Annotated in this window: 49 protein-coding genes, 4 tRNA genes, 2 pseudogenes and 1 riboswitch (1 of these 56 running past the window's edge); of the genes and pseudogenes, 32 read left to right on the top strand and 23 right to left on the bottom strand. The window is 55.8% G+C overall.

All coding sequences use genetic code 11. The features are described 5' to 3' along the window. Positions 1-36: 36 nt before the first annotated feature. Positions 37-4,329 (bottom strand): acyl-CoA dehydratase activase-related protein, encoded by a 4,293-nt coding sequence (locus M0Q23_06250; GenBank protein ID MCK9528236.1) that lies wholly within the window; start codon positions 4,327-4,329, stop codon positions 37-39. Between the two features lie 582 nt (positions 4,330-4,911). Between M0Q23_06250 and cimA the strand changes: the two genes are divergently transcribed. From cimA to M0Q23_06265, 3 genes are all read left to right on the top strand, one after another. Continuing rightward, entirely contained in the window at positions 4,912-6,510 is a 1,599-nt protein-coding gene (gene cimA, locus M0Q23_06255) for a citramalate synthase (protein ID MCK9528237.1), read from the top strand. A gap of 73 nt (positions 6,511-6,583) precedes the next feature. Beyond that, a complete protein-coding gene (gene leuC, locus M0Q23_06260) occupies positions 6,584-7,852 on the top strand; it encodes a 3-isopropylmalate dehydratase large subunit (GenBank protein ID MCK9528238.1) in 1,269 nt (422 codons plus the stop codon). 332 nt (positions 7,853-8,184) lie between these two features. Beyond that, positions 8,185-8,691: a 3-isopropylmalate dehydratase small subunit gene (locus tag M0Q23_06265; GenBank protein ID MCK9528239.1), complete on the top strand. Its 507-nt coding sequence runs from the start codon at positions 8,185-8,187 to the stop codon at positions 8,689-8,691. A 27-nt stretch (positions 8,692-8,718) separates the two neighbouring features. Here M0Q23_06265 and leuB read toward each other — a convergent pair whose 3' ends face one another. Next, positions 8,719-9,807, bottom strand: coding sequence for a 3-isopropylmalate dehydrogenase (leuB, locus tag M0Q23_06270; protein MCK9528240.1), 1,089 nt, complete (start codon positions 9,805-9,807; stop codon positions 8,719-8,721). Between the two features lies 1 nt (position 9,808). Continuing rightward, the gene (locus M0Q23_06275; GenBank protein ID MCK9528241.1) at positions 9,809-10,834 is read right to left on the bottom strand and encodes a deoxyhypusine synthase family protein; all 1,026 of its coding nucleotides are present in this window, start codon (positions 10,832-10,834) and stop codon (positions 9,809-9,811) included. Positions 10,835-11,025: 191 nt separating this feature from the next. On the opposite strand from M0Q23_06275, the gene M0Q23_06280 reads away from it, so the two are divergent. Beyond that, complete coding sequence (locus M0Q23_06280; protein MCK9528242.1) at positions 11,026-12,078, top strand: AI-2E family transporter; 1,053 nt, start codon at positions 11,026-11,028, stop codon at positions 12,076-12,078. 25 nt (positions 12,079-12,103) lie between these two features. Here M0Q23_06280 and M0Q23_06285 read toward each other — a convergent pair whose 3' ends face one another. From M0Q23_06285 to M0Q23_06295, 3 genes are read right to left on the bottom strand one after another with little or no spacing between them, the layout of a single operon-like run. Next, entirely contained in the window at positions 12,104-12,961 is an 858-nt protein-coding gene (locus M0Q23_06285; protein ID MCK9528243.1) for an alpha/beta fold hydrolase, read from the bottom strand. Continuing rightward, complete coding sequence (locus M0Q23_06290) at positions 12,954-13,463, bottom strand: YcgN family cysteine cluster protein (protein ID MCK9528244.1); 510 nt, start codon at positions 13,461-13,463, stop codon at positions 12,954-12,956. The genes M0Q23_06285 and M0Q23_06290 overlap by 8 nt, the downstream gene beginning before the upstream one ends. Then, complete coding sequence (locus tag M0Q23_06295; protein ID MCK9528245.1) at positions 13,460-13,654, bottom strand: hypothetical protein; 195 nt, start codon at positions 13,652-13,654, stop codon at positions 13,460-13,462. The genes M0Q23_06290 and M0Q23_06295 overlap by 4 nt, the downstream gene beginning before the upstream one ends. A gap of 227 nt (positions 13,655-13,881) precedes the next feature. Between M0Q23_06295 and M0Q23_06300 the strand changes: the two genes are divergently transcribed. Continuing rightward, entirely contained in the window at positions 13,882-14,505 is a 624-nt protein-coding gene (locus M0Q23_06300; protein MCK9528246.1) for a LysM peptidoglycan-binding domain-containing protein, read from the top strand. Positions 14,506-14,641: 136 nt separating this feature from the next. Further along, complete coding sequence (locus tag M0Q23_06305) at positions 14,642-15,601, top strand: rhomboid family intramembrane serine protease (protein MCK9528247.1); 960 nt, start codon at positions 14,642-14,644, stop codon at positions 15,599-15,601. Between the two features lie 30 nt (positions 15,602-15,631). On the opposite strand, the gene M0Q23_06310 is transcribed toward M0Q23_06305, so the two are convergent. The 6 genes from M0Q23_06310 to M0Q23_06335 all read right to left on the bottom strand — a co-directional run bounded on the left by M0Q23_06310 (position 15,632) and on the right by M0Q23_06335 (position 21,673). Next, positions 15,632-15,898 (bottom strand): TMEM165/GDT1 family protein, encoded by a 267-nt coding sequence (locus M0Q23_06310; GenBank protein MCK9528248.1) that lies wholly within the window; start codon positions 15,896-15,898, stop codon positions 15,632-15,634. A 39-nt stretch (positions 15,899-15,937) separates the two neighbouring features. Continuing rightward, a complete protein-coding gene (gene amrS / locus M0Q23_06315; GenBank protein ID MCK9528249.1) occupies positions 15,938-16,960 on the bottom strand; it encodes an AmmeMemoRadiSam system radical SAM enzyme in 1,023 nt (340 codons plus the stop codon). Continuing rightward, positions 16,957-17,724 (bottom strand): class I SAM-dependent methyltransferase, encoded by a 768-nt coding sequence (locus M0Q23_06320; GenBank protein ID MCK9528250.1) that lies wholly within the window; start codon positions 17,722-17,724, stop codon positions 16,957-16,959. The genes amrS and M0Q23_06320 overlap by 4 nt, the downstream gene beginning before the upstream one ends. A 27-nt stretch (positions 17,725-17,751) precedes the next feature. After that, a complete protein-coding gene (moaA, locus tag M0Q23_06325) occupies positions 17,752-18,753 on the bottom strand; it encodes a GTP 3',8-cyclase MoaA (GenBank protein ID MCK9528251.1) in 1,002 nt (333 codons plus the stop codon). A gap of 80 nt (positions 18,754-18,833) precedes the next feature. Beyond that, entirely contained in the window at positions 18,834-20,042 is a 1,209-nt protein-coding gene (locus M0Q23_06330; protein MCK9528252.1) for a 2,3-bisphosphoglycerate-independent phosphoglycerate mutase, read from the bottom strand. 149 nt (positions 20,043-20,191) lie between these two features. Further along, a complete protein-coding gene (locus tag M0Q23_06335; GenBank protein MCK9528253.1) occupies positions 20,192-21,673 on the bottom strand; it encodes an AMP-binding protein in 1,482 nt (493 codons plus the stop codon). 152 nt (positions 21,674-21,825) lie between these two features. On the opposite strand from M0Q23_06335, the gene folD reads away from it, so the two are divergent. From folD to M0Q23_06370, 7 genes and pseudogenes are all read left to right on the top strand, one after another. Continuing rightward, positions 21,826-22,671 carry a bifunctional methylenetetrahydrofolate dehydrogenase/methenyltetrahydrofolate cyclohydrolase FolD gene (gene folD / locus M0Q23_06340; GenBank protein MCK9528254.1) on the top strand — a complete coding sequence of 282 codons (846 nt, stop codon included), beginning with the start codon at positions 21,826-21,828 and terminating at the stop codon, positions 22,669-22,671. A gap of 263 nt (positions 22,672-22,934) precedes the next feature. Next, entirely contained in the window at positions 22,935-24,173 is a 1,239-nt protein-coding gene (locus M0Q23_06345; protein MCK9528255.1) for a glycosyltransferase family 4 protein, read from the top strand. Then, positions 24,160-24,873, top strand: coding sequence for a class I SAM-dependent methyltransferase (locus M0Q23_06350; GenBank protein ID MCK9528256.1), 714 nt, complete (start codon positions 24,160-24,162; stop codon positions 24,871-24,873). The genes M0Q23_06345 and M0Q23_06350 overlap by 14 nt, the downstream gene beginning before the upstream one ends. Before the next feature lie 3 nt (positions 24,874-24,876). Continuing rightward, entirely contained in the window at positions 24,877-26,016 is a 1,140-nt protein-coding gene (locus tag M0Q23_06355) for a hypothetical protein (protein MCK9528257.1), read from the top strand. A gap of 209 nt (positions 26,017-26,225) precedes the next feature. Beyond that, a pseudogene (locus tag M0Q23_06360) lies at positions 26,226-26,321 on the top strand (hypothetical protein). Positions 26,322-26,420: 99 nt separating this feature from the next. Next, positions 26,421-26,573: pseudogene (gene lacA / locus M0Q23_06365) on the top strand (galactoside O-acetyltransferase). Between the two features lie 187 nt (positions 26,574-26,760). After that, complete coding sequence (locus tag M0Q23_06370; GenBank protein MCK9528258.1) at positions 26,761-28,362, top strand: B12-binding domain-containing radical SAM protein; 1,602 nt, start codon at positions 26,761-26,763, stop codon at positions 28,360-28,362. On the opposite strand, the gene M0Q23_06375 is transcribed toward M0Q23_06370, so the two are convergent. Next, on the bottom strand, positions 28,348-29,469 hold the full coding sequence (locus M0Q23_06375; protein ID MCK9528259.1) for a sodium ion-translocating decarboxylase subunit beta: 1,122 nt from the start codon (positions 29,467-29,469) through the stop codon (positions 28,348-28,350). The genes M0Q23_06370 and M0Q23_06375 overlap by 15 nt on opposite strands. A 19-nt stretch (positions 29,470-29,488) precedes the next feature. Then, on the bottom strand, positions 29,489-29,635 hold the full coding sequence (locus M0Q23_06380; GenBank protein MCK9528260.1) for a hypothetical protein: 147 nt from the start codon (positions 29,633-29,635) through the stop codon (positions 29,489-29,491). Positions 29,636-30,233: 598 nt separating this feature from the next. Beyond that, positions 30,234-30,324, top strand: a riboswitch (TPP riboswitch). Between the two features lie 61 nt (positions 30,325-30,385). On the opposite strand from M0Q23_06380, the gene M0Q23_06385 reads away from it, so the two are divergent. Genes M0Q23_06385 through M0Q23_06400 form a run of 4 tightly spaced genes read left to right on the top strand, consistent with a single transcriptional unit; the run spans position 30,386 to position 34,110 of the window. Then, positions 30,386-31,036, top strand: coding sequence for a thiamine diphosphokinase (locus tag M0Q23_06385; GenBank protein MCK9528261.1), 651 nt, complete (start codon positions 30,386-30,388; stop codon positions 31,034-31,036). A 33-nt stretch (positions 31,037-31,069) separates the two neighbouring features. After that, entirely contained in the window at positions 31,070-31,879 is an 810-nt protein-coding gene (gene thiD / locus M0Q23_06390) for a bifunctional hydroxymethylpyrimidine kinase/phosphomethylpyrimidine kinase (GenBank protein MCK9528262.1), read from the top strand. 27 nt (positions 31,880-31,906) lie between these two features. Further along, positions 31,907-33,202 (top strand): phosphomethylpyrimidine synthase ThiC, encoded by a 1,296-nt coding sequence (thiC, locus tag M0Q23_06395; GenBank protein ID MCK9528263.1) that lies wholly within the window; start codon positions 31,907-31,909, stop codon positions 33,200-33,202. A 14-nt stretch (positions 33,203-33,216) separates the two neighbouring features. Next, positions 33,217-34,110, top strand: a complete 894-nt coding sequence (locus M0Q23_06400) for a hypothetical protein (GenBank protein ID MCK9528264.1) — start codon at positions 33,217-33,219, stop codon at positions 34,108-34,110. Here the strand turns inward: M0Q23_06400 and M0Q23_06405 are convergent. Continuing rightward, positions 34,082-35,479, bottom strand: coding sequence for a CoA-binding protein (locus M0Q23_06405; protein ID MCK9528265.1), 1,398 nt, complete (start codon positions 35,477-35,479; stop codon positions 34,082-34,084). The two genes, M0Q23_06400 and M0Q23_06405, sit on opposite strands and share 29 nt — an antisense overlap. Positions 35,480-35,673: 194 nt before the next feature. Between M0Q23_06405 and M0Q23_06410 the strand changes: the two genes are divergently transcribed. Then, positions 35,674-35,811, top strand: coding sequence for a hypothetical protein (locus M0Q23_06410; protein MCK9528266.1), 138 nt, complete (start codon positions 35,674-35,676; stop codon positions 35,809-35,811). Positions 35,812-35,935: 124 nt separating this feature from the next. Here the strand turns inward: M0Q23_06410 and M0Q23_06415 are convergent, their stop codons facing one another. Both M0Q23_06415 and atpE read right to left on the bottom strand, forming a co-directional pair. Then, positions 35,936-37,240, bottom strand: a complete 1,305-nt coding sequence (locus M0Q23_06415) for a cache domain-containing protein (GenBank protein MCK9528267.1) — start codon at positions 37,238-37,240, stop codon at positions 35,936-35,938. 57 nt (positions 37,241-37,297) lie between these two features. After that, positions 37,298-37,675, bottom strand: a complete 378-nt coding sequence (gene atpE / locus M0Q23_06420) for an ATP synthase F0 subunit C (protein MCK9528268.1) — start codon at positions 37,673-37,675, stop codon at positions 37,298-37,300. 451 nt (positions 37,676-38,126) lie between these two features. Here atpE and M0Q23_06425 point away from each other — a divergent pair, with 451 nt between their 5' ends. The 3 genes from M0Q23_06425 to M0Q23_06435 are packed head-to-tail and all read left to right on the top strand — an operon-like array spanning position 38,127 to position 42,308. Continuing rightward, the gene (locus M0Q23_06425; protein MCK9528269.1) at positions 38,127-38,312 is read left to right on the top strand and encodes a hypothetical protein; all 186 of its coding nucleotides are present in this window, start codon (positions 38,127-38,129) and stop codon (positions 38,310-38,312) included. Beyond that, the gene (locus M0Q23_06430; protein ID MCK9528270.1) at positions 38,284-40,935 is read left to right on the top strand and encodes an ATP-binding protein; all 2,652 of its coding nucleotides are present in this window, start codon (positions 38,284-38,286) and stop codon (positions 40,933-40,935) included. The genes M0Q23_06425 and M0Q23_06430 overlap by 29 nt, the downstream gene beginning before the upstream one ends. Further along, positions 40,932-42,308: a sigma-54 dependent transcriptional regulator gene (locus M0Q23_06435; protein MCK9528271.1), complete on the top strand. Its 1,377-nt coding sequence runs from the start codon at positions 40,932-40,934 to the stop codon at positions 42,306-42,308. The genes M0Q23_06430 and M0Q23_06435 overlap by 4 nt, the downstream gene beginning before the upstream one ends. A gap of 203 nt (positions 42,309-42,511) precedes the next feature. On the opposite strand, the gene M0Q23_06440 is transcribed toward M0Q23_06435, so the two are convergent. Continuing rightward, entirely contained in the window at positions 42,512-43,129 is a 618-nt protein-coding gene (locus M0Q23_06440; GenBank protein ID MCK9528272.1) for a lytic transglycosylase domain-containing protein, read from the bottom strand. Positions 43,130-43,309: 180 nt separating this feature from the next. On the opposite strand from M0Q23_06440, the gene djlA reads away from it, so the two are divergent. Next, positions 43,310-44,104 carry a co-chaperone DjlA gene (gene djlA, locus M0Q23_06445; GenBank protein ID MCK9528273.1) on the top strand — a complete coding sequence of 265 codons (795 nt, stop codon included), beginning with the start codon at positions 43,310-43,312 and terminating at the stop codon, positions 44,102-44,104. A 170-nt stretch (positions 44,105-44,274) separates the two neighbouring features. Here djlA and M0Q23_06450 read toward each other — a convergent pair whose 3' ends face one another. Both M0Q23_06450 and fusA read right to left on the bottom strand, forming a co-directional pair. Continuing rightward, on the bottom strand, positions 44,275-44,982 hold the full coding sequence (locus tag M0Q23_06450) for an AAA family ATPase (GenBank protein MCK9528274.1): 708 nt from the start codon (positions 44,980-44,982) through the stop codon (positions 44,275-44,277). Positions 44,983-45,045: 63 nt separating this feature from the next. Further along, positions 45,046-47,166, bottom strand: coding sequence for an elongation factor G (gene fusA / locus M0Q23_06455; GenBank protein MCK9528275.1), 2,121 nt, complete (start codon positions 47,164-47,166; stop codon positions 45,046-45,048). A gap of 583 nt (positions 47,167-47,749) precedes the next feature. On the opposite strand from fusA, the gene M0Q23_06460 reads away from it, so the two are divergent. From M0Q23_06460 to M0Q23_06470, 3 genes are read left to right on the top strand one after another with little or no spacing between them, the layout of a single operon-like run. Next, the gene (locus M0Q23_06460; GenBank protein MCK9528276.1) at positions 47,750-49,429 is read left to right on the top strand and encodes a GAF domain-containing protein; all 1,680 of its coding nucleotides are present in this window, start codon (positions 47,750-47,752) and stop codon (positions 49,427-49,429) included. Then, positions 49,426-50,031 (top strand): L-threonylcarbamoyladenylate synthase, encoded by a 606-nt coding sequence (locus tag M0Q23_06465; protein MCK9528277.1) that lies wholly within the window; start codon positions 49,426-49,428, stop codon positions 50,029-50,031. The genes M0Q23_06460 and M0Q23_06465 overlap by 4 nt, the downstream gene beginning before the upstream one ends. A 22-nt stretch (positions 50,032-50,053) precedes the next feature. Then, positions 50,054-51,817 carry a ribonuclease E/G gene (locus tag M0Q23_06470; protein ID MCK9528278.1) on the top strand — a complete coding sequence of 588 codons (1,764 nt, stop codon included), beginning with the start codon at positions 50,054-50,056 and terminating at the stop codon, positions 51,815-51,817. A 7-nt stretch (positions 51,818-51,824) separates the two neighbouring features. Here the strand turns inward: M0Q23_06470 and proC are convergent, their stop codons facing one another. Beyond that, complete coding sequence (proC, locus tag M0Q23_06475) at positions 51,825-52,640, bottom strand: pyrroline-5-carboxylate reductase (GenBank protein ID MCK9528279.1); 816 nt, start codon at positions 52,638-52,640, stop codon at positions 51,825-51,827. Positions 52,641-52,782: 142 nt separating this feature from the next. Here proC and M0Q23_06480 point away from each other — a divergent pair, with 142 nt between their 5' ends. The 7 genes from M0Q23_06480 (at position 52,783) to M0Q23_06510 (ending at position 57,069) form a co-directional block, all read left to right on the top strand. Further along, the gene (locus tag M0Q23_06480; GenBank protein MCK9528280.1) at positions 52,783-53,082 is read left to right on the top strand and encodes a YggT family protein; all 300 of its coding nucleotides are present in this window, start codon (positions 52,783-52,785) and stop codon (positions 53,080-53,082) included. A gap of 70 nt (positions 53,083-53,152) precedes the next feature. Further along, entirely contained in the window at positions 53,153-53,443 is a 291-nt protein-coding gene (locus M0Q23_06485; GenBank protein MCK9528281.1) for a DUF167 domain-containing protein, read from the top strand. Then, positions 53,440-55,050 carry a murein biosynthesis integral membrane protein MurJ gene (murJ, locus tag M0Q23_06490; GenBank protein MCK9528282.1) on the top strand — a complete coding sequence of 537 codons (1,611 nt, stop codon included), beginning with the start codon at positions 53,440-53,442 and terminating at the stop codon, positions 55,048-55,050. Before M0Q23_06485 ends, murJ begins: the two co-directional genes overlap by 4 nt. Positions 55,051-55,208: 158 nt before the next feature. Next, on the top strand, positions 55,209-56,489 hold the full coding sequence (gene serS / locus M0Q23_06495; protein MCK9528283.1) for a serine--tRNA ligase: 1,281 nt from the start codon (positions 55,209-55,211) through the stop codon (positions 56,487-56,489). Positions 56,490-56,513: 24 nt separating this feature from the next. Then, positions 56,514-56,599: transfer RNA gene (locus M0Q23_06500), tRNA-Ser, on the top strand. A gap of 103 nt (positions 56,600-56,702) precedes the next feature. Next, a tRNA-Ser gene (locus M0Q23_06505) sits at positions 56,703-56,796 on the top strand. Between the two features lie 196 nt (positions 56,797-56,992). After that, positions 56,993-57,069: transfer RNA gene (locus M0Q23_06510), tRNA-Arg, on the top strand. Positions 57,070-57,231: 162 nt separating this feature from the next. On the opposite strand, the gene M0Q23_06515 is transcribed toward M0Q23_06510, so the two are convergent. Further along, positions 57,232-57,308, bottom strand: a tRNA-Met gene (locus M0Q23_06515). 93 nt (positions 57,309-57,401) lie between these two features. Beyond that, on the bottom strand, positions 57,402-57,671 hold the end of the coding sequence (locus M0Q23_06520; GenBank protein MCK9528284.1) for a cyclase family protein. The gene runs 513 nt beyond the window's last position; the window shows 270 of its 783 coding nt (coding positions 514-783); its start codon lies off the right edge, out of view — the gene reads right to left on this strand; it ends in the stop codon at positions 57,402-57,404.

Raw genomic sequence — 57,671 nt, forward strand, 5'->3', positions numbered from 1 at the left:
GGTACCCCCCGTGACGTGCCCCGGCTGAAATTTCGCTCACCCTTGGGCCAAGTGCCGGGAACGGTCCACCTGGCGCCGCGCGTTTTCAATCATGAAGTGGAGGCGGTTGAGGACGTTGACCTCGCTGGTACCGGCGTCGAAATCCAGGAAAAGCATGTTCATCATAGGGTAGCGCTGGAGGATACGGCTTTCGATTCCTTTTGCGACGATCTGGTTGGCTATGCAGCCGAAGGGCTGGAGGCAGACCACATTCCAGATGCCTTCACGGGCGAATCCCGCGATCTCGCCGGGGATGAGCCATCCCTCGCCGAACTGGTTCGACAGGCTCACGATATCTTCAGCCATGCGGGCTTTCTGATAGATGGAGGCCACGGGTTCGTAGCAGCGGAACCCCATGAGAATGTCTTCGAAACGCTCAACCATCCGCCCCGCGTAATATTCAAGGAAAGCCGAGATCATCCGTGACAGGGCGGCCCGTCGGTCAAGGAAGCGGCGCTGCTTTTCTGCCGCGTTGACGAAAAACTGCATGACAAAATCCGTGAGGGGGGGGACAGAAACCTCGATGTTCTGTGCCATCATCCAGTCGACTACGTGCATATGGCTGAAGCTGTTGTATTTCAGGAAAATTTCCCCGACGATACCGATTCTCGGGAGGGGTGCTTCAGAGGCTATGGCTTCGTTGAAAGACGTGACGGCGTCTTCCAGATGGTTCAGAAGCCCCTGGGTATTATCGGTCTCGACGGCCGGCAGTGCCGCCTGCAGATAGTGGTCCCTGATGGTTTCAGCCTGTCCGGGCACCCGTTCCCGTACGGCCGTCCTGTAGTACATGCGGGCGATGGCATCGGCGTAAAGCAGGCTGGCGAAGGCCGGCCGGATGATGCGGTGCACGGCCATGTTGAAGCCCGGCTGCTCGTTCGCCAGGGCCTTGCTGTGGGCCGCCGCGATGACAGGCACGTTCTGATAGCCGGCTCCGATGAGAGCCTTTTTGATGAGCGGGACATAATTGGTTGCTCGGCATTGCCCGCCCGTCTGGGACATCCCCACCACGGTGGTTTCCGGGTCATAGAGACCGCTTTTGAAGGCCTTGACGATATCGCCGATAACGACAATGGCAGGGTAGCAGATCTCGTTGTTGGCGTACTTCATGCCGTATTCGACGGATTCCTTGTCGGGTGGCGGGAGAATGTTCAGATCGTACCCGGTCAGGCGGAATACGGGCCGGAAAAAAGGTGAATAACAGTCGGCGAAGTAGGGTCCGATGATCCGCTTTTTCCGGTCCTTCTCGAGGTAGGGTGGGGTTTTTCTGGTAATATCCTTGCGTTCGGGCAGGTGGGAAGCCCGGCGTTCCATCGTCTCCATGAGCGATCGAAGCCGCAGACGGGCCGAACCCGTGCTTGAAATTTCATCAATCTTGATGGCTGTCAGGGGTTTGCCCTTTTCAGACAATATGTCCCGTATTTCGTCCATGATAAAAGCGTCGGGGCCGCAGCCGAAGGAATTGAGCATCACGTATTGGATACTGTTGCTCGGCTGGTCGGCCACCCACCGGGCCGCTTTGATGAGGCGGTTGGGGAACGTCCACTGAGGGATCACCGTGAATTCGTTGATGCTGGTTTCGCACAAGCCTGAGGCTACTTCGCAAGGGATTACACTGGCCCCCAGGTCAGCCAGCATTTCCGATGTCTGGTGTTCGATGAGCGGGTCGGCATGATATGGACGGCCCGCCAGGATCACCACCGGGCGCCCTTCATCTGCGGCCTGCTCGAGCAGTTCCTTTCCACTGCTTTCCAGGGCGTTTCGAAATCGCTGCTGGGCGGCGAGGGCTTGTGCGAAGGCTTGGTTGAAGCGGCCCCGGGAGATGCCCAGTGACTGCAGGTAGGATCGGCAGCCCTTCTTGAGCAGTTTTTCGTCCCGGAAAGAGACGGGCGGCGCGTCGAAGATCGGGGTCCCGTCTCCCGGCCTTTCCAGGGGAGCTTTGAGGACTTCGGCATAGCTGGCCACAATGGGGCAATTGTAGCTGTTGACCACACCGACATCTTCCGGTGATTCATGGAACGTCAGCGGGTACAGGACGCGGTCGACGCCTTTCTCAACCAGATCCACCACATGACCATGGGCGAGTTTGGCGGGAAAGCAGATGTTGTCTGCCATGATGGCCCCCAGCCCCTTTTCATAGATTTCCTGGCTCGATTCAGAGGACGGAACAACGTCAAACCCGCACTCGGTGAGAAGTGTGCTCCAGAAGGGGAAGTTTTCGTACATGTCGAGAATGCGTGGTATGCCGACGGTCACGTTCAGGGCCGGCTCGACGGCCTGGGGAATGTCATTGAATAGGAACTCGTTGCGTTTTGAAAAAAGATTGGTTCCCCTCGTTTTTCCGCCTCCCCGGTTTCCGAAATAGCGTTCACATTTGTTGCCTGTGTAAAAGTTGCGGCCGCCGCTGAAGGAGTATATCGTTACGACGCACTGGTTGGTACACCCCTTGCATCGCACCTCACGGGTTCGGAATTCCCCGCGCCGGTCGAGAGAGTCGAGCTTGACCATGCGAGTGGCGGATGGATCCGTTTCCCACACCTCCTTTGCCAGCAGGGCCGCCCCGTAGGCTCCCATCATCTCCGGCCTGTCGGAGGAACTGACGGAGGAGCCCGTAAGGAGTTCGAGTGCCTTCCTGACAGCGGGGTTTTTGAAGGTTCCCCCCTGCACCACGACGTTTTTCCCCAGTTCCGACGGCTCGCGGAGCTTCAGAACCTTGTACAGTGTGTTTTTGATAACCCCATAGGCAAGGCCGGCGGCGATATCTTCTATGGGAGCGTTTTCCCGCTGTGCCTGCTTGATGCGGGAGTTCATGAACACGGTGCATCGCGTTCCGAGATCGCAGGGAGCCCGTGAGTCGCAGGCCCGTCGGGCAAAGCTTTCAGCGGTCAGTCCCAGGGACTGGGCAAAACCCTCGATAAAAGATCCGCATCCCGATGAGCAGGCCTCGTTGATCTCTATGCGGTCGATGGCCTGGTCCCGAATAAAGAGGGCCTTCATGTCCTGACCACCGATATCGAGAACGAAGGACACCCGGGGATCGCACTTTTCCGCCGCGCGCCAGTGGGCCATGGTTTCCACAACACCCTGATCAAGATCGAAGGCGGCGCCTATAAGATCTTCCCCGTAGCCGGTTGCCTTTCCCGCTGCGAGGGAGACGTCTTTCATGTGCCGGCCGGCGTAGTCAACAAATTCCTCGAGGGCGTTCTTTACAGCATCCACAGGGCTTCCCTGGTTCGGCCGGTAATCGCTGAAAACGCATCGTTCACGGGAATCAATCACCATGATCTTGCTTGTGGTGGAGCCGCTGTCGATGCCGATGAAGAATGGCGGCTCTGCCTCATGAGGATCTACATCGGCGATGTTCATTACTTGTCGGTCCCGTTCCCACAGCTCATAGGCCCTTTCATCGGAAAAGAGCGGGGGCAGGCGATCCTGGCGGGCTCCGGAGGCTCCGCTCAGGGGTTCTATCATGCGGCGCCACTCTCGGGGTGTGGCTGCCGGAGACCCCTGCCCCGATGTCAAAGCCGTGCCCCAGGCGGGAAAGAACAGCCCCGCCTCAGGAATGATGAAGTCCTTTTCGGGCATGCCCAGGGCGGTTCGGAGTGATTCCCGCAGCCCGGCAAGAAATATCAGTGGCCCTCCGCAGAGGAGGACTTTCGGGTGTATCGTGGTGCCCCTGGCCAGCGAATTCAGGTTCTGGTATGTCACGGCCTGCAGGATGGATGCGCAAATGTCGGGCAGATCGATCTTTCGGCTGACCAGGTTCTGGATATCCGTTTTGGCGAAAACGCCGCATCGGGAAGCTACGGGATGAATACGGTTGTGACGGGAGGACAGCTCGTCGAGCTCATTGATGGACAGGTTGAGCAGCGTGGCCATCTGGTCGATAAAGGCACCGGTCCCGCCGGCGCAACTTCCGTTCATGCGGATATCGGGCGCCCGGTCAGGGGGGAAGAAAATCATCTTGCTGTCTTCCCCGCCGATGTCGATAAGGACTCGTGTGTCGGGAAAGTGGCGGCGTGTCACCTCACCGGCGGCGACAACTTCCTGGATGAATTGAGCGCCGAGACCGTCGGCCACGCCCATACCCGCCGATCCCGTAAATGATAGTGTCAGCGGACGGTTACCGATGCTCTCTTCGGAGTCTTCCAAAATTGCCGCGAGGGTTTCTATTATGTGCGCGTTGTGGCGGCGATATGATGAAAATAGTATCTTTTCAGAATCATCAATGACCAGCAATTTCGCCGTCGTCGAGCCGAGGTCCACACCGGCCCGCAGTTGATGTTCTCTCATGTCGAGCCCTTCCTGTCACCGTCGGTGTGGAATATTCAGGCAGGAGCACCGTTGTCTGCGGGTTGAACCCATACCATCCGCGATGAATCGGCCGAAACTGTCGTGAGGACTTTTAATCAATGCAATCATGATACAATCAGAAAAGCCGGGGTCGTCATTCAGAAAGTCACCTTCACCGGCAGGTACCGGCCTGGAGAGACAATGGGGAGCCTCCTTGTACTGGTGCGTTCCACCAGAGTATGTTTATCAGCGCTCATAGTTCCTGTCATAACGTAACGATGACACTTATCCGTATAGGACCTTTGACCATATCCGTCAAGAGGAATTTGTGGTGCCGGCGAAGGCCGGTCGTCGCGAGGCAGGATTTTGGTTGACAAGGGGGTACGGGTGTAGTAGACAGACCGCCTAAACGTGGAGACAGGTGCCATGACTGAATTCGGTACTTCCATCATCATAATTATTGACGACATAATCAGGGGGCCGCACTCACGCGTGACCTGATGATGGAATACTGTATCGAAGGATACGGACCCAACCCGCCATCAGCGACGCTGATGGCGGGTTTCTTGTTCAGGAGAGGAAATGAAGAAGAGTACCGGGAAGAAAAAAAGGCTGGATGTGGTTGTGTATGATACGACCTTGCGGGACGGAACCCAGGGTGAGCAGGTAAGCGTTACAGCCGAGGAAAAGATCAAGATTGCCCGCAGGCTCGATGACGCGGGCTTTCATTACGTGGAAGGGGGGTGGCCCGGATCAAACCCGAAGGATATGCGGTTTTTCAAGCTGGCCAAACGTCAAAAGTACAAGAACATCCGCCTGGCCGCCTTCGGCAGTACCCGGAAACAGGGCGTAAGGACCGAAGAATGTCCTAACGTCCGGGCGCTCCTCGAGGCCTGCACGCCGGTGGTGACGATTTTCGGCAAGAGCTGGGATCTTCACGCCACGGAGATACTGGGCGTGTCCCTGGAGGAAAACCTGGCCATGATCGGTGAAACTGTGGCCTTTCTGAAGTCCCGAAAGAAAGAAGTCGTTTACGACGCGGAGCATTTCTTCGACGGTTACAGACACAACCGTCCCTACGCCCTGGAGACCATCATCCGGGCCCTTTCGTCGGGGGCCGATTGGATCGTTCTGTGCGACACCAACGGCGGTTCCATGACGTGGGAGCTTGTCGATATGATAGAGGACGTGAAAAAGATCGTTCCGCCGGAACGCCTGGGCATTCACGTACACAATGATTGCGGTCTCGCCGTGGCCAATTCCATAGCCGCCGTCAATGCCGGTGTTCCCATGGTACAGGGAACCATTAACGGTTACGGTGAACGGTGCGGCAACGCCGACCTGGTGACCATCATCGGCAATGTTCACCTCAAGATGGGTCGTCACTGCATTCCCGAGTCTTCCCTGGAAACGCTCACGGCGCTGTCGCTCTACGTGAGCGACCTGGTAAACGTAGCGCCCCTGAATTCACGCCCCTACGTAGGGAAAAGCGCCTTCGCCCACAAGGGGGGCGTCCACGTGAGCGCCATTCTCAAAAACCCCATCGCCTATGAGCACACCAGCCCGGAACTGGTGGGCAATCACCGCCGGGTTGTCGTGTCCGATCTTTCCGGAAAAAGCAACATTGAATACAAGGCCCGGGAACTGGGCATCTCTCTCGAGGGATCGGAGGGAGCCGGCAGGAAAGTGGTTCGAGAGATCAAAAAAATGGAAAACGAGGGATACCAGTTCGATGCCGCGGACGGATCATTGGCGCTCCTTATCAAGAAGACCCTGGGTGAATTCAAGGAACCCTTCGAGTTGGTGTCCTTTCATGTCATCGACCAGAAAAATCGCAGACGATCCTCCAGTTCACAGGCAACCATCAAGGTGTCCGTGGGTAAGGAACAGGAAATCACCGCCGCGGAGGGCAACGGTCCCGTGAATGCCCTCGATAACGCTCTCAGGAAGGCATTGAGAAAATTTTATCCCCAACTCGACGATGTACACCTGGTTGACTTCAAGGTCCGCATTATCGAGGGAAGTGACGGAACAGCCGCGAAGGTCAGGGTTCTCCTGGAGTCGCGGGACCGGGATGACCTGTGGACCACCATCGGCGTGTCGGAGAACATTATAGAGGCCAGTTGGCGGGCCCTCGCAGACAGCATTCAGTACAAATTGAGCAAAGACGGGGGACACTGAATTCATTGACAGCTGCTGCCCGTCCGGGGTAGCATGCGCTTATTTTCCCTATTGTAGTACTGGAGAAGACACCATGCCCATGACCATTACGGAAAAGATCCTGGCGGCCCATGCGGGGAAGGATACCCTTCACCCGGGTGATCTTGTGCAGGTACGGGTTGACATGGCTCTCGCGAATGACATCACGGCCCCCATAGCCATCCAGGTCTTCGGCGAAACGGGCCGTGAAACGGTCTTCGACCGGGACCGCACAGCCCTGGTCGCGGATCATTTCGTGCCGAACAAGGACATCGCTTCGGCCGAACAGGTGAAGCTGTTGCGGGATTTTGCCCGCCGTCAGAAACTGACCCACTATTACGAGGGTGGCGACGTGGGGATCGAGCACGTGATCCTTCCTGAAAAGGGTCTTGTTCTTCCGGGTCAGGTAGTGATCGGTGCCGACAGCCACACCTGCACCTATGGAGCCCTGGGCGCCTTCTCCACCGGCGTGGGAAGCACCGACCTGGGCGTCATTATGGCGACCGGTGAAACATGGCTCAAGGTTCCCCCGACCATTCGCGTCAATTTCGAGGGAACGCTGAAGCCCTATGTAGGCGGGAAGGATTTGATTCTCCATCTCATCGGCATGATCGGTGTTGAGGGCGCTCTCTATTCGGCCCTCGAGTTCGGTGGCGCCGTTATAAGGAACATGCCCATGTATCAGCGGCTGACCATGGCCAACATGGCAATAGAGGCGGGCGCCAAGAACGGCATCGTCGAACCGGACGACATAACACGGGCCTTTGTAAAGGACAGGGCCCCGGAAACCGCTGACCGGGCCGTCTATTGCCGAAGCGATTCCGACGCCCGCTACGAACGGGTTATTGATATAGATGTTTCCACCCTCGGCCCGCAGATCGCCTTCCCCCATTCGCCGGCCAATGTCCGTGATATTACCACGGGTGATGCCGTCGCCCTGGACCAGGTGTTTATCGGCTCCTGCACCAACGGTTCTCTGGAAGACCTGCGGGATGCCGCCTCAATTCTCAGGGGGCGCCGGGCGGCGGCGGGTCTCCGGTTGATCGTCATCCCAGGATCTCCCCGCATCTACCGTGAGGCTGTTCGGGAGGGGATCATCGAAACATTCCTGGAAGCGGGGGCCGTTATCGGGCCTCCCTGTTGCGGACCCTGCCTGGGAGGGCACATGGGCATACTGGCTTCGGGCGAGCGGGCACTGGCTACAACGAACCGGAACTTCGTCGGACGCATGGGACATACGGAAAGCTTCGTCTATCTGGCCAACCCCTTCGTGGCGGCGGCATCGGCGATTCTGGGGCGGATCGGCGGTCCTGACGATCTCTGAGCGGCAAAGGGAGTAGTGACCCATAGAAGAGTGAACTCACACAAAGCCGAAAAACATCCGATAGAGGACGGCTTTGTAAAAAGTTCCTTGAGGCACGGCGCGCGCATCCTGAGGAATCAGGTGTACTTCGAGGTACGCTTCAGTGACGAAGGCCGGGGCGCAGTCAGGCATCCGGCTCTCGTGCCGGGAAGAGTGTCTCCGGCACCATTTTACGAAGCCGCCATAGAAGACCTTTAAAAACTATCGATTGTGTCATTTCGACTGCCTCCAGGTGCCCGGCGGTACGCGGTACCAGAAACAGCGAGATACACACCATCAGGAAAGGACATCCCATGGTACTGCAGGGCATAATCTGGAAGTTCGGAGACGATGTCGACACGGACCTGATTATTCCGGCGAAGTTTCTCAATGTTTCGGAACCTTCGGCACTGGCGCGGAACTGTTTTGCCGATCTGCGACCCGACTTTGCTTCTTCCGTACAAGCCGGCGATATTCTCGTAGCGGGAAGCAATTTCGGCTGCGGATCGTCCCGGGAACACGCGCCTCTGGCCATAAAAACAGCCGGTATTTCCCTTGTCATCGCCGGGAGTTTCGCCCGGATTTTCTATCGCAACGCCTTTAATATAGGACTGCCCCTCATCGAATCGACGGAAGCCGCAGGAGTCCTTGCCGATGGAGAAGAAATCCGGGTTGATCTTTCGGCCGGGACAATTGTCCGTGTGGTTGACGACAGGCATTTTACAGCGAAGCCTGTTCCCGATTTCATGGCTGAAATCATACAAGCCGGGGGGCTGGTTCCCTACACGATTCAACAGGACAGGATTCGTACGGGACGTTGAAGCCACGCGTCGGGATGGGCTGCGGCTTCAAGTCGTGAAGCTTCTGACTTTGTCGGCAATGGCGTCACCCATGACAGCCGTCGGTACCGCCCGCGCCTTGTCAAGGGCGATATCGGCCGTGTGGATACCCTCGCTTATGACATCCGCCACGGCCTGTTCAACGGTATCGGCCGCTTCGGGTTCGTCCAGGCTGTAACGAAGCATCATGGCCATGGAAAGGATCTGGGCCACGGGGTTGGCGATTCCCTTCCCGGCGATGTCGGGAGCCGACCCCCCCGCGGGTTCGTAAAGCCCGAATTTTTCTTCATTCAGGCTCGCCGAGGGAAGGAGGCCCAGAGATCCGGTGAGCATGGCGCATTCATCGGATATGATGTCGCCGAACATGTTTCCGGCCAATATAACGTCAAACTGGTGAGGATCGCGCACAACCTGCATGGCCGCATTGTCTATATAGAGGTGATTGAGAGTCACCTCGGGCCAGGCGGCCGCAACGCCGGTAACAACCTCGCGCCAGAACACCATGGTGGTCAGGACATTGGCTTTGTCGACGGAGGTGACCTTTTTCCTGCGCAGCATGGCACATTCAAAGGCCATACGGGCGATCCGTTCGATCTCCCGACGGTGGTAGATCATGGTGTCGAATCCCCGCTCGTCCGGTCCCGTTCCATCACGCCCCTTCGGTTGACCGAAATAGAGCCCTCCCGTCAGTTCACGGACACAGAGAATATCAAAACCGGTTCCTATTATTTCAGGTTTCAGGGGACTTGCCCCGGCCAGGTTTTCAAAGACCCGGGCCGGGCGGAGATTGCAGAAAAGGTCAAAGTGTTTTCTCAGCGGAAGAAGTGCCGCCCGTTCGGGCTGCTGCCCGGGCGGCAGGCTTTCCCATTTCGGACCGCCGACGGAACCGAAGAGGATCGCGTCCGAAGCCTGACAGAGCGTGAGCGTTTCATCGGGAAGAGCCGTACCGTGCCGGTCTATGGCGCAACCGCCCACGTCGGCGTATTCCCCGGTTATGGAGATGGAAAAACGACGCTTCACGGCGTCAAGTACTTTTTCTGCCTCCGCCATGACTTCAGGGCCGATTCCGTCACCGGGGAGAAGGGCTATTTTTTTCATGTCAGGTGCGTGATTCTTCAAGGACGTAACTGAAAATGAGAGGAGCGACGATGGTCGCATCAGACTCGATGACGTATCCGGGCGTCGTCACGTCCAGTTTCTCCCACGTGATTTTCTCGTTTGGAATGGCGCCTGAATAGGAGCCGTAACTGGTCGTGGAATCGCTTATCTGGCAGAAGTAGGTCCACAGAGGTGTGTCGTTCAGCCGCATGTCCTGGCGGAGCATGGGAACCACGCAGATGGAAAAATCGCCGGCAATGCCCCCTCCGATCTGGAAAAATCCCATGGCGCGGTCGGTGGAGGTCTCCTGATACCACTGGGAAAGGTATAGCATATATTCAATGCCCGTGCGCACGGTATGCACGTTTTTGATGGTTCCCCGAATACAGTGGGCGGCGTAGACATTGCCGAGGGTCGAGTCTTCCCAGCCGGGGACGAAGATGGGAAGATTTTTTTCACAGGCCGCCACGACCCAGCTGTCCCGGGGATCTATCTGGTAATATTCCTCAATCCGCCCACTCTTCAGAAGCCGGTAGATGAACTCGTGGGGGAAGTAGCGATCGCCCCGCCTGTCGGCTTCAATCCAGAGTTCGATAATGGCCTTTTCGATCCTTCTGAAGGCTTCCTCCTCGGGGATGCAGGTGTCTGTCACCCGGCTCATCTTCCGCTGCAGAATCTCGTACTCGTCCTGAGGGGTCAGGTCACGGTAGTGGGGAACCCGCAGGTAGTAATCGTGGGCAACAAGGTTGAAAATGTCCTCTTCAAGATTCGCCCCGGTGCTGCTGATGGCGTGGACCTTGTCGTGCCGGATCATTTCAGCCAGGGAAAGGCCCAACTCAGCAGTACTCATGGCGCCCGCGAGGCTTATCACCATGGTCCCGCCATCATCGATGAAAGTCCGGTAACCTTCAGCCGCATCTACAAGAGTCGCAGCGTTGAAGTGCCGGAAATGATGTCTGATGAAACCGGCAACGCTGTCTGATTGTATTCGGTTTTTTTCTTCCTGACTTGCAAAAAAAGATTTCATGATTCTCCATCCGAGATGGTAATTCATGCACAGAGAGGGTTGTTTGTCAACAAAAAGTTGATAATAAAAATCCGCAAACAGATTGTCCCCCTATCCCGGATGATTTCATGCAGAAACAGATGACACAGAGGCGGCACTGTGCTATTGTACCTCCGTTCATCCCAAATCACACAAGGAATGCCACGCATCCCATGATCATGGATCAGGAGAAAAAGATCTTTTTCCTGCTTGCCCTGCTTGTCCTGGTGGCCGTCGGGTTTGTCTTGAAAGTCGCCCAACAGGTGGTTGTACCCCTGGTTATCGCCTGGCTCCTCACCTTCGTTGTCAATCCGGTTGTCGAAGCCATGACCAAACGGAAAATTCCTCTGCCCATCGCCATACTGGTGGTGATAATTCTTCTTCTCGGTATCGGCTACATGGGAGTCGTGTTTCTCCAGGGAAGGGTCGTGTCCATCATAAGCGCGTTTCCGAAGTACGAACAGCGCATGGCCATGCTCGTGAATGAATTCAGTTCCAGGATGGACCTGAAGTACAATCCGCTGGTCGACTATGACTGGGCTCGCACAATCAGGAATCTGCTGCTCAGCCTGTCGGGGTCGCTCTTTTCCATCCTGTCGAACCTGTTGCAGATCATCGTATTCCTTGTCTTCCTTCTTCTTGGGAAACCCTATTCGAAGCACAAGATTAAACGGGCCCTTTCGGACGAACAGGCGGAGCGGATAACCCGTATAGTCACCTTGATCTCCTCGGGAATAGGCCGCTACCTGTCGGCTCAGGTTCTCATCAGCTTTGCCACGGGGTTTTTCGTATGGGGGGCACTGTCGATCATCAGGATCGATTTTCCCATGACTTGGGGAGCGCTTGCCTTCTTTCTGAATTTCATTCCCTACATCGGGTCCATCGTCGCCTCGATTCCACCGATTATACTGGCAGTGGTGCAGTACTACCCCGCCATATGGCCCTTTGTGGTCACCCTGCTTGCCGTCACGAGCATACAGATGACGATCGGCAACTTCATTGCCCCCAAGGTGTTCGGCGACCGCCTCAATCTGAGCCCCGTGGTGGTCCTCCTGTCCCTGCTTTTCTGGGGGTGGCTCTGGGGAATCGTGGGGGCGCTTCTCGCTATTCCTATCGCCTCGGCCATTAAAATCACCTGCGAAAATATCGAACAACTGCGGCCGATAAGCTACATGATGGGATCGGGACACCGTTACTGGAAAGAATCAAACGACGCAAACGAATAGTCTGCGTCTGTGGTGTGGAAACGTTTTACGCGGGTTCGATCTCCTGTATGATGAGCCGGCCCGCCTTGTCGCTGTGCGTTTCACGGTTGCTTGCCATGACTTCCAGGCGCGCTCCCGGAATCATCGCTGCCATGCGCTCCATCTCGTTGACTCCATGGAGCAGGTCGGTTTCCGCCCCCACGATGACGACGGGAACCTTTATCAGCGGGAATTTGGGCCACAGGCTGTAGCCCTTCATGGCAAGGGCGCTTGCCTTTAATCGCCGGGGGTCTGCCCGGTCAAGAGACAGTTCGTATTTTTTGACCTGTTCTTTTTCATGGACGCTGTCTATTCTGTGTTTCCGGATATGCCACTTGATGGGTCCCTTCAGAAGTCCGTACGCTTCCGGCGGAATGAAACGTGCAAGAGTGTAAAACCACGAGGGAATTCTGAACTCGGCATTCGGCGCAATGGCGATCGCGCGAAGGGGGGAGCGTCGTTCCCGGCTCAGGTAGTCGAGAATAACCGTGGACCCAAGAGAACTTCCGGCGAGGAAAAATGGGCGGTCGGCCGGTATCCGGTCCCGGATGACGTCATCAAGATCGTCGACCATTCGCTGGATGGAAAAATCAGCGGACCCTGCCCGGCCGAAGCGGGCGCTTCTCTTTTCCCGTGTTTCCAGGTAGAGCGTTCGCACCCGTGGCGTGACGACCCTCAGAACGTCTTCCCAGGCGGAAATAATTGATATCCATCCCGCAACGAAAAGAAGAAGCGGTGTGTTGGAAGTTTCGCCGGGAGGGGTGAAATCAATGACGCGAAGGAGGGCGCCGTCGGAGGTTCGTGTATAGGAATCCGTAACGGTTACACCGGGCCCCCGGGGTATGTCCGCAACGGTGCTATGCATGGTCCCTGTGGAAGGGCACAAGGTCCAGGTCAGCTTCATCCAGGAAATCTTTCAGATCTTCCGGATGAACCAGTCTCTCGCTCAAGATCATTGAACGGGCCGACATACCCGCGTCATGGACGCTTTGGGTACTCCCTGAAACCAGCGGATGCCACCAGGGCAGATCTTTGCCGCATGCCAGGAGCCGATAGGAACAGGTTGAAGGCAGCCAGTGGAGGTCAGCTGTCGATGGCGTCAGGGATACGCACCAGGGGATGATGCTGCGCCGGTTTTCATAGTCCATGCAGAGGCAGGTTTCTCTGTCCAGGAGACGGCAGGCCAGAGACGTATAAATAATGCGGCCCGTCGCCTCGTCTTCAATCTTGTGAAGACAGCACCGGCCGCATCGGTCACAGAGCGATTCCCATTGCTGCGGGGTCATTCGGCTGAGAGGTGTTGTTTTCCAGAAAGGGCTGTTCCCACTTCCGGAGGCAACAGCCCCGTTCAACGTCCGTTCCGTCATTGGTCCTGCAGGGTTTTACCTTCTTTGAAAAAGTTGAAAAGGAATTCCTGTTCCATGGGAGAAAGGTTGAACTCCTGTCCCGCTTCCTGGACAAGCTTGGACAGTTTCGTTTCTTCCTTCTCTTCGAGGCGTGCCGAAATGCTCTTGATGGCTTGGCGCATCTTGTCACCTTTTTGTTGTACTACTGCCATAGGTGGACATCTCCTTTCCTCCGATCTTCTTAAGGGGACGTATTGTATACCATGACGCCGCTATTATCCAAAGCCTTTTTCTCCCCGACTCAAGAGTGATTTACAAGTGCGGTACCGCGGGGCGATTCGGGCGTTCATGCCGGATAGAGAGCATTAGATTCTTGACGGGTTCATTGTCCATTGTTTATACTCCTCCAATATCTTTGATTCGAAAGGATGTCGATCCCATGGAGAATGATCGTGATGAGGATATCGTAGAACTCGATGATCAGGAGAGTGAGTCAGGAGATTGGGAGGTCGATGATCCCGGCGATGACATGGGAGGAAGCGAACTGGCGGAATGGGCCCGGGAGCGTCGGAACACCCTCTTGATCGGAGCTGGAGTCATCATTCTTGCGTTTTTCCTGATCTTCACCGTCGTGTCGAACAGGGGGGACTCCCTGCCCGCGGAGGACGCGAGGGCACTTCTCATGCGTGTCGAACGACTGGAACTGCGAATGGCCCAGCTTGACGGTTTGGAGGCGGCCATTGTGAATCTTCTGGAAGCCCGGACGGCGTATCCCGATGATGGAGCCCTGGCCGAACGGTTGGACCTCCTTGCCGGTAAGGTTGAAACCCTGCAGCAACGGATGGGCTCCATCGCGACCGATTTCCAGTCACTTCAAAAAGCGGGTTCTTCGACACAGGAGGCGGCCCGGGACACCATCCGTTTTCATACTGTTCAACCGGGAGAGACGCTCTTCGCAATCACCCGCATGTATAATCTTACTCTCGACAGGCTCTGCTCCATGAACGATCTGAATCCCAAGGAAACGCTTCGTGTAGGCCAGCGCCTGCGCGTCTCACCGTGAACGAACGGTGACAGGGGGTTCCTGTCCCTCATAGTTTTTAATTTCCGTTGAATCCGCATGCGCCGATCGTCCCGTCCCGCGGCTCCGGAAAGAGACTGCCGCTTCCACGGGGTTGTGCCGATTTGCCGAAAACATCATGATACCAATTCGTGACACCCTTCGCTCAAAAAATTTCCCCCTGGTTACCACGGGCATCATCATTCTGAATATCGTCGTTTTTTTGGTACAGATCGGTCAGGGTCCGAAGCTCGATGATTTCATATCAGCCCACGGTCTTGTTCCCGTCGGTTTCTCCCTTTCACCCGCCTTCGGGGGGCAGGCTCTTACCCTGATTACATATATGTTTCTCCATGGCGGGTTCTGGCATCTGGCGGGAAACATGTGGTTTCTTTACATCTTTGGAGACAACGTGGAAGATACCCTGGGATCGGGTCTATACCTTCTTTTCTTTCTGGCCTGCGGCGTTTTTTCGGGTCTCGTGCATCTTGTTCTCAATATGTCTTCCCCGGTGCCGACCATCGGTGCCAGCGGTGCCGTCGCCGGCGTCATGGGCGCCTATTTCATCCGCTATCCCCGGTCACGAATTCTGACCCTGATTCCGATTTTCTTCATTCCCTTTTTTGTGGAGGTGCCGGCGGCCCTTTTCCTGGGCGTATGGTTTCTCTTTCAATTCCTGAGCGCGGCCCTGTTACATTCGGCGGCCTCGGGCATTGCCTGGTGGGCCCATGTCGGAGGGTTCATAGCGGGGATCGTAGTGTTCAGGGGCCTGATGGCCGTCCCGGCGAGGGGATGTGCCGGTCCTCTCCGCCGCGTGACGCGGAAGCGACAAAGTCCCCGTATACATATGGCGCGGGACTATGGTTCTGAAGGGAATAATTTTTATGGAACCATTACGATTACGTCCGAGGAATCTCTCCGGGGGACGCGCAAAATAATCAGTGTGCCCCGCGGCGTCGGAAAACGCCTTTTTTCCGTTGTCATTCCGCCCGGCATACGGCACGGTCAGGTGGTACGCCTGGCTGGTCTCGGCGGGAAGACCGGAAGTGGTGAAAGCGGAGACGGATACTTGACGATCAAGGTAGATGATGCCCCGTGACGGGCAACGCGCCCCTCCCTGAAAAACCCGTCATGACTGTATCAGCGTCCAGAGTCCGACGGCGATGAAAGCTCCGCCTGCCAGCCTCATCATCAGTTTTTCATTGATGTGCTGGGAAAGCATCATTCCCACAACGACAGCAAGGGCTGTTGCGGTAACAAGGGCCAGGACGGCGCCGCAGAATACGATGAGTTTGCTGTTGCCGGCGCAGGAGGCGTAGAGCATGGTGGCGATCTGGGTTTTATCGGCGATTTCAGCCAGAAAAATGGTGATAAAAACGGTAGCAAAGAGTTTCAAGGCCTCTCCCTCGTTAGTTCTACGATGAAACGCGGTCTGCTATATCCGGTCGCACTCTATGATTCCATCAAGCTCGGCTCCGCACCGGGTACAGGCTGCTCCATCAAGATTGTCCACGTTGACCCGATATCCGAAACGGTCTATGAGCAGATATCCGCAGGCCGCGCAGTACGTCTTTTCTCCCGAGTCGCCGGGAAGATTGCCGGCGTACACGTATTTCAAACCTTCTTCCATGCCGATTTCCCGTGCTCTCAAAATGGTTTTCGCCGGCGTGGCTTCGATGTCGTTCATACGGTAGCGCGGATGATACCGGCTGATATGCCAGGGGATTTCAGGTCCCAGGGACCGGATGAATCGCGCCATGCTCCGCAGTTCATCGGTGGTGTCGTTGAGCGATGGAATAATCAGCGTCGTTACTTCAATCCAGATGTTGCGCTTCCGCAAGCCTCGCAGGGTATCCAGGACCGGTTCCAATCGGGCACCGCACTGAGTCCGGTAAAAATCATCACTGAAGGCCTTGAGATCAACGTTCGCCCCATCGAGAACGGGGGCAATCGTCTCAAGGGCCTCCCCGGAAAGGTAGCCGTTGGTGACGAAGACATTCATGAGTCCCTTCCGCCGGGCCAGGCGGGCTACGTCAAGAGCGAACTCAAAAAAGATCGTGGGCTCGGTATAGGTGTAGGCGATGGTTCGGGAACCGCTCCGAACGGCCCGTCTGACGACCTCTTCCGGTGATATCTCATGGCCGGAGATGACCTGTCTCTCCCGGGGATCCTGGGATATATCGTGGTTCTGGCAGAAGAGACACCGAAAATTGCATCCCGTCGTGGCTATGGAATAGGACCGTGAGCCTGGGCAGAGGTGAAAAAAAGGTTTTTTTTCAATGGGATCCACGTTTTCAGCCACGACGCGTCCGTACACGAGGGAATAAAGGGTCCCGTCCCGGTTTTCCCGTACGCCGCAGACTCCTCGTGAGCCGCTCCCCACAGTACACCGGTGGGCGCAGAGATTGCAGCGCACCCGATTATGCTGCAGCCGATCGTAGAGGAGCGCCTCTTTCACAGGAGACCTCCTCTCGTTTTGCAGGCCGTTCCTGCGACGCGGCCGCTCTCTCTCAGGGTTGCCGGGGGTTTCACGCCAATGGGTTCCTGCAGGGTTCTGTGGGTGTAGATTACGGGAAACGAAAGGGCAGCGAATGAACCGAAGGGATTCTTCATCATGGGAACCCGGCTTTCAACGGTTTCTGCGTGGGGATACCACCGGAGAGGGAAAAAAATGACGCTTCCCCAATCCACGGGGACGTTTGAAAGGATGCCGCGGGCCATGCGCATGGTTTCAAAAATTCCGAACGAGTTGACCGCCTTGCCGGGAATTCCTGAAACTCTGAGGCGATGCGCGGAAAGTGAGGTACGGTTGAAGAGTCCCAGGCAGACTCTGCCGTTGCTGACCCTCACGGCCTCACTCAATGCCCGGTACGGATCCCGGGTCGATTCGAGAGAAGCGATCATGGTGACCACGTCAAATTCGTTGTCTGAAAAGGGGAGGTCTTCTAAAGCACCAAGATGAAGAGACGCTTTTCCTTCCATCCTTCTGCGGGCGGCGTCCAGAACGGGACGGGATGTCTCCATGCCGGTCACCTGGAACCCCCTTGCTCTGAAGAAGGCGAGCGCGTGTCCCGTCTTGCAACCGACGTCGAGCAGACGCTCCCCTCCCTGGGGATTGAGGAGGGCCGTGAGGAGCTGGTAGATTCTTTTGTGAACGTATCGTCCCTCGGGTGAGGACTGCCATGCTTCATAGGAGGAGATGGCATCAACAGCATCGTTCATAGGAACTATCCCTTTTTCAGCAAAACCTCAGCCGCCGATGGATGACATGGATCTCACGCACTTTTTCCGGGAGACCCGATGGTAAAAGACGGTGTGCTCACAGGGTTTTTTGTCGATGACGCTCTGTATCAGTCTGTCAAGGTGGGTATCGGTACAGCCCAGCCGGAGGGACGCCTTGAGGTCTGCTTCAGGATCGTCGGTCAGAAGGCAGGCCCGAAGGTGTCCATCGGCAGTCAAACGCAACCTGTTGCAGGAACTGCAGAACTGATGGGATATGGCACTGATGAATCCAATCTCCCCCAGTCCGTTTCCCAGGGAGAAGATCCGGGCCGGTCCCCTGTCCCGAACGGTACTTAAGTCCAGCGGTTTGAGGGGGTGCAGACGGCTGATCTCCTCCATGATTCTATCGTTGGAAAGGTAGCGGACATCATTTGTCACGGTGTCGCCTACAGGCATGTATTCGATGAACCGTACCTGATAAGGATAGTCTTCGGCAAGCCTGACAAATTCCGGAATTTCATCGTCATTGAACCCTTCGATGCCCACCACGTTGATCTTGATGGGGGAGAATCCCGTTTCACGTGCTTTTTCAAGCCCCCTCAAAACCTTGTTCAGATCGCCGCCCCTCGTGATGTCCCTGTATTTCCCCGGTACCAGCGAATCGAGACTTACGTTGATCCGCTTGATGCCCGCTTCGAAGATGGGTTCTGCAAATTGTTCCAGGAGGATTCCATTGGTAGTGAGAGTGATGTCCCGGAGTTCTTCGATGCTTCGCAATGCCGACAGAAACTCGACCACGCCGCTCCGCACCAAGGGTTCTCCACCGGTTACACGCACCTTGGTGATGCCCTTTCCGACGGCGATTCTGACGATTCTGAGAATCTCCTCATAGCGTAGAATATCGTTGTGTCCCACGTGGGATACACCCTCTTTGGGCATGCAGTAGACGCACCGCAGGTTGCAGCGATCAGTAATTGATACACGAAGATAATTGATTTCTCTGTGAAAGGAGTCGATCATCACCGCCATCCCGTTTCCCGTGTTTCTCGTAGCAGAAAAAAGAATGTACCATAATGGCGAACCTATGGCAATGAACGGCGCTCCGGGACTCAGGCGCCGAACTTTGTCAGGCGGCCCGCGTGGGCAAGGGCGACGCCCATGAGATGTACCATGGGCATTCGTGACAGACCTCCAGCGGCGCAGTCACGTTCGCCGAAGCGGGTGACACGATCCGGCCGTGCCAGGGGCGATGCCACGAGTACGGGCACGGGGTGCCAGCTGTGGGCGGCCATGGCGGCGGGCGTGGAGTGATCTCCTGTCACCACGAGTACGTGGGGTTGCAGCTCCAGGATCAACGGTAGAAGGCGGTCCGTCGCCTCTATAACCGCTGTCTTCCCGTCGTAATCACCGTCTTCACCACAGGAGTCGGTCTGTTTTATGTGAATGAAAAAGAAGTCATACCTGGGGTATTGTTCGGCCAAAGCCGCCATTTGTCCTTCCAGGGAGCCTGTGAGGGGGTGAATGTCCATCCCCAGAAGCCGGGAAATTCCCCGATACATGGGATACTCGGCAATCGCCAGGGACTTCAGGCGGAATCGTTCCTGAAGGGTCCTGATTTTTTCATAGCGGGCAAATCCTCGCAGGAGAATCATGTTCGCCTGTTCCTCATCGGCAAGAATCTCCCCGGCCTGCTCCAGGAGGTTTCCCACGAGGTCCGCCGTTTCTTTCGCCTCCGGATTCAGGGGCTGCGGCGTCAGTGGTTTTCTCCCTGTCTTTTGAGGGTCAGTGTCACTGATTCTTGCGGAAAGGCCCTTGCCGCGCAGCACCAGGAGAGCGCGATGTTCTTTCTCGGGTTCCAGAAACACTTCAATGCCCCCGCCCAGGTTGATTTCCTCCGTCAGCTTTTCGCAGATGCGCCGGTTTGTTGTCGTGTCGATGCGGCCCGCTCGCCGGTCCGACACGCGGCCGTCGCCGTCGATGGTGGCGAAGTTCACCCGGGCGAACAGGTCATCTTCAGACATGGGGAAATCGATACCTGCCGCTGAGAGAAGCCCCCGTCCCACGTTCGTTTTAATCGGGTCATAGCCGAAGAGCGCGAAATGGGCGGGGCCGCTGCCTGGTGTGATACCGAAACCGACGGGATCGAGAAGCCCGCAGACGGAATGAGCCGCCAGTCCGTCCAGATGCGGGGTGCGGGCGGCTTCAAGCTCCGTCAATCCTTCCGGCTCACGGGGAAGGCCCCCCAGGCCGTCCATGATCAGAAAAACGATTTTTGTGTCATTTTCAACGACAAGGCGGTCTATCAACTCAGGATCCATGTTGTATCTCTCTCGTCTTGCGGTTTGACACCCGTGCGCCATGAGGCGGATGTGTATCGTTACAGTGCCGGGATGCCGATGCTGAAGGCATGCATATGGTGAGACATCGTATGTCCGTCAGTGATGCCGGAGGGCGTCGGCTGATCGGGTCAGGAAGCGCCGTCTTCCTGATCGATCCTTTCGACAAACTCGATTTCCCGGGGCACCTTGTATGATGCAAGATAGTGCCGGCAATGCCTCATGATCTCCTTCGCATCCGCAGTGATTCCCTTTTCGAGAACCACCAGCGCTTTTATTATTTCCCCCCGCATCAGGTCCTCCTTACCTACTACCACGCATTTCCGAATGGCCTTGTGCATGGTGAGAATCGTTTCTACTTCCTTCGGGTAGACATTGAAACCACTGGTGATGATCATGCGTTTTTTCCGTCCCACGAGGAAAATGTCTCCGTCCTCGTCTATCCACGCCAAGTCGCCCGTATGAAGCCATCCGTTCCTGAGGACCTCCGCCGTCCGCTCCGGTTCCTTGTAATATTCCTTCATGACATTCGGCCCCCTGATGACCAGTTCGCCCGTCTCACCCGCAGGCAATTCACGATCGTCATCGTCAAAGATCTTTGCTGTCACTCCGCCGATGGCGACACCTATGGAGCCGGGTTTCTGTTTGCGCTCAGGCAGGCTGAAGGAGCAGACCGGCGAGGCCTCCGTCAGGCCGTACCCCTCCATGAGTTTTACCTTGAATTTTTCTTCGAAGACGGGAATCCATTCGACGGGCATGGCAGATCCTCCGGTAATGCACAGCCTGAGTGAGTCGACGTTGTACCGGTCGGCGCCCTCATGAAGCATCATACCGAGGAAAAGACGGGGAACCGCCGACAGGTACGTGACAGAACCGGTTTCGATAGCCCGGAAAATTGAATCCAGGTTGAACTGGTTCATCATAATCATAGTGGCGCCCATGTTGAGGGCGCAGAGCATGTTCGCCGTTGCGCCGAAGGTATGGTACAGGGGAATCAGCGCCAGGCTTCGGTCCTTTTCGTTTCCCTGGCACAGATTCCGTATCAGGCACGACTGGGCGTAAAGATTGCCGTGAGTCAACACCGCTCCCAGAGCCTTGCCCGTCAGGCCCGCCGTATAGACGATAACGGCGGGGTCTTCCGCAGTCAGTTCAGGATTGTCCACGGCAGGACCGTCCTGTTCCATGATATCTTCAAGGGAAAGATCTCCCTCGTCTCCTTCCGTGACGATTAGGTGCCGGCAGAGTGTCCTTTCGTGTCGGATCTCTTCAAAGCGATTCGCCGATGTGGAGGAAGTTATGAGGGCCTTCGCGTCGCTGTTGTCGAGATAATAGTTGAGTTCGTACGATGTCGAGGCCGTATTGAGCGTGACGACGACGCCGCCGATCTTGAGTATGGCAAAGTATGAAATAACGAATTCCGGCACATTGGGAAGCATGAGAGCGACAGAATCGCCCTTTCCGAGGCCGAGCCCTTTCAGGGCCCGCGCCACGGAATCGACGGCCGTTATGAACTCCCCGTAGGTTATCTCCCTGTCCCCGCAGACGATTGCCAGGCTGTCCGCGAACGTTCGTGATGAACAATCAATCATGGTGCAGAGTGTCGCGTTATGCATTCCCGTTACCCCCCGAAGTCGAATATTTACTCATACCATGGTACGGTCGTCACGGCAACCGGGATACGTGCGTGTTTGACTTTTAGCCATCCTTTCGCTACATTGAGTCACTTTGTTTGTAACTGTCGAAAGAAAGGTAACTATTTGATATCATGGCGGTAATCATTGACGGGAAAAGTGTTGCGGAGCAGGTGAGAAAAGAAATTCGGGAGAAGACGCTTCGCTTGAGTGCGGAGCGGGCCATTCAGCCCGGACTGGCTGTGGTTCTTCTGGGAGACGATCCGGCCTCCGGGATTTATGTGCGGGGTAAGAAGGCGGCCTGCGAGCAGGCGGGTTTTCTGTCCAGGGAACTCTTGTTTCCCGGCCACATGGAAGAACGGGAACTGCTCTCCGTTATCAGTGAATTGAACCATGATGATCGCATCCACGGAATCCTGGTCCAGCTCCCCCTGCCGAAGCACCTCGACCCGGACCGGATCGTCGAATCCATCAAGCCCGAAAAGGATGTTGACGGGTTTAATCCCTGGAACGTGGGCAAACTCTTTTCGGGAACGGCATATCACATGTCCTGTACACCCCTGGGAATTATTGAACTCCTCGATCGCTACGGTATCGCCATCGAGGGACGGGAGGCGGTTATTGTCGGCAGAAGCGCCATCGTTGGCAAGCCCCTGGCACTCATGCTCCTGGCACGGCACGCGACGGTCACAATCTGCCACACGCGGACCCGTAACCTGGCCGACGTGACCCGCCGGGCGGACATCCTTGTGGCGGCAGCGGGACAGCCGGAAATAATCCAGGGTGACATGGTGAAAAATGGCGCCGTTGTCATCGATGTGGGCATCAACCGCTCACCTGACGGGAAACTGCTCGGAGACGTGGCCTTCGACGAAGTAGAGCCGCTGGCTTCGCACATAACCCCCGTGCCGGGTGGTGTCGGTCCCATGACCATAGCGATGCTGATGGTTAACACCTTCAATGCCGCGAGCCGTTCCTGACGGCACCCATGCTCCTTCACGGTATGTCGTGATCCCTCTATAAATGTTGCTGTCACTGCATGGACGGCGGTCATAATAATCTGTTTCAGATTGACCTTCTGCCGGAAGTCTGATAAGGAAGGCTCCCTCGGCATTGGCGCGTTAATGTGCAATGGGCCGGGTCATGTCGGGTACCGGATGTACAATGCTCCTGTCCGCGGGACAGAGAAAGGACGGCCGGTGGCGGGACGTAAAAACCGACCGGTGAGCGGGATGGATACAGCGTGAAGGATTCCCTCTCCATATGCCTGCTGACCTATCGCGGCAATCCAACCAGCGGTGGACAAGGTGTCTATATCAGGTATCTCGGCAGAGCCTTGCGGGATCTGGGGCACCGGGTGACGGTGATCTCGGGGCCGCCCTATCCCGAGCTGGATGACGGAGTGATTCTTGAGAAGCTTCCCGGGCTTGACCTGTACAACCCGGATCATCTCTTCAAACCGGAAAAACCGTCGGATCTCCTGGTTCCGATAAACCAGCTCGAGTTCCTCATAATGTCCCTCGGCGGCTTTCCGGAGCCTTTGACTTTCGGGTGGCGTGTATTTCATTATTTCAGAATTAAAAAGCCCCGCTTCGATGTGGTTCACGACAACCAGTGTCTCTCCTACGGGATTCTCGGTCTTCCTCTGCTCGGCTACCCGACATTGGCAACGATTCATCACCCCATCACCGTGGATCGCGACATGGAACTGCGGGCGGCCTTCTCACGGTTCAAAAAATTCAAGATCAGGCGATGGTATTCCTTCCTGAAGATGCAGAAGCGGGTGGCCCGCAGGCTCGAACCTATCATAACCGTGTCCGAATGTTCAAAATGGGATATAAGCCGGGATTTTCGTGCCGCTTCGGGACGATTTCGCGTGGTTCCCAACGGTATCAACACGGATTTTTTCTATCCCCTGCCGAAGATCCGCCGTGCCGGCAACAGCATCCTTGTCACCAACAGCGCTGATACGCCCCTGAAGGGTTTGCGGTACCTTCTGGAGGCCCTGGCCTCGATCAGGAAACACCGAAAGGTGAAACTGACCGTGGTGGGAAAGCCGAAAAAGAATGGAACCATCGAACGAATGGTGCAGGACCTGTCACTTTGTGATTGCGTTACCTTCACGGGCAGAATAAAATACGAAGAATTTGCCGGTTATTACGCGAAGGCGACCATGGCCGTCATACCGTCCCTGTACGAAGGATTCGGTATGCCCGCCGGTGAAGCCATGGCATGTGGCGTTCCCATCATAAGCACCACAGGCGGCGCGCTTCCCGAAGTCGTGGGGGATGCGGGCATACTGGTACCGCCGGGGGACTCCGCCGCCCTCGAGAGGGCCATCGTTGATCTTCTCGACAATCCCGGCAAGCGCAGGAAGCTCGGGAAAGCAGGTCTTCAAAGAGTTCGGGATTCCTTTACCTGGCGACACGCTGCCTTGAAAACAACAGACATCTACCGGGAAGCGATCGATGCTCACGGCTGACCTGTCCAGGCTGCGCATGTCGCCGGGAACGGTCATTCTTGACGCAGGGTGCGGTGCCGGCCGTCATGCGTGCGAGGCCTGGCGGCTCCGGGGCATTAATGTCGTTGCCGTGGACATGAATGCTGATGATGTGTGGAGAACGACCTATACACTCAAGGCCATGGACGATGAAACGGAGGAGCGGCGGGACACCTTCTGGGGAACATCCGTGACGGATATTACCGCACTGCCCTTCAGGGACGCCTTCTTCGATGTGGTCATCTGTTCCGAAGTTCTCGAACATGTACCGGACAGTGAAAAAGCCGTCAGGGAAATGGTCCGGGTATTGAAGCCGGGGAAGGATATGGTGGTCAGCGTGCCTCGCTATCTTCCCGAACGGATATGCTGGGCACTTTCCGATGAGTACCATCATGAACCGGGTGGTCACATACGCATTTTTAAAAACAATGAATTGCTCGGTCTGCTGAGCCGTGCGGGCCTTCGATGTCGGCGCAGGGAATACCGCCATGCCCTCCATTCTCCTTATTGGTGGCTGAAGTGTTTCGTGGGTCACAGACGCGAAGATTCCACTTCAGTCAACCTGTACAGGAAATTTCTCGAGTGGGATATCATGGAGCGTCCCGTGGCCGCCAGAATACTGGACAGGCTCCTGAACCCTCTTATGGCCAAGAGCATTGTCTACTACCTCACGAAGGGTTGACCCATGGAAGCTATTCTGTCCAGAAAAGCTCAAAAACCCGTCATCGACATCGATCTCATGGCGTCCTTCATTGCCGGACTACAGAAAGAGTCCGGAGAGATCCCCTGGTCTGAAGGGGGCAAGACCGATCCCTGGGATCACGTGGAAAGCGCCATGGGTCTCGCCGCGGCCGGTTGTCTGGAAGAAGCGGAGCGGGCCTACAGGTGGCTCGAGGCCACACAGCTCGATGACGGCAGTTGGTGGGCCTCCTGGCGCGGTGGAGTTCCCGAAGACATGACGAAGGACAGTAACATGTCCTCCTATATCGCCGTGGGACTCTATCAGTATCACCTTATAACAGACGATGACGATCTGCCGCGCCGTCTCTGGCCGACCCTTCAAGGGGGGATAGATTTCGCCCTCAGCCTGCAGGCTCCCACGGGGCAGATTTACTGGGCGAAAAACAAGGAGGGCGTTACGGATCCCATGGCTCTTCTGACGGGTTGCAGCTCGATTTACATGAGCCTCAAATGTGCCATCGCTCTGGCTGAGATGCTGGGAAAGCAGGAGCCACGGTGGAAAACAGCCCTCGTGACTCTGGGTGACGCTATACGCACCAGGCCCAATCTCTTCAACATGATGAAATCACGCTTTTCCATGGACTGGTATTACCCGGTTCTCTGCGGAGCCCTTACGGGCAGGGACGCCCACAGAAGGATCGACAGATACTGGCACAAGTTTGTGGTTCCTGAATGGGGGGTACGGTGTGTCTCCGATCGTCCCTGGGCTACCATGGCGGAAACGGCGGAATGCGCTTTGGCACTTGCCGCCATAGGCAACTTCGAGCAGGCCAGGACGGTTTTGCGCTGGATTGAAAACAAAAAGTATGACGACGGATCCTACTGGATGGGCGTGACCTTTCCCGACGCTGTTATCTGGCCTGAAGAACGAACATCCTGGACGAGCGCCGCCATCATTCTCGCCTGGGACGCCCTGAAGGAGTTGACACCGGCGGCCCGGCTCTTCAGCCATCGGTTCTGGGAGACGCGGACGGGCGACGCTCGAAGACGTCGGCGGTCCGGTACTGAAAAAACCATGAAAAAAAGAATCGTCTCCGACCGGACAGATCTGACCGGGAAAGAGGCGGGGAGTTGCGGGCTGTGAAGCGGGATCACCGTCCCTACTACGTCAAGCAGCTCGACCTCGCCTTTCAGCGGTGGTATGCCCGACGGTTTCTCCGTCCCCAGTTCGACTATCTGGGTGAAGGGTTCACCTTTCTGAAACCGTGGTATGTCCATGTTTTCCAGGGACCTATATCATTGGGAGACCATGCCGACGTCATCGCTACCTCCGACTTTCGGGTCCGGCTGACGGTGTGGCCCGAGGAGGAGGGGAGCGGCGAAGGAATCCGCATAGGCAGGCACGTCCTCATCTCGCCGGGAGTCCGCATAAGTTCCGCCAACGGTATCACCATCGGTGACAACTGCATGTTTGCCTCCAGCGTCTATGTCACCGACTCGGACTGGCACGGAATCTATGACCGGACGTCGCCGCTGAGACAGAGTGAGCCCGTACGGATCGGCGACAATGTGTGGATCGGTGACAGTGCCATTGTCTGCAAGGGTGTTACCATCGGCGACAACAGCGTTGTCGGTGCCGGCTCCGTCGTTACCGGTGACATTCCCGCCAATGTGGTTGCCGCCGGGAATCCGGCCCGCGTTGTCCGGGACATCGATCCTGAACGACCGATGATTACACGGGCTCACTGGTTCGCCGATCCTCAAGCGCTCAGGGAGGGGTTCGACGCCATAGATCGGGAAAAACTGCGGGACAACACCCTGATTCATTGGGCCAGGTCTCTTCTTTTCCCGCGAAAAGGTGATTAGGTGCACATGCACCGGTGATGCCATGAAGGTTGCCATAATCGCTCCCCCCTATCCCCTGGAAGAAGCCCCTTCGCCACCCCTGGGCGTCACCTACGTGGCGGCCGCTTTTGAAGCGGCAGGTGCGGACGTCAGGATATTCGATTACATCGTTTCACAATACAGCCGGGAAAAACTCGGACGGCAGCTGGAAGAGTTCAATCCCCGCGTGGTTGGAGCCACGTCGGTTACCATGAACTTTCATGTCGCGGCGGGGATCATACGGGACGTGAAAGAGATTGAACCGTCGATCATGACCATCATGGGCGGTCCCCATGTTTCTTTCGACGCGGTTAACACTCTTGAACGCTATCCCGAAGTTGACCTGATCGTCATAGGCGAGGGAGAGTCCACTATAGCGAACCTGATGAGGGTCATTGAGGACGGAGAAGACCTCTCGTCAGTGAAGGGTATCGCCTTCCGACGCGGCGGCGATATCGTAGTGACCGAGCCCAGGGAACTGATTCAGAACCTCGATTCCCTCCCTCTGCCGGCACGGCACCTGCTGCCGATTTCCCGCTACCAGGCGCTTGGATTCCCCGTCAGTATCATTACCAGTCGGGGATGTCCGAACTCCTGCATATTCTGCCTGGGACGACGCATGGTGGGTAAGCGCGTGCGCAACCGGAACGCGCTGTCCGTGGCGGATGAGATCGAGACCATCCTGGGGTTGGGTTTTTCACGTATTAACGTTGCCGATGATCTGTTCACGGCGGACGCCGTCAAGGTCCATGCTGTCTGTGAAGAGATTTTCAGTCGCGGGCTACGGTTTTCTTGGAGCGCCTTTTCACGAGTCAACACGATTACCCGGGAAATGCTTTCGATCATGCGGAAGGCAGGTTGTGACGCGATCAGTTTCGGTATCGAATCGGGAAACAAAGACATGCTGAAACGGATTCGCAAGGGGATAACCCTGGAGCAGGCCCGTGAGGCGGTTCAGATATGCAAGGATGAGGGTGTGCTCGCCCACGCGTCCTTCATGGTGGGCCTTCCCGGAGAGACGCCGGAGACCCTGGAGGAAACGAAGCGATTTGCCGAAAGCCTCGATATTTTTTATGGGTACCATTTTTTTGCCCCCTTCCCGGGGACAACCGTACGGGACCGACTTGCTATGTATGACATTGAAATCCTCACCGACGACTGGAGCCGCTATGACGCGAACAGTGCTATTGTTCGAACGTCGGCACTGACAGCCGATGATATGAACCGTTTTGTAAAAGATTTCGAGACCAGGTTGATGGGGCGGATGAACGATGCAATCCGCCGCTATCGTGAGGGGATCGCAACGGAAGAAGAACGCTCGGGTATCGAGGGCAGGCTGCGAACGGAAATAATGTATCGCATACTGTCGGAAGATCTGGTTGAGCGGTACGGCACCATCGGTCCCGATGATTCCGGAAGCGGCGGGAACAGCGCCACGGGGCATCTCTGCGGGGGAATAACCGCGGCTACGGGCTGTGACGCCGGCCTCGTTTACAGAACGGTGGAAAGCCTCGTCGGCCAGGGCCATCTCGTTGCCGGTGAGTCGGAACGGGGGCGTGTCTGGAACTGGTCCACCCGTGTCGGTACCTGCTCATCCGAGCATTGAAAGAAAGAGCCCTGCAGCCGCTAAAGTCCCTATCACGCCCGCGACGTTGGGTCCCATGGCCTGCATAAGGATGAAATTGCCCTTGTCTTCGTTTCGCGCGACAATCTGAGCCACACGGGCGGCCATGGGTACGGCCGACACGCCGGCAGCCCCGATGAGGGGATTTAACTTGTTCGTCAGGAAGAGGTTCATAATCTTGGCCATGACGATGCCTGCCGCCGTACTGAAAGAGAAGGCAACCATGCCGAGGGCGAATATGAACAGGGACTCGGGTCTTAAAAAGACCGCCGCCGGCATGGTGGCTCCGATGCACAGTCCCAGGAATATGGTAACGATGTTTATCAACTCGTTTTGAGCCGTCGAAGAGAGACGTTCGACCACACCGGATTCCTTGAACAGGTTGCCCACCATAAACATGCCGACCAGTGGCGTAGCGGCGGGAATCAGGAGGCAGATAATCAAGGTCGCTACCAGAGGAAATCCGATTGCCTCGAGCTTGCTCACGTGACGCAGGCTCTTCATCCTGATCCGGCGCTCCGCCCGGGTGGTCAACAGCTTCATGATGGGCGGCTGAATAATGGGGACAAGGGCCATGTAGGAGTAGGCGGCCACTGCCGTGGCGCCCAGAAGATGGGGCGCGAGCTTTGAAGTAAGGAATATGGTCGTTGGTCCGTCCGCCCCCCCGATGATCCCGATAGAAGCCGCTTCAGGCAGGGAAAACCCCAGCATGAGGGCTCCGAAGAAGGTTATGTACACGCCGAATTGAGCCGCCGCGCCGAGAAGCAGTGTTTTCGGATTGGCCAGAACGGGACGAAAATCCGTCATGGCGCCGATACCCATGAAGATGATCGGTGGAATCAGGTCGAAACGGTCAATGGCGTAGGTATAAGGAACCCAGAGAAGGCCGCCTTCATCCATGAGACCCGACAGGGGAAGGTTCACGATAAACATTCCGAAACCGATGGGGACCAGCAACAGGGGTTCATAGTTTTTTCTGATTGCGAGGAAGATGAACAACAGGGCTATTGCCCACATTATAATGTTGCCGAGCGTCAGGTTCATGAATCCCGTGTTAAGAATGATTTCGCGAAATATGCCTGAATCCATCGGAATCTTGTAACCCTCCCTAATCGCTTTTGATCGTCAGAGCGTTGATCAGGCTGTTGACGATCCTGGAAAAGAGAACTACTCCCGACAGCAGTATGATAAGCGTCAGGAATACTCCGCCGAATCCTATGATAAAAATTTCGAATGCCCGTGCCCAGTCAATCATTGCATCCCTCCGATGTTTTCAATGATATTCATGTATGCCCGCGCTTTCCAAGGCTCTCGCAAAAAAGTCGAAACACGTCCGATTCAGGACAGATTCGAGATCTTTGAAAAACTGTCTATTTTTTCATTTCGACCGCTCCTCAACGTCATTTCAGGGCAAGGGAGAAATCTCTCAGGAGGGTGATAGTGACAAAAGATTTCTCGTCGCTCCGCTCTTCGAAATGACATAATTCTAAGGGCTCGCTTCGTAAAAAGTTTCCCCGTCCCGGCGCGCGCATCCTGACGAATGAGGTATATCTCGAAGTACGCCGCGGTGACGGAGAATACAGCGCAACGTAATTTCAGGACTTTTTACAATGTCATCAAGAATGAAAGCCCCTTCAATGCGAGATGATATATCTCGCATCAAGGGGTTCCAAAGAGTCGGTGGCTGCTCTTTATACCAGAGTCATGAAAAAACAAAAAGGGTTTTTTGTAAGGAGGGGTCCGTCAAGACACCCTCTCCCTCGTCCGGCTGCCGAAAAATGGGAAACGGACCGGAAGGATGCTTGATTATTCTTCGGGATGTGTGGTAAACGTTTAACTCGACTCAAATAACGGAATGAATTCAGGGGTGCCGGAACGGCTGAGAAGATACCCTTTGAACCTGACCCGGATAATGCCGGCGTAGGGAGACCATGATATCTTTTTTTCGGTGCCCGTCCGGCGTAAGGACGGGCCTTTTTGTTTGAGTCCGCGGATACAGAGGATGATGAATAAAGTCGCATTTATTATATCCGGCGGACAGATCGCGGACCCTCAAACCCTTCGCCCATGGCTGGAGAAGGAGCCCGAAGCCGTCATCATATGCGCCGACGGGGGCGCGCGATATGCCGCGGAAATCGGAATCGTTCCCGCATGTATCGTTGGGGACATGGATTCCATAGACGGAAGTCTGCTTACGTTCTTTCAGGAAAAGGGGAGTGCCATAGTACGGTACTCGCCGTCCAAGAATGAAACGGACACGGAACTGGCCCTGTCTCACGTCCTCGCGCGCCAGCCCCGGAAAGTGCTTATTTTCGGAGCGTTGGGAACGCGCATGGACCACAGTCTGGCGAACATATTCCTTCTTGCCGGCGCCGTTCCTCCCGAGGTTGACCTGCGAATCATCGATGAAAGTTGCGAGATGGCGTGCGTGACGGATCAAATGCTCCTTCGCGGCGTGGCGGGCCAGACCGTTTCGCTGCTTCCCCTCTCGTCGGTGGTTTCAGGAATCACCCTTCGGGGATTCGAGTACCCGCTGACGGAGGGTGTGATAGAAATGGGGAAATCGCTGGGAATCAGCAACCGGCTGTCCGGAACGGAAGGATTCATCGGGCTGAAAACGGGACGCCTGCTGGTTATCAAAAACAGTGTTCCGTAGCGGCGGGACCGGCACGAAGTGAAAGGGTAAATCATGTCGAAGACCATAGCGCGAGTGCTTACCATAGCGGGATCCGACTCCGGGGGAGGAGCCGGCATCCAGGCGGACATTAAAACCATAACCGCCCTGGGCGGGTTCGGCATGTCTGTCATAACCGCCCTCACGGCCCAGAATACGCTCGGCGTCCAGGGAATTTACGAGATTCCCCTTGATTTCGTGGAGCAGCAGTTTGATGCCGTAGCCTCGGATATCGGTGTCGATGCCGCAAAAACAGGTATGCTCGCCAATGCGGACGTGGTGTGCCTGGTGGCCCGGAAGGTTTCCGGGTACGGCATTACAAACCTTGTCGTCGATCCGGTCATGGTGGCCAAGGGCGGGGCCCGCCTGATCCATGACGAGGCGAAGGGGGCTCTCATCGAGGCCCTTATTCCCCTGGCGCGGGTGGTGACGCCCAATATTCCCGAGGCTGAGGTACTGACGGGTCGGGCCATTCTAACAGAAGCCGACATGGGAGATGCCGCCCGGGCAATCGCCGGCCTCGGGGCTCGAAGCGTTCTTGTCAAGGGCGGCCACAGAAAGGGGAGGGCCCTGGATGTTCTGTATGAAGGTGGAAAATTGTATGAGTTTTCAGCGGACCGTATAGAAACGAATAACACCCATGGCACGGGATGTACCCTGTCGGCCGCCATCGCCACGGGACTCGGTATGGGAATGAATGTTCACGACGCCGTGACCGGAGCAAAGGAGTATATAACCAGGGCGATCCGATTTTCGCTGTCTCTCGGTGGCGGCCATGGTCCTGTCAATCATGCGGCGGGTGTCGGAGGGAAAGCGTGCGGATGATATGCCGTGAAAGGAATGGTAAAGACAATGACACAACTTGAACAGGCGCGTGGAGGGATCATTTCGGACGAAATGGCATTCTGTGCCGGTGTGGAGGGAGTCTCCCCCGAATATATCAGGCAGGGTGTTGAACAGGGGACCATCGTGGTGGTGCGTAACAGGGTTCACGGGACCGTCGATCCCTGCGCCATTGGAAAGGGACTTCGCACCAAGATCAACGCGAATGTGGGGACGTCGCGGGATCGTGTCGACCTTGACCTGGAGGTGGAAAAGGTTGTAACCGCCGCCCGGTACGGTGCTGATGCCGTCATGGACCTTTCCACCGGCGGAGACCTGCGACGCATCCGGAAAACCATACTGGGGGCCTCTCCCGTCGTGATGGGGACGGTTCCCATATACCAGGCAGCCACGTTCATGCTGGACCGGAAGAGAGCTATCGTTGAGATGAGTGCTGACGATATGTTCAATGTCTGTGAGGAAAACGGTGCCGATGGGGTCGATTTTATCACCGTTCATTGCGGTGTCACGCGTCAGAGCGTGTCCTGTGTTGAGGAACAGGGACGCCTGCTCGGTATCGTCAGCAGGGGCGGCAGCATTCTTTCCCGGTGGATGAAATTCAACAACCGGGAAAACCCGCTGTACGAAGAGTACGATCGCCTGCTGGAAATCGTAAAGCAGTATGACATGGTGCTGAGCCTTGGCGACGGTCTCCGCCCGGGATGCCTTGCCGATGCCACCGACCGGGGCCAGATCCAGGAACTGATTCTCCTGGGAGAATTGACGAAGCGGGCACGAGATTACGGTGTCCAGGTCATAATCGAGGGACCGGGGCATGTCCCCCTCAAAGAGATCGAGACCAATGTGGCGCTTCAGAAAAGCCTTTGCGGGGAAGTACCATTCTACGTTCTGGGGCCGCTTCCCACCGATATCGTCCCAGGCTACGATCACATCACATCCGCCATCGGCGGGGCTGTCGCCGGCGCCGCGGGAGCGGATTTTCTCTGCTATGTGACGCCGGCGGAACATCTGAAGCTGCCCACCCTGGATGACGTGAGGGAAGGCGTTGTCGCGTCGAGGATCGCCGCCCATATTGCCGACATCGCCAAGGGTCTGCCGGGAGCCGTCGATCGTGACCATGCCATGGCCCGTTACCGCGGGGAGTTCGACTGGGAGGGGCAGATCCGTGTTGCCCTTGATCCCCTTCGTGCCGCCGCTCTGCTTGAAAAGAGCGGGAGTGCCGCCGATGAGGGCTGCACCATGTGCGGCGAATTCTGTGCCATCAAACTGGGCAAGGGGCGTCTGGACGCCGGACATGATGCCTGACGGCGGTGGTTCCCATGACAGAACAGGGGCAACGGGGCATGGACGACGGGATTCTCGTATTCATTGATTATTCCGGGACGCTTTGTTTCGATTCGGTGCGATTCGGCACCCCTGGAGTTCTGATGAAAGAGCTGATTTCTTCCGGCCTCCACGGACTCGGGGTCAGAGATACCGATTTTTTCTGGGAGCGGATCATACATCCTGTCTGGGCTGAAGGGAGTACCACCGGCGCAGGCTACGGGGCGCTCATGGAGAGGCAATTAAAGGAAACCCTGCCGATGCCGGTTCCGAAAGATGATCTCCGGCGGGCCGTGATGTCCTTTACCGGGCGGTACTTCGGTTCCTTTCGCGTGGATCCGAAGTGGAAAAGCTCCCTCTGTAGTCTTCGGAACAACCCGGCAACCTCCGTGGTGGTCGTTACGGACCATTACGCCGAAGCAACCAAGGCTGTTATCGAATCCTTCAGGACACTCGGCCTGGAAGCCCGGGCACTTGGAACCAGGCCCCCAAAGGGTCCTGAAGGAGCCGGCAGGACACCCTTTCTGGTGGCCAACTCAGCGGACCTGGGATGGATAAAAGCGGACCGGCGCTTCTGGGAACTGCTTCGTGCCTCGGTACCCTGTTACCGAAACTGTGCCACACTCCTGGTCGACGATTTCGGCTTCAATGAAGCGGGGGGAAGCGACTACGGGACATGGCCGCGGGTGCTGGAACGGCGGTTCCAGACGGTTGCCCTGGTTGAAGATGTTTTTGGATCACCTCCGCGGGTCGTTACGTTTTTTGCCGACCGGACGACCGGATACCGTGGAGATGGATCCGGATCCCCGGCGCTTGTCCGTTCCCTGGGAGAGGTGATTCGGGACGTTGAACGGGTTGTTTCTACAGAGTATCGGTCGATCTGTTCGTGAGCTTCCCGTATTCCCACATGCGGGCAAAGACCGTCAAACCCTGCTCGGGAAAGGTGAAGACCGGCAGCTTTCGCTCCATCATGAAATCACGGCACTGGGACATGTCATCGACTCCGCCCAAGAAGGTAAAGAACACAGGCTTTCGAGCCTTCGAGGCGACCATGTCGGCCAGGGAACGAATCATCACGGTACCGAATGCCGCGAAACCGATGAAAAGAATGCCGTCCACACCGTCATCGTCGAGGAGGGCGCCGACAATCTCCAGGGATGTTTTTTCAAAACCGTGAATCATCATGTCCGGGAAAATGTCAACGGGGTTTTTTCGTTTCGACTTCGATGAGATGACGGAGCCCAGACGGTCGATGGTTTCCGACGCGAAAGCTGTCAGGAGAAGACCCTCGTCCGAAGCCCTGTCGATTGCCATGATTGCCTGAGCTCCACTGAAGGTTACCACGGCGATCCGGTTGCCCCGGGGTACCGGGGCCCATTGAAAGCCCATGATCATGGCCAGAAGCTCGTCAATCCCGTCCGCGCGAAGAACACCCACCTGACGCAGCGCCCCGTCCAGGACGGCGTCATTCACGGCGAGGCTGCCCGTGTGGGTGGCCGTGGCTGTGCTTCCCGCTTCACTTCGTCCGCCCTTGAGGATGATGACCGGTTTCTCGAGGACGGCCTTCCGGGCCTCATCCAGAAAACGTCTTCCGTCGCGGATGTCTTCGAGATACATGCCGATGATCCGGGTCTGTTCGTCCCGGGCCAGATATTCCAAGGCGTCGCTTTCGTCGACGTCGACCTTGTTTCCCAGGCCCAGGGCCTTGGAAATCCTGTAGACGGGCCAGGTACACATGTACATGAGCAATGCTCCCACGAAAATGCCCGACTGGGCGGCAAATCCCACGGATCCCGGCATCATCATGGTTGAGTCCGCGACATAGGACGTGGTCATCCCTGTTTCCGTATTCACCAGCCCCAGTGTGTTCGGTCCGAATCCCCGCATGTTGGAATCCCGGAGTATGGTACGGACTTCCTCCTGGATGGCCTGTCCTGTTCCGTCCCCCTCAGAGAAACCCTCCGAGCTGATCACCACCCCCTTGACACCCTTCCGCGCGCAGGACTTCAATGCTTCCGGGACCGCCTCGGGGGGAATGATAATAGAGGCGATATCCACGTCGAAGGGAACCTCTTCTATCGATCGATACAGGGGTACCCCATTGAATTCGCCGCCACCGGGATTGACGCCGGCGATCCTTCCCGTGAAGCCCGTGTTCCGGAGCGTCGCTATAAGCATGGAGCCCGGTTTGAACGGGTTTTCGGAAGCGCCGAATATAGCTATGTTTTTTGATGCCAGTACCTTCGCAATGGATCGCATGGGTCGACTCCTCACAATATCAGGTGTTATGTTCCGGGGAAACCTTCCAGTGACCTTCGATACTACATTTGCAGCCCGTCGTCCAGTCAAAGGTCAATCCGGGCGGGGAATTCAGCGAATGGACTGTGTGCTGTTTCCGATTGATTTCACCCGGTCTCCGGGGTACTCTTCACCGATGACGACGGGGTGAATCGATGACTCCTCAGATTATGACGGTTCTGATCATGTCCCCCGGAGGATACAGCAACAGGGATTTCATGAAAGTCGGGATGGCCGTGACGGTTCTGTACCTGGTTGCGGTGATCCTTTTTGTCTATTGCTTCCATTTCTGACAGTACCGGTCCCTCAAGGCAAGGCAGCAAAACCTTCTTCACGGAGGAGACAGAAAAGGGCCGGAAGCGGCTGTCTGCTTCCGGCCCACTGGTATTTCCGGGACATCTCCGTCACCGGCGTTGTTTAATCGTCATCGTCGTCATAGTCGGGAGGATTCAATGACTCCTCGGGGATCTCCGACTCTATGGACCGGGTTATACCCCGGGCGAGGATCGAAGAAATCAGGAAGAGCAGGACCACCGAGATGACGATTATCAGAATTATCGTTGTCATCCAGGCCCGCGACTCCTCGTCGATTTTCGCGGCTGCCGCGAGGGCCTGTTCATTGAACTTGTCCACGTTGACCGACAGTGCCACCCACCCGAAGCCGCCCGGTTCGGGGAAGAATTGGGAATAGTAGCCGATGGGCGCGTAGGAGACTATTTTTTGATGGCCTGCGAAGGTGTACACCCTGGTTCCGGCGTTACCTGCCGCCGCGTCGCTCGCCACGAGGGGAAGTTCAGGATCGATAAAACCCATGAGGTTTATGTTGAGAATTTCTTCCCCCCGCCCGGACATCTCGTCGGCAGTCTCTTTCGTCAGAGGAGGAACGGGTGTTCCGTCCGGGTAGAGACCGACGATATGAGAGTCCACGGGATGGGCAATCATGAAATCCCTGTGATCGACCATGTAGGCATAGTTACCCGTGGTGGCATCCGCTTCAAGCACTGAACCGGTCTCCGTGGGAATGACGTTGTCGGTAAACTTTGTGAGATGTCGTGAGTCCAGGGCAAGGGTAATCAGCCCCGAAAATCCCTGCTGATCAAAGACCGGTGTGGCAATGCGTATGATTCCGTCAAATCTCCGCCCCTTTTCAAAAGAGTCCCTGTCCACGTACCATCCCGTCAAGGTTGACATGTAGACGTCCGCCTTTTGAAGAGTTTGTGCCTTGGCGAAATAATTTTCCGATTTGTAGGTGGTGTTCGCGGGATCACTGACATTTACCAGCTGGGCCTCGGGAACCACCGAGCCGTCGACTATCTTGATGAGTTCCTTTCCACTCCGGTCGATGAGAGCCATTTCACGGTACAGCGGGACGAGCGCCCTGACAACGGATCCGTCTCGCTTCACCCAAAGAGCCTGCCTGTTTGTCTGCACGAACTCCTTGTAGGTCTCAGCGGTTGTAGGAAGGATCGTGGCGACCAGCGCGTCTTTTTCAACTTGTTTCAGAAAATCGGCGACACTGTTTGCTATCGACACGGAACGGGTTTCCAGCGACTGCTGAAATTTTTCGTCGAGGGCCGAAATGGTCCCTATCTTTGACGTTTCCCCTAACTGTAGAATACTGTTGGCGATGAAAAATGCCATTAATACCAAGGGGATGACGATAAGCAGGAAGAAAAGTCTTGATACGGTGAAAAACTGCTTACCTTGTTCTTTTTTTGTCATTTCTTTTTCCCCCTACCTCGTTGTAAGTTAGCGATGTCTGTTTGGCGAAATTCCGTTTCAGCCCAAAAAGACTCTCGTGAAGGGGTTTGCGAAAAGCAGCACGAGCGCGACAACGAGTGCGTAAATGGCAACGGCCTCTGCCATGGCCATACCAACGAGCATGGTGATGAGGATTTTACCCTGGACGCCGGGATTCCTTCCGACAGCGCTACAGGCCCCGCTCGCCGCGGTACCGATACCGGACCCGGCGCCGATGGCTCCGAAACCCATGGAGATGCCTGCTCCAAGCATGGCTCCAAAGGCAAAAATAGCCTTCGTGTAAGGTGCTCCATCGGAGGGGATTATATCGCCCGCAAAGGCAAATGGCGCGGTTGCCCATAATACGAAAACAGCCGCCAATAATCCAAAGAGCAATTTCTGTGATGTGCCTTTCATTCCGGTATCTCCTTTCTCTTTACCCTGACGTGTAGTTGTGCTGCGACCGGGAATCATGGGGTTCTCGGAGAACATTCGCGATTCCCGTCTCGCTCATGTGTTACCCTAGACTTCAGCAAACTGCGTGCCATGTTCCCGTAAAGCCGTTTCGACAAGAGTTACATTCATAAAATCGATCTGTTATGGACGACTCAGGGTCAGCCCGAAACAGGTACGCCATTGAACGTTTCTTGAAAAAACAGATCTTGCGGTTGAACAAAAAGTCAAAAACGGTTCCGGGACAAAAACCCCGCACCCCCGATTCCCAGGGTCCGTTCCGTGAACCGGTACGCACCAGTCTAACAGGTTGCGGCAAAATTTCAAAATTTGTTTGATAATAAAAGGACGTACCTGTATTAAGAAGCAACATAAGGGCCGCCTCTTCGCGGTCATGATATGGAGATGTTCCCAAATGCAGGAAATTCTTTCTCTGGCCGCCTATCTCGTGGTGTGGCTTCTCTGTGACTGGGTTATCGGCTTTGAAAGCGGACTTGTCTCTCTCCTTATTTCGCTGGGAGCGGCGATCGGTGTTTATATTCTCCTCGGCATGAAAGACAAGCAGTCACCGGATGAAGATAGCGACGAGGATGGAGGATAAGGTAGTGAGTTCGTTCCGTTCCAGGTTCAAACCCTTCGACATGCAGGTGTCCATCGGTATCGCCGTTGTGACACTGATCATACTGATTCTGGTCCTGTCCTATGCAATGAGGCATGCCCGGGAAGTGGACCGTGTCCAGCAGTTCGGTGATCGTCATGCGGCCATAGCAGAAACCGCTGCAGCGGGCATTGAGGATGCCCTGCATGGGGTGCGTCAGGGCATGAAGCTTTTCTTGAGTTTCATGGAAATGGAAGGGCCGGATCATCCCTCGGCAATTGAGAACCTTGATATTTTCTATGAAAGCGTGAAGAAAACAGTACGGGTCGTCGCGCTCCTGGACGACGGTGACAGGCCCATCGCAATCCGGCCCGAAAGCTCCGCAGAGGCAGACCTCGTAACGGCGAACTGGGTTGATTGCCTGCTGACACCGGGAAGTCTTCGGGAGATGCTCCCCTGTCCTTTTGTCCGGTTCCCTGACTCCGATGACGCCGCGGCGGGATCGTCCTTCATCATCAACGTAAAGCGACAGGATCACCTCGGCAACCACAGGGGCTCGATTGTGGCCGTCCTGTCCCTCGATGCCATCATGGATCGATACGCCGGTTCCCTGGGGCAGGCAAAATCCATGGACAACTGGCTCTTCGCCGATGATGGTACAATCATGGTTCACTCAGACCCTCATTGTATCGGACGAAATATGGACATACTTTCCGCTGATCCCGCCGGAAGCCGGTCATGGCAGGACTTTTTCATGTCCCATACCCCCGGATACGGCGATTTCATGATTCGCGACTCCCAGGGACATGTAGAACGGGTGATCGTCGCGGCGGCTCCCATCGTGACCGCAGACACCCGGTGGACCATTGCCCTGGTCACTCCCTATCGCGTTGTGGTGGAACTCATGCGCAAGGTGTTTCTGAATATCGCCGTGGGTTCAATCGGCTTGATCATCCTCTTGATTGTCGCGGGAGGGGCCGTCGGATATATGGTGCAGCGCCAGACGAAATGGGATGAAGCACTGAAGCGGCTCAAGGAACGGGAAGAATGGCAGAGTCAGCTTGTACGGGAGACGAAGACCGTTGAGGGGATCATCGAAGGTTCTCCCGTTCCGACAATGGTTATCGGCAATGACCATCGGATCATGTTCTGGAACAAAGCCCTCGCGGAACTCACCGGGTACGGGTCCGGCGACATGGTGGGGACGGACAGACACTATCTTCCCCTGTACAAGGTGAAACGTCCCCTGATTGCCGACATCATTGTCGACGGAAATCTGGAAATTCTCGATGCCTATTACGGAAAGAAGCAGATACAAAAGTCGGAAACCGTTCAGGATGCCTACGAGGCATATGACTACTATGAAAATCTGGGAGGCAAAAACCGGTATCTCTATTTTCTCGCCGCCCCAATTCGTGATGAAAAAGGCAACATTATTGCCGCTATAGAAACTCTTCAGGATATAACACGGGAGAAAGAACTGGAATTCAGCCTGAAGGAAAACGCCGAAACCATTCAGAACGAACTGGAGGTCAATATCAGGCTCAGGAAGGAGATAGAGGGGCTTTACACCTACCTGCAGTTCATGATCGATGCTCTTCCGGAACAGATTTTTGACATCGACGGAGAAGGTGTTATCAATTATGCAAGCCGTGAAAGCGCGGCGGGGCAAAAACCCCTGAAGGGTACCCATTTTTCTGATTTTGTAAGTCCCGAAAGCAGGGACCTGGTTCTCGGCAAATGGGAGGGCATGAAGAAGGGGGATTTCCGGGCCTTCCAGATGGAGGCGACTGCCCATGACGGGTCGAGGCGCCTTCTGCTCCTGACACCCCGGCCCATTCCCGGGACGGACCGTATTCTCTTGATACAGCAGGACATCACCGAGATCCGGCAGCTTCAGAAGACGATTTTCGACAATGAAAAACTGGCGGCCCTGGGCCACCTGTCGGCGGGCATTGCCCACGAGTTGAGGAACGCCCTGTCATCCATCAAGATGAGTCTCCAGGTACTGGAACGGAGAATGAAGCCTGCCGGGAACGACCTGAAGCGATTCCAGATAGCCCAGCGGGAGGTGGAACACCTGTCTCAACTCGTTCGCGATGTGCTGCTTTTTGCCAAGCCCGCCGAGCCTGAACGGGAGACGGTACAATTGGAGGCGATCCTGGAACATTCCATGCTCATGGTGGAAAAGGAACTGACGGACAAGAGGATACTGGTCGACCGCGACTACGATGACGATCTCCCTCCTGTCGATGTCGATCAGGGCATGATGGCTCAAGCGTTTATCAATATACTTATAAACGCCACGGACGCCATGGATGAGAGAGGGCATCTGCGTATCAGGACGACAACTTCACACCGGGAGTCGGGATTTGTAATTCTCGAGATCGAGGATGATGGGTGCGGTATTGAAGAGGAGCATATGTCATCCCTCTTCAATCCCTTTTTCAGTCGAAAAAAATATGGCACCGGTCTCGGCCTTGCTCAAGTCAAGAAGATCATGGACGTTCATGGGGGCCGGATCGAGATTTTCAGTGCCGAAGGAAGAGGCACGAAGGTAGTCATGATGATTCCTGTGTCGCAATCCGGGTGGGGCGGCCCGAAGCAGGAAGGGCTGAAAGAATGAAAAACATTCTTGTTATCGATGACGACAGTTCAATCTGTGAATCCCTCGAGCTGTACCTGAGTGAGGAGGGCTACCGTGTCCGTGTTGCCATGACAGGAACGGAAGGATTGAACTGTTTCGTGGATGAACCCGCCGATGTGGTGATCCTGGACATACGGCTTCCCGATGTTGACGGATTTTCCATCCTGGAAGATCTCCAGGAAGAGGATGAGAACGTTAAGGTGATCATGATAACGGCTTACCACGACATGGAGTCCACTATCATGGCCATGAAGCTGGGGGCCTTCGATTACATACACAAGCCCATCAATATCGACGAACTGGACATCGCCATCAGGAAAGCCCTTAAGACCGTTGAAATGGAAAAGAAAATCAACGAGTTTCTCATGGAGCCGACCAGGAATTTCAAAACCGGAGACATCATCGGCACCGGAGCGCGGATGAGGGAAATTTTCAAAACCATCGGCGTGGTTTCCCAGAGCAAGGCGACCGTGTTGATTCAGGGTGAAAGCGGTACGGGTAAGGAACTGATCGCCAAGGTAATCCACAACAACACCTCTCCGGGAGAACCTTATATCGCCGTAAACTGCTCCGCTATCGTCGAGACCCTGCTTGAATCGGAACTCTTTGGTCACGAAAGGGGTTCCTTTACCGGGGCGATTGCCCGAAAACAGGGTAAATTTGAGCTTGCCGGCCACGGCAGCGTGTTCCTGGACGAGATCAGCGAGATGTCTCTCAACCTTCAGGCTAAACTCCTCAGAGTACTCCAGGAGCGGGAAGTCGAGCGCGTGGGCGGCAAGGAAATAGTCCCTGTGAATGCACGGGTTATCACGGCAACGAACAAAGATCTGCAGGCCATGGTGAAACAGGGTTCGTTCAGGGATGATCTGTTCTACCGGCTGAATATCGTTTCCATTACCATCCCTCCCCTTCGGGAGAGGCCGGAAGACCTGAGCCCCCTCATCGATCACCTCCTGACGAAAATCAACATCGATCTTCACAAGCGCATCGGCGGTGTGTCGGAGGAGGTTCTGAAGATGTTCCATGCCTATGACTGGCCCGGGAACATCAGGGAACTTGAAAACCTTCTGGTCCGGGCCGCCGTGATCTCCAAGGGACAGATACTGGGGAAAAACGACTTTCCCGATCTTCTTATGGAAAAGGAAAGAGCCTCCGGCAGTGAACCGGCTGACGACGGGCGTGACGAACAGGGGCGGTTTCTCACGCTCAATGAAGTGGAAGAACGACACATACGGAGAATTGTCAAGGAAACAACCCTGAACAAAGGTGAAATCTGCCAGACCCTCGGCATCGCCCGCCCGACCTTCGAGCGAAAGCTGGAAAAATACGGCATTTCCTTCGAACGTGATTGAATTCCGATGAACCCGTACAAAGTCGAACAATGTCTGATACGAGGACGGCTTTGTACAGAACTCCTCGAGACAGGACGCGCACATCCTGAGGAATGAGGCGTACGTCGGGATACGACGCAGTGACGAAGGAAAGAGCGCAATCAGACATCCGGCTCTAGTGCCCGGAGGCATGCCTCCGGTCCCATTGTACGAAGCCGTCAATTCTACCGGTTTCTCAGGGAATCATAGTAGTGCAGTACTTCCGTGACATAGCTCTGCGTTTCGCTGAAGGGCGGAATGGTTCGGTACCGGTCGACAGCCCCGGGGCCGGCGTTATAGGCGGCCAGCGCCAAGGACAGTTCTCCATAGCGGTTGATCATTTCCCTCAGGTAGCGAGCCCCGGCAAGGATGTTCTCCTGTGGGTTGTAGGGGTCACGGAGCCCCAGAGGAGCAAAATTTTCAGGCATAATCTGCATCAGCCCCACTGCCCCTTTTTCGGAAACGGCCCGAGGATTGAAATTTGACTCCACTTTCACGATTGCCTTCAGGAGCCGGGAGTCGATGTTGTATTTTCGGGAGGCCTCGTCAATATAGGGTTCATAAGCGGTGGAGGAATGGTTTCCCCCGGAGGCCGGCGGGCGCCATTGCCGTATGAAAAGACGGTATTCCGGTGACAGAGGCTGGTCGGAGAAATGATAGACACCGTCACCGTCCTTGTAGAGGTAGATGTCGGCTTCGGCTCGTGACGGGCAAAGCGCTGGAGCTGCCAGAACGTACAAGCCGGCCACGAGCAGGCCGACTCCCCTGATTATGTAAAGAATACGGTATATCGCGGTATCCATCACCCGGCGGTCCCTTGTGCGGCAAAGATTTTTTCCTTTATCTCATACAATGATGTTTTGCAAAAGATCAAAAAATGTAGTGGTCGAATCGCTTCTTTCCTGAAAACGGTTGACGAATCGAGTACAGTCTCTTACATAGGGGGCGCGACAGGACGATGAAAGAGAAAAGGAAATAACGGCATGAGCTGGTGGGGAAAAGTCATCGGCGGCACAGTAGGTTTTTTTGTGGGAGGACCGCTGGGCGCGGTCCTTGGTGCCTCGGTGGGTCACGGGTACGACACGTTCCAGGAGAACGAGGGTGCCGTTCTGCCCGGCGGCAACGAACGGGTTCAGACAGTTTTCTTCACCGCCACTTTCTCCGTTATGGGATATCTCGCAAAGGCTGACGGGCGTGTCTCCGAGGAGGAAATCGCCGCGGTCAGGCGGATTATGGACTCAATGCAGATGACGGGTGAACAGCAGAAGACCGCCATAAACCTTTTCAACGAAGGCAAACGGAAGGATTTTCCCCTGGACACCATCCTCGGCCAGTTCAGGAGAGAGTGTCGGGGACGCCGGAATCTTGTACGGATGTTTCTGGAAATATTGCTGACCATGGCCATGGCCGACGGAGAACTCCATGAGTCTGAACGGCGGATTCTCTATCATGTCGCTGAAGGTGTCGGGTACCCCGGAGCCGAGCTCGATCGACTGCTTCGCATGATGGAGGCTGAAAGGCAGGGAAGGCGGCAGTCGCGATCCGCCGTGGCAAGCCGGGAAATCAGCCTGAACGATGCCTACGGTGTGCTGGGCCTGCCGAAAAACGTTTCCGACGAGGATTTAAAAAAAACCTACCGGCGGCTCATCATGCAGTATCACCCGGATACGCTGGTATCCAAGGGGCTTCCTGAAGAAATGATGAACTTCGCTTCCGAAAAGACCCGCACCATAAAAGCCGCGTACGATGTAATCCGGGAATCAAGAAGACGCCACTGAGCCGAGGAAACAGGGGATCAACAGGGAGACCGGCGCGGTCCTTACCTGTCGCTCCGGCAGACGTTCCCTGGATTGCCGTTTTGCGGTAATGACAGCGGTATTGTTTCGTCATCTCCGCATGCGGGAATCCGGGGTTTTCTCCTCCGGGGCAATGACGGTCCGCTGGAAAATCAGTCGCGATCCCGGACATGTATGAGCATCGTGGCCGGATCGAGATAGAGACCCGTGTCGGTCGATTTGTCCGGGAGCCCCTTCAGGGACCTAACGTTGATGCTCTCTTCTCCGGGGATCAGTTCGAGAATCCTGTCGACATGATCAATCACCGGTGAAAGCCTGGCCGGGATCCCGTCGGGACCGCGTTCATCATCGCGGTGTGAATTGCCTGTAATCCACAGGGACATGTTTCTTCTCTCGACCAAGCTTTTCAGTTCCGCAATACCGGGTATATCATTGTCCGCGAAGGCAAGGGCATCGATTGCGAGAAGAGACGGTTTGAAAATATCCTGTTCCATGAGATCGGCCAGCCGCTCTTCCAGAATAGGGGTGCTGAACCGGGCAATTTTGAAAGTCATGATAAAACGCAGGGGCAGGATCGACTGCCAGGTATCGTCAGGGCGTTCCAGATTATGATGTCCGACGATGTTCAGAAACAGTTCCCGGTACCAAAGGGTGATCTTGTCGATGGAATCGTTAAGGCTTATGTGAAGGACTTTTTCCCCGCGAAGCATCGCGTCGATGGCGATCTGCACGACAAAGGCCGTTTTCCCCACTCCTGCGGGAGAAAGAACGACACCGAGACCGCCCGGCGACAGAAGGGCGCTGCCTTCATGTTCAAGCCCGCGAAGAGGATTGCTTCGTATCAGGTCATTTCTCATCATGGGTATGCTCCTGTTTTCAGTTCAATGTTCCGTGGCGTATTCTCCCGGTCGGAAACCGCGTCATCAGGACGCTGCGATGCCATCATTGCGGGGATTCCTGGAGGGCGGCTTTTTTCTTTTTGCCGCTTCTTCCACGAGATTCTCGGCAATGGACTGGGGAACCTGTCGATACCGCAAAAACTCCATGGTGAACTGGGCCTGGCCCTGGGTGGCCGACCTCAGAACCGTTGAAAATCCGAACATCTCTGACAGGGGGACCAGGGACTCAATGACGCACATAACGCCTTCATCCTGAGCTCCCACGATCATGCCGCGTCGCTGGTTCAACAGTCCCATGGCGGCTCCCTGGAACTGGGTCGGCGTCTCCACGACGACCTTCATGACAGGCTCGTGGATGACAGGACGGGCTCTCTGGTAAGCATCCCTGAAGCCCCCCCGGGCAGCTGCCTGGAAGGCCATGTCCGATGAGTCCACGGCGTGGGCCTGTCCGTCATTGATGACAACCCGGACTCCCGTAACGGGAAATTCCATCTTCGGGCCCTTCTTCATGCTTTCCCGGAACCCCTTTTCACATGCCCCGATGAACTGCGTTGGAATGGCGCCGCCGGTGACCTGGTTGACAAATTCAAACTCCCCTTCCGCAAGGGGTTCCAGATAGCCCGCAACCCGTCCGTACTGGCCTGAACCTCCCGTCTGTTTTTTGTGGGTGTAATTGAAGTCCGCCCGCTGCGTTATGGTTTCCCGGTAGGCTACTCGTGGTGTTCCGGTCGTTACATCGGCGCCGTACTCACGACGCATGCGCTCCACGTACACCTCGAGGTGAAGTTCTCCCATGCCTTCGATGATTGTTTCGTTGGTTTCTTCATCCACGTAGGTCTTGAACGTGGGGTCTTCCCTGGTAAAACGGTTCAGAGCCTTGGACAGGGTTGTTTGGGATCGGGTGTCCTTCGGGGTAATGGACAGCGATATGACCGGATTCGGCACATACATGGAGGTCATGGTGAGGTTGAGTTCCGGCGACGTGAAGGTATCCCCCGACGCGCAGTCGACTCCGAAAAGGGCGCCGATGTATCCTGATGGAAGCTCGTCGATGTCTTCCATCAGGTCCGCGTGCATACGAACCACCCGGCCGATCTTGATTTTTTTCCCTGTTCTGGCGTTTTTGACCGTTCTGCCCTTGGACAGAGTTCCCTGGTAGACCCGTATGTAGGTAAGCTGACCGTAGGGGCCGTCTTCAAGCTTGAACGCCAGGGCGACCACCGGTTGCCGGGGATCACTTTCCAGGGAAACGACGGCTTCGTTATTGTCCTGGTCAAGGGCCTCTATGGCTACCTCGTCCGGGCTGGGGAGCAGTCCTGTAATGCCGTCGAGAAGGGGTTGTATGCCCTTGTTCCTGTATGCCGATCCCATGAACACCGGCGTCAGTTCCCGTTTCAGCGTTCCTGTCCGGATTGCGCCCAGGAGAAGCTTTTCAGAAATTTCGTCTTCGTTGAGAATCGCTTCCGTGAGTTCATCGGAAAACAGTGATGCCGCGTCAATGAGCCGTTCTCTCCGGGCACGTGCTTCTGCCGTAAATCCTTCAGGAATGACATCGATCCGCAAGTCATCGCCCTTTTCTCCCTCGAAATAAATCGCTTTCATCCGTATAAGGTCGACAACCCCCTGAAAGTTGTTTTCCAGACCCAGGGGTATCTGGACGGCAACGGCATTATGCCCCAGTTTTGATCTCAGCTGTTCCACAACGCGCTGTGGATTCGCTCCGTTCCTGTCCAGCTTGTTGATGAAGGCTACGCAGGGGACCTTGTAACGCTTCATCTGCTGGTCGACCGTTATGGACTGGGATTGTACTCCACCCACTGAGCACAAAACCAGGACGGCACCGTCAAGGACTCGCAGAGACCGTTCCACTTCCACTGTAAAGTCCACGTGACCGGGGGTATCGATGATATTTATTTCGTGGTTGTTCCACTCGCAGAAGGTCGCCGCCGAGGCGATGGTTATGCCCCGTTCACGTTCCAGGTCCATGGAGTCCATTGTCGCCCCTACACCGTCCTTGCCCTTCACATCATGGATGGTGTGTATCCGTTTGGTGTAATACAGGATACGTTCCGTGAGAGTGGTCTTCCCCGAATCAATGTGGGCACTGATTCCTATGTTTCTTACGTTGCCGATGTCCCGTGTCATGGATTTTTTCCTTGTGTTTTAATAGTTCCCGGCCGCCCTTTTTCTGTCGTCGATACCCGATCGTCAGCCTGTTTCGGCAGGCGCCTGCAGTCATCAGCTCGGCCGGACACACTGCGACTGTAGTTCCGGAGATTCTTTCAGGCGAGACAGTCCATCACTCAAAATCAAGAGAATCACACTTCATAGTGCAGGTTCAGGGACTTGTCAAGAGAAAAAGTCCTCCGAATCCCCGGACGTTTTCTCCACTTCTCAGTACCATAGGCGTCAGTAGATGACGTCATGGGGCGCACAATTCCGGAGATGAGAGCGTTGCCCGAACCACTGTCAATTCGGTCTGGTCTCCTTCTCCGGTTTTGCCGGCGCGTCCATACTCAACGCCGCCCGCTTACGGCGCGTTAGTTGTATGATGCAGTCCCGCCGGAGGCGGCCGGGGCGCTTTGTACGAGCTCATCTTCATCAAAAATACCATGAAACAGAAAGACGCCGCACAAACGGTTCGTCCTGGTATAACTTCTTGAATATAGTGGAATTGAATGGTATATGACATCAATCGGGCGAAAGAAAGGAAGCGAAGATCCGTGCCATGGATGAATACGGGGACGACGGAACCATCTGTTTTACCTCCAACGATGATATAAACCTGCTCCTGAACACGGTTGTTTCATCGGTACGTGATTTTACGGTAAACCAGGTCCAGAAAATCCAGAAGCTCGCGAAGATCGGAACGGCCCTGTCGGCAGAGCGCAATATCGGCCGGCTGCTCGAGATGATCGTTGATGAAGCCAGGAGATTTACCCGCGCTGACGGCGGCACTCTCTATATCATGAGCGATGACGAACGGGAGCTTCACTTCGCCATCGTTCAGAACGAATCGTTGGAGACCCGTATGGGTGGTACCGCCGGCGAGATAACCTGGCCTTCGGTTCAACTCTACCATGAAGATGGCTCACCGAACCACGCGAATGTATCATCCTTCTCCGCCCTGTCGGGAGAGATCGTCAACATTGCGGATGTCTACCATGCTGACCGCTTCAATTTCGAAGGAACCCGGAAGTTTGACGCCACGACAGGATATCGGTCCCGATCCATGCTCGTGGTGCCCTTGAGGAACCACGAAAACGATATCATCGGGGTTCTCCAGCTTCTCAATGCCCAATCCGACGGAACGGGCGAGATCATCTCCTTTTCACCGGAGTGCCAGGTAATGACGGAGTCGCTCGCTTCACAGGCGGCGGTGGCATTGACCAACAATCGTCTGATCAAAGATCTTCAGAATCTCTTTGAGGCCTTTATCAAGGTCATTGCCACGGCCATCGACGAAAAATCACACTACACCGGTGAGCACGGACGACGGGTCGTGGAGCTTACCATGATGATTGCCGAAGCGATCAACGCGTCGAAAGAGGGTCCCTTTACAGATATTCACCTCAACGACGACCAGATGAACGAGCTGCGAATTGCGGCGTGGCTCCATGACGTGGGAAAAGTGGCCGTTCCCGAGTATGTCATGGACAAGTCAACCAAGCTGGACGGTATCTTTGACCGGATAGAGCTTGTGAAGACCCGGTTCGAAGTGGCGAAACGGGACGTTGAGATCGCGCGCTTGAAGGCCGGGGGAAACCATGGACGGCTCAACGGGGAGGCTACGGAGGAATCTGTCGATTACGATAAAGAGCTGGAACGCCTGCAGGGTGATCTGGACTTCCTGGTAACGGTGAACCAGGGAGGAGAGTTCATGTCCGACGAGGCCGTTGAACGAGTCGAGTCCATTGCCGGCCGTTCCTGGAGTATCGATGGAAGGGAGGTTCCTTTTCTTGACCGGAATGAGGTAGAGAACCTCTCCATCAGGAAAGGAACGCTCTTGCCGGGGGAACGCGATATCATCAGCAACCACGCCCTGATCACCCACAAGATGCTCTCCCAGCTTCCTTTCCCCAAAAAAATGAAGAACGTGCCCCTCTACGCGTCAACGCACCACGAATACCTGAACGGTTCAGGGTATCCCTTCGGACTGGCTGGAGACGCCATTTCTCTTCAGGCCAGGATATTGGCGATTGCCGACGTTTTTGAAGCCCTTACGGCGCGGGACCGGCCCTACCGAAAGCCGAACACACTTTCGGCGGCACTGAAAATACTGGGTTTCATGATGGAGGACAATCACATCGACGCCGACATCCTTGATCTCTTCTTCAAGGAAAAGATCTACCTCAAGTACGCCAGGGAAGAACTGTCACCCGACCAGATAGACCAGGAGGAACGGTGATATTCTCCATTAACAATCAGAATCCCCAGATGCGCCTCGTACGGAAAGTGGTCGACCTTCTCGAAGGGGGGGGGATCATCATTTACCCTACCGATACGGTCTACGGGCTGGGGTGTGATCTCTTTAACAAGAAGGCAATCGAGAAAATTTACGATATTAAACGACGGGACAGGAAACAGCCCTTCAGCTTTGTCTGCTCCGATCTCAGCGACATCAGCAAGTACGCCGTTGTACCCAACTATGCCTACAAAATAATGAAGCATCTTCTCCCGGGGCCCTACACCTTTATCCTCGGCGCCTCGCGGATGGTTCCCAAAATCCTTCTGCCCCGCCGCCAGGAAGTGGGTATCCGTATACCGGACAACCTGATCTGCCTGACACTGGTGAAAGAGTTCGGCAGGCCTATCATAAGTACCAGCGTCAAGAGCAGTACCGGCGAGATCATGACCGATCCCGAGGAGATGGCCCTGGAATTCAAAAATTCTGTCGATTGCGTGATAGACGGGGGCGTCGTGGGCAACGAGCTTTCGAGCGTGGTCAGCCTTGCCGGTGAATCGCCGCAGGTGATCAGGGCGGCGAAGGGGGACGTGTCGTTCTTCTGAAACAGAAAGGAATACATCATTCATGGCGAAACTGATGCTCATCAATACCATTGATGAAGAAGAAAGCCGCATGGCCATTGTTGAAAACGGTCAATTGACCGAATTCCATATAAAAATGGCCATCCGGGAACCCATAACGGGGAATATATACAAGGGAGTCGTCCGTTCCATACAGAAGGGGCTCCAGGCCGCCTTTGTCGATTACGGTGCTCAAAAAAACGGTTTTCTCCCGCTTCGGGACGTCAGTACCGAATACCTGGATAACGGAAAGACGCTTCAGCAGGGCCGGGAACTCTTTGTCCAGGTGGTCCGGGAAGAGAGTGGTTCCAAGGGTGCCATGCTGACAACTTACATTTCTCTGCCGGGGCGCTACACGGTCCTCATGCCCAACCGGGACAGCAGGGGTGTTTCCCGACGCATCGAAAGCGATGCGGACCGGAAAAAACTCAAGCAGCTCATGGACGAAATCAGCGAGAAGGAAGGAATGGGTTTCATTGTCAGAACCGCCGGCATCAACCGGACCAAGCAGGAGCTTTTGCGAGACTTTCAGATGATGACACGCCTCTGGAAGGGGATACAGAAAAAGGCGGAAGGAATGGCCGCGCCGGTCCTGGTGTACAAGGAAAGCGAATTCGCCATTCGCGTCTTGAGGGACTACTTTACCTCCGACATCGATGAGATACTCGTGGATGATGTGGAGACCCTGAAGGTAATGAAGAATTACTGCCGTGCCGTCTCTCCCCGGAGCGTCAAGTCGGTGAAACCCTACAAGGGAGAGACACCGATTTTCGACAAGTACAACATAGAGGAACAGATCAACGCCATCTACCGCGAACGGGTCGAGCTGAAGTCCGGTGGATCGCTCATTATCGAGCCCACCGAAGCGGTCATCACCATCGATGTCAACTCCGGGCGGTCGCACAAGCGGGACGTTGAGGAAACATCCTTCAGGACGAACCTCGAGGCTGCGGAAGAGATCGCGAAACAACTCAGGCTTCGCGACCTGGGAGGGCTTATCGTCATCGATTTCATCGACATGATGGATCGAAAACATATCAGCGAGGTGGAACGGACTTTCAAGGAAGCCCTGAAAAACGACCGGTCCCGGATTCAGCTTGCCCGGATATCCAAGTTTGGCATCCTCGAACTGTCACGACAAAAGAAGCAGTCGAACATACAGGAAATCAGCTATACCACCTGCAACCAGTGCAAGGGAAGCGGATGGATACCGTCCATTGAGTACCTGGCCCTGAACACCTTCCGCAAGGTAAAGACAGAGGCCGTCAGGCGTGACGCCTCGGAGATAGAGATAACCCTTCCGGCGGATGTTGCCTCCTACCTTCTAAACAACAAGAGAAGCGAAATCAACAAGCTTGAGCAGACCTACGATGTGTCCGTCTATATCCGGGGAAGCACGGATATGATATGGACCGAGGCCGAGTTCAACATCGTCCGAAAGGCGCCGCCGGTCCCCCAGGAACAGGCCGGAGAAACCGGAACGGTGCCGGTGGAAGAGACTGCCGGGGAGGGGACCTCCGCCGGGCCTGAAAAGAGCGGCAAGCAGGGGGAAGAACGACTGGTGCGAAGACGTCGACCGCGGCGCCGCCGGCCGAAGGCGATATCCCCTGCTGCCGAGGGGACAACGGAGAGTCCCGACGGAGGAACGGGAAACGAGATTCCTGTCATTCCTGAAGAGAACCTGGTGCCGGATGCCGTCGTTGAAGACCGGGAAGACGACAGGAAAGAAGGAATCGTACGACGGTTTTACAACCTCTTGAAGACGTAATCCGCAATCAGGTTTTCCCTCCCAGGGCCCGGGATCGAAGGACGGCCGCTTCCACGGCGTCCATGATGGTAGCTCGCAGGGCACCCTTCTCGAGAGCCTTGATACCTTCGATCGTTGTCCCTCCCGGGGAGGTGACCATGTCCTTAAGCTGCGACGGCGTTCTGTCGTCCTGGAGGCACAATGTCGCCGCCCCCCGCATGGTCTGAGCCGCCAGCTTGAGTGCCGTGTCCCGGTCCAGCCCCATCTTGACGCCCGCGTCGGTGAGAGCCTCGATGATGATGAAGCAGTAGGCCGGTCCGCTTCCGCTCAGGCCGGTGACGGCGTCCATGAGTGATTCGTCGACGGTTACCGTCATACCCAGCGGCTCGAACATAGCGCGGACCAGGTCCATATCTTCCCCGGAAGCGTTCGTTCCCGGGGCCAGGGCCGCCGCGCCTTCGCCCACCAGGGAGGGCGTGTTGGGCATGACCCGTACAACCCTGCTTCGGGGACCCAGGATTGTTTCGATCGTTTTAAGGGAAACGCCGGCCGCTATGGACACAACCAGTCCCGTCGGGGGGATCGCCGCCAGCTCAGTGAGAACCGGCTCTATGATCCGGGGCTTGACGGCAAGAATCACGACATCCGATTCCCGGGCCGCCTCGGCATTGCCCGTTGCTGTTGCGACCTGGTAGCGGGCGGCGAAAATTTCCAGGCGCCTGACGTCAACATCGGTCACGGTGAGCTGTTCCGGGTGCACCCCGCAGGTGGAAACAAGGGCGCCGACGATGACATCCCCCATGTTGCCCGCGCCGATGACGGCGATTTTCTTGTCTGTGATCATGGCTCACGATCCTTTCATGGTTTTGTCCGGCTACGGCTTTCCTGATACCGGTCTGCCGTTGATCCGTCAATATAACCCTTGACTTTTCATTGATCAATCATTATTTAATCCACTAGTTTACACAGCATATCAAGGAAGTGTGATGTTCGTACTGGCAAATTTTGTCGAAGCGACAGCACGGGTCGTCCAGGTCGGCCTGACCCTGTATATGTGGGTCGTCATCATCCGGGCTCTTCTTTCATGGGTTAACCCCGACCCCTACAACCCCATTGTGAGAACACTCCACCGGGTGACAGAGCCGGTCCTGTACCGGGTGCGTCGACTCATTCCCACGGCCGGCCTCGGCATCGATCTATCACCGGTCATCGTTATTCTTGCAATCTTCTTCCTGCAGAGCTTCCTGGTCAAGACACTGCTCCAGATAGCCCTTGCCCTCAGATAGAAGAGACCGTCAAGGCATATACCGGCCCCGCCGGGCCGCAGGCGAAACGGAGGCCCAACGAGTAGGCGACGTGCTTGACATTATCGAAACGACAGAGGGAATCATCTTCAACATACGGGTTCTTCCCCGTTCGTCACGGTCGGGAGTCGCCGGAATCCGGAATGGAGCGCTGAAAATAAAAATAACAGCCCCGGCCCTGGAGGGAAGGGCGAATGAAGCCTGTATCGCATTTCTTGCCGACCTGTTCGGGGTTCCCAGAAAAAGCGTTTCAATCCTCGGCGGATTGAAAAGCAAAAACAAGCGGGTTTTTGTTGCCGGATTGACCAGGGCGGCGATGGAACCCATGACCGGGAAACTATGAACAGTACCGCCCCCCCCCAGAATGAAGGTCTGAACCCGCCTGATTCTGAGCGGTCCCAGGTGGCCCGGGCCGCCGGTGTGGTGGGGGCGGCAACCTTTCTCAGCCGCATATTCGGCTTCTTGCGGGACATGGTGGTGGCGGCTTATTTCGGGGCGGGTATGGCCACGGACGCCTTTTTTGTGGCCTTCAGGATCCCCAATCTCCTCCGCAGCCTCCTTGCCGAGGGGTCCCTTACCATTGCCTTTGTGCCTGTTTTCACTGAATACCTGAAAACGAAATCACGGGAAGACGCCCTGAAGCTCGCCAATGTCGCCTTCACCCTCCTGTCGATCATTCTGGCCGTCCTTTCCGTGGCCGGCATCCTGTTCGCCCCCTGGATAGTCAGGGTCATTGCCTGGGGATTTGCTTCATCGCCGGAGCACTTCGATCTGACCGTGTACCTGACCCGACTCATGTTCCCCTACATATTTTTCATAGCCCTGGTAGCGCTGTGCATGGGCATTCTAAACTCACTCCACCATTTCGCCGTACCGGCCCTTTCCCCGGTGGTACTCAACCTGTCCATAATCGCCGCCGCCGTGTTTCTGCGGGGACTGTTTCATGAGCCTGTGGCGGCCCTTGCCCTGGGAGTACTCACAGGCGGTGTTCTCCAACTGCTGATGCAGTTTCCCACCCTGGCCCGCATGGGCGCCCCCTTCCGACCGGACTTCACCTTCAGTCACCCCGGTGTCAGGAAAATCGGCATTCTCATGATCCCCGCCGTATTCGGTGCCGCCGTGTACCAGGTCAACATCTTTGTGGGAACGCTCCTCGCGTCCTTTCTTCCCACCGGCAGCGTCTCCTACCTCTACTATGCCGACCGGATCGTCCAACTCCCCCTGGGTGTATTCGCTCTTGCCGTGGGAACGGCGGCGCTGCCCAGCTTTTCCCGTCATGCCGCCATGAATGAGATCGATGAGTTCAGAAAAACCATTTCCTTTGCCCTGAGGGTTATCTTTTTCATAACCATTCCCTGCATGACAGGACTGTTCGTTCTGCGTGAGCCCATCATATCGGTCCTGTTTCAGCGGGGTGCCTTCGATGTCGTTTCAGCGGCCATGACGGCAGACGCGTTGCTCTTCTATACGGTTGGCCTCTGGGCTTTCTCGGGAATCAAGGTGATGGTCTCGGCATTCTACTCCCTCAAGGACACGGCGACGCCCGTGAAAATCGCTTTTGTCGCCTTCATCGTCAACGTCTGCGCAAGTCTCCTGCTCATGGGACCCATGGCCCACAGGGGCCTCGCACTGGCCATATCCATCGCATCATCAGTGAACATCGTGATCCTTTTTCTGGTGCTGCGCAAAAGGATCGGTCCCTTCCTTGAGCCGGAATTCGGTACTTCGCTCATGCGGTGCCTGGGGGCGTCCCTTGTCATGGGGGCCGCCATGGCGGCCCTGTTGGTGATCGTGGGATGGGACATAAACGGCCCGCTTTCGGTCCGGCTCCTGACGCTCATAGCGGCCATGGTAACGGGAATCGCCGTCTTTATCCCGACGGCCCTGGTCCTCAAAAGCGGTGAAATGATCTTCTTGCGCGACCGTCTGCGGGGATTTTTCACCGGATAACGCGGGGGAAAAGACGAGCCGGCTGGTGATGTGCCGCTGGGCCGGCCGGTCGCCGCGCGTTTGGGGCGCTTTTTACGAGTTCGTCAAAAAAGTTGACTTGAAATACCCGAAATGATAGTGAGTACAACCTTGTTGAAGAAAAATGACGGGTCGGAACAATGCTTGATTTGAAATTTGTACGGGCCAACCTGGATTTGGTTCGCCGAAAACAGCGGGAGCGGGGAAGCGATGTCAACATGGAATCCTTTTCTGCCCTGGAGCAGAAACGCCGGGATGTTCTTCGGGAGGTGGAAGCCCTGAGAAGCGAACGTAACGCGGTGTCCAGGGAAGTCGGACTGCGGAAAAAAGAGGGCCGTGACGCCGGTGACCTGATAGGGCGAATGGGGTCCGTGTCGGCAAGGATCAAGGAACTGGAAGAAAATCTCAAGGCCGTGGAGGGGGAACTCAACGACCTGATGCTGGTGATCCCCAACGTTCCTCACGAGTCGGTTCCCTTCGGTACCGGCAGTGAAGACAATCCTGTGGTGAGGGAATGGGGAGGGAAGCCGGTCTTTGACTTTGAACCGAAACCGCACTGGGAGATCGGTGAAAACCTGGATATCCTGGACTTCGGGCGGGCGGCCAAGATAGCCGGGGCACGCTTTGCCGTCTACCGCGGCCAGGGGGCACGGCTTGAACGGGCCCTGATCAACTTCATGCTCGATCTTCACACCGATGTCCATGGCTACCGGGAAATCATGACTCCCTTCATGGTAAACAGGGAAAGCATGCAGGGGACGGGCCAGTTGCCCAAGTTCGAAGAGGACCTGTTCGGTGTTGCGGGGACGAATTATTTCCTGATACCGACGGCGGAGGTACCCGTTACGAATCTCCATGCCGATGAAATCCTTGACGAGAAGGATCTGACCATTCGATATGTATCCTGGTCGGCTTGTTTCAGGTCCGAAGCCGGTTCCTACGGCAAGGATACCCGGGGCCTCATACGACAGCATCAGTTCAACAAGGTTGAGCTGGTGAAGTTTTCCAGGCCTGAAGAGTCCTACGCTGAACTGGAATCGCTTACACTCAACGCCGAAGAGGTGTTGCGACGTCTGGGCATACCCTACCGTACGGTGACGCTCTGCACGGGTGATCTGGGCTTTTCCTCGGCCAAGACCTACGACGTCGAGGCTTGGATGCCCGGCCAGAACGCCTATCGCGAAATATCGTCCTGCAGCAACTTTGGTGACTTCCAGGCGCGTCGGGCGGGGATACGGTTTCGTCGGGCCGACACCGCAAAGGTCGAGTACGTCCACACCCTGAACGGATCGGGACTTGCCGTGGGCAGGACTTTTGTGGCGGTCCTGGAAAATTATCAGCAGAAGGATGGCAGCATCGCAGTCCCCGAGGTTCTCCGTCCCTACATGAATGGAGTTGACAGGATCGGTCACCTTCAGTAGAAGAGAATGTCATTGAAAAAGTACGGAGGGATGGCCGAGTGGTCGAAGGCGGCGGTCTTGAAAACCGTTAACCGAAAGGTTCGCGGGTTCGAATCCTGCTCCCTCCGCCATACGACAATGCTGACTTCATATAAGTCGAAAAACGTCCGATAAAGGACGGCTTTGTAAAAAGCCCCTTAAGCTGCGGCGGACACATCCCGGGAAGCAAGGCGCGGAGAGATGGCTGAGTGGCTGAAAGCGATCGCCTGCTAAGCGATTGTACGCCCCAAAAGGTGTACCGGGGGTTCGAATCCCCCTCTCTCCGCCATACAGTGATGCTGACTTCGTATACGCCGTCGAAAAACGTCCAATAGCGGATGGTCTTGAAAAGATCCTTAAGGCATGACGCGCGCACCCTGAGGAATGAGGTGTACCGTGCATGTACGCCGCAGTGACGAGGGATGCAGCGCGCAATGCAGCGGCATCCGGACTTTTTACGAAGCCGTCAACAGTGGTCATAGCGTGCGCCCATAGCTCAGCTGGATAGAGTATCGGACTACGAATCCGAGGGTCGAAGGTTCGAATCCTTCTGGGCGTACCAGTTAAAACAAGGGGTTATGAGCCCTGCGAGCGGCTTGTGACCCCTTATTTTTTATGACCGTGATAGATTTGTACCGGGCACTCTTCGAACCGATTCGTATCCCGTGATTTTTCAAAACAAAAAAGAGGGGTTAGCGATTTTTCGCTAACCCCTTGATTTATTTGGTAGCGGGGAGAGGATTTGAACCTCTGACCTTTGGGTTATGAGCCCAACGAGCTACCAGACTGCTCCACCCCGCATCAATAGAGGCTGCCGTGCCGGTAACCTCGTGCGTGAAAGATGCACCTTAAATGAAGAGCCCGCTCTTGTCAAGATGTTTTCCGGATTTCCTCTTAAATGTCTACGATGGCCACGGGCCTGCACCATCCGGCACTGGCATCCTTGATTTTGACGGGAAAACAACAGAGGGTAAAACCGTGGGGTCTGCCGATAGATGCCAGGTTGGCCATTTTTTCCATGTGGCAGTAGCCTGATTCAATGCCCGCGAAGTGGGCCTCCCAGATGACACCGGGATCGCCCGTTTCAAGGAACTCTTCGGCCAGGAAGGGCAGGGGACGGTCCCAGCTCCAGGCATCGATACCCGTTACTTTCACACCCTGTTC

This window comes from Syntrophales bacterium, from assembly GCA_023228425.1.
Classification (GTDB): Bacteria; Desulfobacterota; Syntrophia; order Syntrophales; family UBA2210; genus MLS-D.

Coding starts and splice junctions, on each gene's coding strand:
- M0Q23_06250 (MCK9528236.1), bottom strand. CDS start 4,329: ATGAGAGAACATCAACTGCGGGCCGGTGTGGACCTCGGCTCGACGACG.
- cimA (MCK9528237.1), top strand. CDS start 4,912: ATGAAGAAGAGTACCGGGAAGAAAAAAAGGCTGGATGTGGTTGTGTAT.
- leuC (MCK9528238.1), top strand. CDS start 6,584: ATGCCCATGACCATTACGGAAAAGATCCTGGCGGCCCATGCGGGGAAG.
- M0Q23_06265 (MCK9528239.1), top strand. CDS start 8,185: ATGGTACTGCAGGGCATAATCTGGAAGTTCGGAGACGATGTCGACACG.
- leuB (MCK9528240.1), bottom strand. CDS start 9,807: ATGAAAAAAATAGCCCTTCTCCCCGGTGACGGAATCGGCCCTGAAGTC.
- M0Q23_06275 (MCK9528241.1), bottom strand. CDS start 10,834: ATGAAATCTTTTTTTGCAAGTCAGGAAGAAAAAAACCGAATACAATCA.
- M0Q23_06280 (MCK9528242.1), top strand. CDS start 11,026: ATGATCATGGATCAGGAGAAAAAGATCTTTTTCCTGCTTGCCCTGCTT.
- M0Q23_06285 (MCK9528243.1), bottom strand. CDS start 12,961: ATGCATAGCACCGTTGCGGACATACCCCGGGGGCCCGGTGTAACCGTT.
- M0Q23_06290 (MCK9528244.1), bottom strand. CDS start 13,463: ATGACGGAACGGACGTTGAACGGGGCTGTTGCCTCCGGAAGTGGGAAC.
- M0Q23_06295 (MCK9528245.1), bottom strand. CDS start 13,654: ATGGCAGTAGTACAACAAAAAGGTGACAAGATGCGCCAAGCCATCAAG.
- M0Q23_06300 (MCK9528246.1), top strand. CDS start 13,882: ATGGAGAATGATCGTGATGAGGATATCGTAGAACTCGATGATCAGGAG.
- M0Q23_06305 (MCK9528247.1), top strand. CDS start 14,642: ATGATACCAATTCGTGACACCCTTCGCTCAAAAAATTTCCCCCTGGTT.
- M0Q23_06320 (MCK9528250.1), bottom strand. CDS start 17,724: ATGAACGATGCTGTTGATGCCATCTCCTCCTATGAAGCATGGCAGTCC.
- moaA (MCK9528251.1), bottom strand. CDS start 18,753: ATGGCGGTGATGATCGACTCCTTTCACAGAGAAATCAATTATCTTCGT.
- M0Q23_06330 (MCK9528252.1), bottom strand. CDS start 20,042: ATGGATCCTGAGTTGATAGACCGCCTTGTCGTTGAAAATGACACAAAA.
- M0Q23_06335 (MCK9528253.1), bottom strand. CDS start 21,673: ATGCATAACGCGACACTCTGCACCATGATTGATTGTTCATCACGAACG.
- folD (MCK9528254.1), top strand. CDS start 21,826: ATGGCGGTAATCATTGACGGGAAAAGTGTTGCGGAGCAGGTGAGAAAA.
- M0Q23_06350 (MCK9528256.1), top strand. CDS start 24,160: ATGCTCACGGCTGACCTGTCCAGGCTGCGCATGTCGCCGGGAACGGTC.
- M0Q23_06355 (MCK9528257.1), top strand. CDS start 24,877: ATGGAAGCTATTCTGTCCAGAAAAGCTCAAAAACCCGTCATCGACATC.
- M0Q23_06370 (MCK9528258.1), top strand. CDS start 26,761: ATGAAGGTTGCCATAATCGCTCCCCCCTATCCCCTGGAAGAAGCCCCT.
- M0Q23_06375 (MCK9528259.1), bottom strand. CDS start 29,469: ATGGATTCAGGCATATTTCGCGAAATCATTCTTAACACGGGATTCATG.
- M0Q23_06380 (MCK9528260.1), bottom strand. CDS start 29,635: ATGATTGACTGGGCACGGGCATTCGAAATTTTTATCATAGGATTCGGC.
- M0Q23_06385 (MCK9528261.1), top strand. CDS start 30,386: ATGAATAAAGTCGCATTTATTATATCCGGCGGACAGATCGCGGACCCT.
- thiD (MCK9528262.1), top strand. CDS start 31,070: ATGTCGAAGACCATAGCGCGAGTGCTTACCATAGCGGGATCCGACTCC.
- thiC (MCK9528263.1), top strand. CDS start 31,907: ATGACACAACTTGAACAGGCGCGTGGAGGGATCATTTCGGACGAAATG.
- M0Q23_06400 (MCK9528264.1), top strand. CDS start 33,217: ATGACAGAACAGGGGCAACGGGGCATGGACGACGGGATTCTCGTATTC.
- M0Q23_06405 (MCK9528265.1), bottom strand. CDS start 35,479: ATGCGATCCATTGCGAAGGTACTGGCATCAAAAAACATAGCTATATTC.
- M0Q23_06410 (MCK9528266.1), top strand. CDS start 35,674: ATGACTCCTCAGATTATGACGGTTCTGATCATGTCCCCCGGAGGATAC.
- M0Q23_06415 (MCK9528267.1), bottom strand. CDS start 37,240: ATGACAAAAAAAGAACAAGGTAAGCAGTTTTTCACCGTATCAAGACTT.
- atpE (MCK9528268.1), bottom strand. CDS start 37,675: ATGAAAGGCACATCACAGAAATTGCTCTTTGGATTATTGGCGGCTGTT.
- M0Q23_06425 (MCK9528269.1), top strand. CDS start 38,127: ATGCAGGAAATTCTTTCTCTGGCCGCCTATCTCGTGGTGTGGCTTCTC.
- M0Q23_06430 (MCK9528270.1), top strand. CDS start 38,284: ATGAAGATAGCGACGAGGATGGAGGATAAGGTAGTGAGTTCGTTCCGT.
- M0Q23_06435 (MCK9528271.1), top strand. CDS start 40,932: ATGAAAAACATTCTTGTTATCGATGACGACAGTTCAATCTGTGAATCC.
- M0Q23_06440 (MCK9528272.1), bottom strand. CDS start 43,129: ATGGATACCGCGATATACCGTATTCTTTACATAATCAGGGGAGTCGGC.
- djlA (MCK9528273.1), top strand. CDS start 43,310: ATGAGCTGGTGGGGAAAAGTCATCGGCGGCACAGTAGGTTTTTTTGTG.
- M0Q23_06450 (MCK9528274.1), bottom strand. CDS start 44,982: ATGATGAGAAATGACCTGATACGAAGCAATCCTCTTCGCGGGCTTGAA.
- fusA (MCK9528275.1), bottom strand. CDS start 47,166: ATGACACGGGACATCGGCAACGTAAGAAACATAGGAATCAGTGCCCAC.
- M0Q23_06460 (MCK9528276.1), top strand. CDS start 47,750: ATGGATGAATACGGGGACGACGGAACCATCTGTTTTACCTCCAACGAT.
- M0Q23_06470 (MCK9528278.1), top strand. CDS start 50,054: ATGGCGAAACTGATGCTCATCAATACCATTGATGAAGAAGAAAGCCGC.
- proC (MCK9528279.1), bottom strand. CDS start 52,640: ATGATCACAGACAAGAAAATCGCCGTCATCGGCGCGGGCAACATGGGG.
- M0Q23_06480 (MCK9528280.1), top strand. CDS start 52,783: ATGTTCGTACTGGCAAATTTTGTCGAAGCGACAGCACGGGTCGTCCAG.
- murJ (MCK9528282.1), top strand. CDS start 53,440: ATGAACAGTACCGCCCCCCCCCAGAATGAAGGTCTGAACCCGCCTGAT.
- serS (MCK9528283.1), top strand. CDS start 55,209: ATGCTTGATTTGAAATTTGTACGGGCCAACCTGGATTTGGTTCGCCGA.